The following is a 57,671-nucleotide window of genomic DNA, read 5'->3' as shown; positions in this document are numbered from 1 at the left end:
TGGCCCAACTGACGCCGTACTTTACTCAGATCAAGCCAAGCTGGACCGCCAAGGCCACCCTGCCGGGTGGCGAAAACATGACTACCCCGCAAGCCCTGAGCGCTGCCCTGACCAGCAAATACAACTGGCTGGATACTGCCATTGCCAAGCGCTGGGCAATCACCTATGGCAGCCGCTCATGGAACCTGCTGGACGGTGCGCAAGGGCTGGACGATATGGGTGAGCATATCGGTAGCGGTCTCTACAGTCGTGAAGTCGACTACCTGTGCACACAGGAATGGGCACTGGATGCACAGGACATCCTGTGGCGCCGGACCAAGCTCGGCTTGTTCACCACGGCCCAAGAGCAGGAACACCTGGCGCAATACATGGCCACACTGGACTTGAAGCATCGCAAGGTAGCAGCCGCTTGATGGCATGACGCGCGGCATGAACGAGCCTGCTCGCGAAGGTACCCTCCCCGGTTTTCTGACAACCGGATTGCCTTCATCGCGAACAGGCTCGCTGCTGTAGCCCGGTTTCATTCGGTTTTCCGAACAGCAAGCCCCACATTGATTCGGCTTTCCGGGCATTCCCTATCGACAGCCATTCTTGAAATATTAAAAAACCTTTATAAATCATATAGATGAGCATTATTCACGCGTTTGGCACGACTCATGCTCTACACTCTGAGCCGAATGCTTAAACAGTGCTCAAGCCTGTTGGGCTATTCCTAGTACAAAAAGGGTCCGCAAACGGGCTCAATAAAAAAAACAATGTCGAGGAAACATCGATGCGCATCGTTCCGCAACTTTTGAGCGCAGCTATTGCTGCAGCTCTGATTAGCACTCCAGTTTTTGCAGCCGAATTGACCGGCACACTGAAGAAAATCAAAGAATCCGGCACCATCACCCTCGGGCATCGTGACTCCTCCATCCCGTTCTCTTACATCGCTGATGGCTCCGGCAAGCCGGTTGGCTACTCCCACGATGTGCAACTGGCAATCGTCGAAGGGCTGAAAAAGCAACTCGACATGCCCGACCTCAAGGTCAAGTACAACCTGGTCACTTCCCAGACCCGCATCCCGCTGGTGCAGAACGGCACCGTTGACGTTGAGTGTGGTTCCACCACCAACAACGCGGAACGCGCCCAGCAAGTAGACTTTTCGGTCGGCATCTTCGAAATCGGTACTCGTCTGCTGTCCAAAAAGGACTCGCCTTACAAGGACTTCGCTGACCTGAAAGGCAAAAACGTGGTCACCACCGCGGGCACGACTTCGGAGCGCATCCTCAAGGCGATGAACGCCGACAAGCAGATGGGCATGAACGTGATCTCGGCAAAAGACCACGGCGAAGCCTTCAACATGCTTGAGTCGGGCCGCGCTGTAGCCTTCATGATGGATGACGCACTGCTGGCCGGTGAAATGGCCAAGGCCAAGAAGCCAACAGACTGGGCCGTGACCGGCACGCCACAGTCGTACGAAATTTATGGCTGCATGCTGCGTAAAGGTGATCCTGACTTCAAGAAAGCCGTGGATGACGCCATCATCACTTACTACAAGTCTGGCGACGTCAATAAATCCTACGCCAAATGGTTCCAGTCCCCTATCCCGCCAAAAGGTCTGAACCTCGACTTCCCGATGAGCAAAGAGCTCAAAGAGCTGATCGCCAACCCGAACGACAAGCCGGCACCTGAAGAAAAACCAGCGGCCTGATCCCTGGCTGAGGCGACTTGTGAGCGCGATTGAACGCGCTCACAAGTCTTGTTCACCGGCTGTACTGCTTCTTACTGCATTAGAGAACACTCGAACCCCTGATGATCGAGCGGGCTCGGTGTGCCTGACGGACCCTGTCGGGTGAGAACGGATTCCCTGAAGCAAGTGCTTTTTTATAGACCCATCTGAGGGGAGACCCTGTATGAATTACAACTGGGACTGGAGCGTGTTCTTCAAGTCCACCGGCATAGGCAGCGAGACATATCTCGACTGGTTTATCTCCGGTCTGGGCTGGACCATTGCGATCGCTGTTGTCGCCTGGATTGTTGCACTGATACTGGGCTCGATGCTGGGCGTCATGCGCACCATGCCAAACCGCCTGGTAGCCGGCATCGCCGGGGTGTACGTGGAAATCTTCCGCAACGTACCACTGCTGGTTCAGCTGTTTATCTGGTACTTCCTGGTACCCGACCTGCTGCCGCAGAACCTGCAGGACTGGTACAAGCAAGACCTCAACCCGACCACCTCGGCCTACCTGAGCGTTGTCGTGTGTCTGGGTCTGTTCACCGCCGCCCGTGTCTGCGAACAGGTACGTACCGGTATTCAGGCCCTGCCCCACGGGCAAGAAGCCGCCGCGCGCGCCATGGGCTTCAGCCTGTCGCAGATCTACTGGAACGTGCTGCTGCCACAAGCCTACCGAATCATCATTCCACCGCTCACCTCCGAATTCCTGAACGTGTTCAAGAACTCGTCTGTGGCATCGCTGATCGGTTTGATGGAGTTGCTGGCACAAACCAAACAGACGGCAGAGTTTTCCGCCAACCTGTTTGAAGCCTTCACCCTGGCCACGCTGATTTACTTCACCCTGAACATGAGCCTGATGTTGCTGATGCGCCTGATCGAGAAGAAAGTCGCGGTGCCCGGCCTGATGTCATTGGGGGGCAAATAATGGACTTCTTCGATTTCAGCGGGATTGTTCCTGCCCTGCCGGGCCTGTGGAACGGCATGCTCATGACCTTGAAACTCATGGTCCTGGGCGTTATCGGCGGTATTGCCCTGGGCACCGTGCTGGCGTTGATGCGTTTGTCGTCCAGCAAGTGGCTGGCCAACCTGGCCGGCGCTTACGTGAACTACTTCCGCTCCATCCCGCTACTGCTGGTCATTACCTGGTTCTACCTGGCGGTCCCGTTCGTACTGCGCTGGATCACCGGCAAAGACACCCCGATCGGTGCATTCGAATCATGCATGGTGGCATTCGTCATGTTCGAAGCCGCCTACTTCTGCGAAATCGTGCGGGCCGGCGTACAGGCCATTCCCAAAGGCCAGATGGGCGCAGCCAAAGCGCTGGGCATGAGTTACGGCCAGGCCATGCGCCTGATCATCCTGCCCCAGGCCTTTCGCAAAATGACCCCGCTGCTGTTGCAACAGAGCATCATTTTGTTCCAGGACACCTCGCTGGTTTACACGGTTGGCCTTGTGGACTTCCTCAATGCCTCGCGCTCCAGTGGCGACATCATCGGCCGCTCCAATGAGTTCCTGATCTTCGCCGGTCTGGTGTATTTCATCATCAGCTTTTCCGCCTCGCTGCTGGTCAAGCGTCTGCAAAAAAGGTTTGCCGTATGATCTCGATCAAGAACATCAACAAGTGGTACGGGGACTTCCAGGTACTGACCGACTGCAGTACTGAAGTCAAAAAAGGCGAAGTGGTTGTAGTCTGCGGCCCGTCCGGCTCCGGTAAATCGACCCTGATCAAGTGCGTCAACGCCCTGGAACCGTTCCAGAAAGGCGACATCGTGGTCGATGGCACTTCGATTGCCGACCCGAAAACCGATCTGCCAAAACTGCGCTCGCGGGTGGGCATGGTGTTCCAGCATTTCGAACTGTTCCCGCACATGACCATCACCGAAAACCTGACGATCGCGCAGATCAAGGTATTGGGGCGCAGCAAGGAAGAAGCCACCAAAAAGGGCCTCGAACTGCTGGAACGCGTTGGCCTCTCGGCACATGCCCACAAGCACCCGGGACAACTCTCCGGCGGCCAGCAACAGCGCGTAGCCATTGCCCGCGCACTGGCCATGGACCCGATCGTCATGCTGTTTGACGAACCGACCTCGGCCCTCGACCCGGAAATGGTTAACGAAGTACTGGACGTGATGGTGCAACTGGCCCACGAAGGCATGACCATGATGTGCGTCACCCATGAAATGGGCTTTGCACGCAAGGTCGCCAACCGGGTGATCTTCATGGACCAGGGCAAAATCGTCGAAGACTGTGAGAAAGAAGAGTTCTTCGGTGATGTAACGGCCCGTTCCGAGCGTGCGCAACACTTCCTCGCCAAAATCCTGCAGCACTAAGCAGCACCATTCCTTGCAGGAGCGGGCTGGTCTCGCGATCTTCCAAAAGATCGCGAGGCAAGCTCGCTGCTACAGGAGATTTCTGTTAATCGGCTGCTCTTGCGCAGTGGTTGACCCAAGGCATCTGTGATGAAATGCGACCCCACTATTTATCGCGGTGCCCCGCCCTCACTTGCCGTGAAACCTCGTCTGCTCCGCCATTTGCTGTTACCCCCGCTCATCCTGCTGCTAACCATCGGGCTGGGCTACGCGGGCTATCGCGTCAGCGAACACTTTGGCATCCGCAGCCTCAGCGAGAACGGTGAGCGTCAACTTGAACTCCATGCACGCACTGTCGAGAGTGAGCTCGGCAAATACACCTACCTGCCCAGCCTGCTGGAGCTGGAGTCCAGTGTTTCGCATTTGCTGGCAGATCCGACCGCGCAGAACCGGGTTACCGTCAATCAATACCTCGAAGGTCTGAACCGCCGCAGCCGCAGCCGTGCCATTTATGTGCTGGACACCACGGGCCGGGTAATGGCCACCAGTAACTGGCGCGACGCCGACAGCTACCTGGGCGAAGACCTGTCCTTCCGGGCCTACTTTCAAGACGCAGTGCGCGGTCAGCCGGGACGTTTTTACGGCATTGGCAGCACCTCCGGCGAGCCGGGCTACTACCTGGCCCACGGTCTGGAAGAACAAGGCAAAATCATTGGCGTTGCGGTGATCAAAGTCCGCCTCGAAGCCCTTGAGGAGCGCTGGCAACGCGCCCGGCTCGAAGCCTATGTGAGCGATGAAAACGGCATCATCATTCTGTCGAGTGATCCGACCCGCCGCCTGAAATCGGTCCGCCCCCTGACCGCCGACACCAAAGAGCAGCTGGCGCGCAGCCTGCAGTATTACTGGTGGCCGCTTAATGAGCTGCAACCTGTGGAACGTGAGCATCTGGCCGAAGGCGTAGAAACCGTCACCTTTGCCGCCAGTAGCGGACTGGCCAAGGATGAAAAGGAAGTCAGCTATCTGGCCCAGACCCGCAAGCTCAACGACACGCCCTGGGAAATAACCCTGCTCACCCCATTACAAGACTTGCGCCGCGAAGCTGCCAATCAGGGCATGCTGGTGGCCGTGGCCTTTGCCCTGCTGGCCTTCTTGCTGATTGCCTGGAATGAGCGGCGCAAAGTGATAGCAACCAGGCTTGCGGCCCGCGAAGCCCTGCAAGAAGCCAATAACCAGCTCGAACGCAAAATTACGGAACGCACCGCCCACCTGCGTGCCAGCAACGAACGGCTCAAGGGCCAGATTCGCGAGCGCCGTCAGGCCGAAGACACCCTGCGCCGGGCCCAGGACGAACTGGTCCAGGCCGGCAAACTGGCCGCCATCGGTCAAATGTCCACCAGCATTGCCCATGAACTGAATCAGCCATTGGCCGCCTTGCGCACACTGTCTGGCAACACCATAAGGTTTCTCCAGCGCGGCGACCTGAAGGTAGCGGCGGACAATCTCAACACCATCAACAATCTGGTGGACCGCATGGGCCGCATCACTGCCAACCTGCGCTCCTTTGCCCGACGCGGCGATGACCAGGGCCAGGCCAGCCTGGGCAAGGCAGTGGAGGCGACCCTGCAACTGCTCGCGCTTCGCCTGGAAGCAGCCGGAGTTGAACTGCAGCGCGATTTCAGCGATGTCCAGCTCAAGATCGACCAGACCCGGCTGGAACAGATCCTCGTCAACCTGATTGGCAACGCTCTGGACGCCATGCAGGACCAGGCAGCCCCCAAAAAGCTGTGGCTGGAAGGCGAACCCGGCGACGGCAAGTACCGCCTGCGAGTACGTGACAACGGTCCCGGCATCGACCCTGAAAGCCGAAAACACCTGTTTGAACCCTTCTTCACCACCAAACCCGGCGAGCAGGGTCTGGGCCTGGGCCTGACCCTGTCGGCCAGCCTGGCCGCCGCTGCCGGCGGCAGCCTCAGCGTCGAGTTCCCAGCCACTGGTGGTGCTGCGTTTGTCCTCTTATTACCGCTGTTGCAACCCGCTAAGGCCGAGCCGATATGAATAACGAGCTGACCGTCCTGATTGTCGAAGACGACCCCCATGTCCTGCTCGGATGCCAGCAGGCGCTCGCGCTCGAAGATATTCGCAGCGAAGGCGTGAGCAGTGCTGAACAAGCCTTGGCAATGGTCGGGGACAACTTCCCCGGCATTGTCATCAGTGACATCCGCCTGCCCGGGATCGATGGTCTGGAGCTGCTGAAACGGCTCAAGGCCCGTGATCGCAGCCTGCCGGTGGTACTGATTACCGGGCATGGCGATATTTCCATGGCCGTGGGCGCCATGCGCGATGGCGCCTATGACTTCATGGAGAAACCTTTTTCTCCTGAACGCCTGGTCGACATCGCACGCCGGGCTCTTGAGCAACGCGGCCTGGCCCGGGAAGTGTGGTCACTGCGCCGGCAGCTGGCCGAGCGTGATTCCCTTGAGGGCCGGATCATCGGCCGCTCGCCCGCCATGCAGCAATTACGCGAATTGATCGCCAACGTCGCCGATACCTCGGCCAACGTGCTGATTGAGGGCGAAACCGGTACCGGCAAGGAACTGGTCGCCCGCTGCCTGCACGACTTCAGCCGTCGCCAGCCCCGGCAATTCGTCGCGCTCAACTGCGGCGGGCTGCCGGAAAACCTGTTCGAAAGCGAGATATTCGGTCACGAAGCCAATGCCTTTACCGGTGCCGGCAAGCGTCGGATCGGCAAGATCGAACATGCCGACGGCGGCACCCTGTTTCTCGACGAAGTAGAAAGCATGCCGCTCAACCTGCAGATCAAACTGCTGCGGGTGCTGCAGGAGCGCTCACTGGAGCGCCTGGGCTCCAACCAGAGCATCGATGTCGATTGCCGGGTGATTGCCGCCACCAAGTCCGACCTCGATCAGCTGAGCAAAGTCAGCCAGTTTCGCAGCGACCTCTATTACCGGTTGAATGTGGTGACACTCGAGCTGCCGCCTCTGCGCGAGCGCCGCGAAGACATCCTGCAACTGTTCGAGTACTTCCTGCAGCAATCGTCTCTGCGTTTCGACCGCACGGCGCCTGAACTGGATAACCAGACCCTGTCCAACCTGATGAGCCATGACTGGCCGGGCAACGTGCGAGAGCTGCGCAACGTGGCCGAGCGTTTTGCTTTGGGCCTGCCGGCCTTCAAGAAATCGGGCAGCAACGTCGCCCAGGGCCTGGGCTTTTCGGAAGCGGTGGAGGCGTTCGAGCGCAATCTGCTCAGCGATGCACTACAACGCAGTGGCGGCAACCTGACCCAGGCCAGCCAGGAGTTGGGCATGGCCAAAACCACACTCTTCGACAAGGTCAAAAAATACGGGCTGGCTCACTGATGGATTTAATTCTGAAAGCTGCACTGGGCGCCGCCGTGGTAATCATCCTGGCGATGCTGGCAAAAACCAAAAACTATTACATCGCAGGTCTGGTCCCGCTGTTCCCGACTTTTGCCCTGATTGCCCACTACATCGTCGGCAAAGGGCGCTCACTGGACGACCTGAAAACCACCATCGTCTTCGGCATGTGGTCGATCATTCCCTACTTCGTCTACCTCGCAGCACTCTACGTACTGGTGGATCGCATGCGTCTTGAAGCCTCTTTGGCACTGGCCGCCGTGGCCTGGCTGATCGCCGCAACCGTACTGGTCAGTGTCTGGGTGCGCTTGCACTGATCGCCAGGAGCGAGCTTGCTGGCGGTAGCAACGTCGCGCTGCACTTGAAATACCCGGGGGCCTGGATCGCAAGCTGTCTCGTTCCAGCAGAGATCCACACCCGCCGAAATTCTGGCCCGCCCCTTGCATTTACCCCCTGACGCCCGCCTGGTCTGACCCGGCGGTGAATAAACGGGGGTACATAGCACATGAACATTCTCGATCTGGATCACAGCCTGACCCACCAGGCGCCCATTGCGCTGCGGCTGGCCGATGGTCGCGCGATCCGTATGGATTTACTGGCCCTGGGACCGAAATTGCGCCTGTGGTCCACCGAACGCAATTACCAGCGCTTCGCCAAATTACTGCAGGAACGTCCCAGGCGGGCGGCCCACAGGCCTGAAATATTCTTCGTCGGCTCCGGTGATTATCATCACCTGACCCCGGCCCTGCTGGCAGACCTGCGCGAGCCTGTCACCCTGATCCATTTCGACAACCACCCCGACTGGGTGCGCTTTGCTCCCCGCCGGCATTGCGGTTCATGGATCAACCGGGCACTCAGACTGCACAATATCAAGCGTATCGTCACCCTTGGCCCCTGCAGCGATGACCTGAAAAGCCCGCAGTTCAAAGGCGCCAACCTGGGGGCCTTGCGTAGCGGGGCTCTACAACTCTTTCCATGGCGCCATGCGCCCACCAAAGTCTGGGGCCGCATCGGCGATGGCGCAGGCCATGAGCAACACGAAAATCTCCTGTACTGGCGCAACCTGGCCGATCAGGACTGGCCCACCTTTATCGACAAACTAATCAAGAACCTGCCCACCACAGGGGTGTGGATCAGCATCGACAAAGACGTGCTGGCCAGCGAAGACGCCGCCACCAACTGGGATCAGGGCGGCATGCGTCTTACCCACCTGCTCCACGCCATACGCGCGCTGGCCACCAGCAAGCGCGTACTGGGGATCGACGTCTGCGGCGACTTCGCCAGGGCGCCACACAGCAACCTGCTCAAACGCTGGGAGGCCAAGTCCGATCAGCCGCCACCAGAACGCTGGAGCGAAAGCGATTTGTTACGCAACTCAACCACCAACAAAGCCCTGATTTCGTTGTTTGAGGAGCTGTTTCCGTGACTTTGACTGTTATTGCGCTAGTGGCGTTTTCCATCGTTCTCGATGTGATCGGCCAACTGTGTTTCAAAATCGGCCTCGACCGGTTACCCGAACTCGAAGGCGGCTTTCGCCTCAATGCGTTCTGGGGCCAGGTGTTCCAGGCTCCCATGCTGTGGGCGGGTATCGCTGCCTACGTGATCGAATTTTTCATCTGGCTTGAAGCCTTGTCCCGGGCGCCGCTGAGTTTGTTGTTTCCGGCCGCAGCGCTGGCCTATTGCGGCGTGGTCTTCGCCGGCAAGGTGTTTCTTGGTGAACACGTCAGCCGTCGCCGCTGGATGGGCACTCTGGTGATTACCCTCGGCGTGTTGCTGGTCAGCATCGCCGGAGCTTAGGAGATTAATCATGCAAAACTCTGAACCGATGAATCTGCCACAAAGTGGATGGCTGCATGGGCGGCTGGGTACGGTTGTACTGTGGGCATTGCTGATCATCCTGGAAAGCGCAGGGCAAATAGCGACCAAAGTCGGCGGCGACCAGTTGGGCAATACGGATTTCACCCTGCAATGGCTGCACGACATGCTGCTCAACCCCGGGGTATGGGCAGCCATTGCCTGCTATATCGGCGCATTTTTCGTGTGGATGCTGATATTGCGCCGCAGCAGTCTGTCGTTGGCGTTTCCGCTAAGTTCGCTGGTATTCGTGGGGGTGCTGCTGGGGTCGTGGCTGGGCCTGGGTGAGCACATCAGCGCGCTGCACTGGGCGGGCGTGGCGGTGATCATTGGCGGGATTGCCTTGCTGGCTGACGGCGAGCCGGAGCACTGACAGATCGACTGATGAGCAACTGCGGGAGCCGGCTATCCAGCTCCCGCAGAGTCAGCCCGCACTCTAGAATTTATAGCTGATCGCGGTCTGCACTGTGCCCTGATTCACGTCGCCCACATCCTTGACGATGCTGCTGTCTGCCGCTGTACCCACCAGACGAACCCAGCTGGCACTGGCCACCAGTGACCAATGTTGTGTCAGCGCAAACTCGAAGTTCTGGGTCAATGTCACGTTCTGGAAACCACCGCCGGCCTTGTACGCAGAAAAACCCGAAGCCCGGGCTTCACTGGCGCTGACACCAAAGAAAGTCGACATTTGCCGGGCATCGGCAAAGTTCACCGCCAACTGGCTGCTGCCGATAATTCCCAGGCCCAGCGGATAACCCAGCTCACCGCCCACTTGCCCCAATAACCCTCCCTGCCCGCCGGCACCGCCCACCGCCTGGCCCAGTTGCGCATACACGCGCCAGAACTCGGCCGGACTGTATTGCACGAAGCCGCCCAGCTGCGCCATGTCCGAAACATCCCGCAGCCCGCGCAGCGAACCGTTGGCGTTACGCCCCGACAAGTAATTGATAAATGGCCCGGCGCTCCAGCCATCAGCTTTGAAGCTGCTCCAGGTCAGGCCATTGTCGGTATCCAGACTGACATCGCCCCAGTCCACATCGAAATACGGCAGCGGTACTGTCTGATAGCGGCTGCCACTGGGGTCGTAAGGCTGATAGCCAATCCCGACCCCCACTTCGCCACTGGGGCCGTCGGCAGCACGCGCCACGACCCCGACACCCAACAATGAGAGCAGCAAAAAAACAGGAGCGCAGGTTTTCATGACAGAGGTTCCATATGAATTCATGCGCGCATAAGTCGCTTTTTTGAGAATTCGACGCAAGCACTGATGTTGTTTGTAGCAAGCTACAAAAATTGTAGCCTGCTCGGGGATTCTCACCGCGGGCAACGGCCAAAGCCCCGGCCCACGGGGCTTTGGCAACTTGGCACAGTCCGTGCTCTGTCCTGTACATGCGCAAAGTGCGCGTCTCCACAACAGGACAATGCAGATGATGCAATGGCATATCGTGTGTGATTTCGACGGAACCATCACCCGCACCGACGTCATCGACAACATTCTTCAACGTTTCGCCGACCCCAGCTGGGAAGCGATCGAAGAACAATGGGTGCAAGGTGAGATTGGTTCGCGTGAATGCCTCAGCCGCCAGCTGTCGCTGGTTAAAGCCTCCCCAGCCGAACTGCTGGCCTATTTCGATACCGTTGAGATTGACCCGGACTTTCCGGATTTCGTTGATCACGTCATCGGCCTCGGTGCTTCTATCGAAGTGGTCAGTGACGGCATCGAACAGGGCATCGCGCGCATCCTGGCCCGCAACTATGTGAGCCTGTTGCCGATCCTCGCCAACCGCCTGCGCCAGGTCGACCACAACAGTTGGCGCATCGACTTCCCCCATGCCAGCGACGCCTGCCATGCGGCTTCAGGCAACTGCAAATGCAAATCCACGCCTGGCGGCAAACGCGTGCTGGTGATTGGCGACGGGCGCTCCGACATGTGTGTGGCCGCAAGCGCCGACTTCGTATTCGCCAAAGACAGTCTGGCTGAACACTGCGAGCGCAACGGCATCCCCTACGCACGCTTCGACACATTCGCTGAACTTGCGGCCCTGCTGGCCAAATTGCCAAGCAACGCCGCCAACGCCCCCCACTATTCTCGTGAACAACAGGAGCTTTTCAATCATGTCTGATATCCGGATCGCCTCACCTGAAGACCAGATTCTTCTGGAAAAAGAAGCCAAGTACTGCTCGTACGGCGACACTGTCCACTACATCGAACCACCGCGCATTTTCAGCCGCTGCGAAGGCTCTTATGTATGGGACACCAGTGACCAGGCTTATCTCGATCTGCAAATGTGGTACTCGGCGGTTAACTTCGGTTACTCCAATCCGCGCTTGAACAACGCCCTGAAACAACAGATCGATACCCTGCCGCAGATTGCCAGCCAATACCTGCACAAAGGCAAGATCGAGTTGTCGGAGCGCATCGCGGTCGACGCCAAAAACAAGTTCGGTCTTGACGGACGCGTACACTTCAACGTTGGCGGTTCACAGTCCATCGAAGACTCGTTGAAAGTGGTCCGTAACGCCACCAACGGCAAAAGCCTGATGTTTGCCTTCGAAGGCGGCTACCACGGTCGTACGCTAGGTGCTTCGTCGATCACCTCCAGCTACCGCTACCGCCGTCGCTATGGCCACTTCGGTGAGCGCGCCAATTTCATCCCGTTTCCGTATCACTTCCGCGGCCCAAAAGGCATGACCAAAGAAGAATATGGCAGCCACTGCGTACAGCAATTCGCCCGTTTGTTTGAAACTGAATACAACGGTGTATGGGACCCTAAAGTCGGCCAGAGCGAATATGCCGCGTTTTACGTCGAGCCGATCCAGGGCACCGGCGGCTATGTGATTCCCCCCATGAACTTCTACAGCGAACTCAAGCAGGTTCTGGATCAACACGGCATTTTGATGGTGGTTGATGAAATCCAGATGGGCTTCTGGCGCACCGGCAAGCTATGGTCGATCGAGCACTTCGACGTCAAACCCGACGTGATCGTGTTCGGCAAGGCGCTGACCAACGGCCTCAACCCGCTGGGCGGCATCTGGGCCCGTGAAGAGCTGATCAACCCGAAAATCTTCCCGCCAGGCTCGACCCACTCCACCTTCGCCTCCAACCCGCTAGGCACTGCGGTGGGTCTGGAAATGTTCAAAATGACCAGCGAAATCGACTACGGCGCGAAGGTCATGGAGAAAGGCAAATACTTTCTGGCAGGCCTGCAGGACCTGCAAAAACGCTACCCGATCATCGGCGATGTCGACGGCCTGGGCCTGGCCCTGCGCTGCGAAATCTGCGGTCCGGACGGCTTTACCCCGGACAAGGCAACCCTGGACTACATGGTTGAAGAAGGCATGAAGGGCGATATCGAAATCGACGGCAAGCGTCTGGGTCTGATTCTGGACGTCGGCGGCTACTACAAAAACGTCATCACCCTGGCTCCATCGCTGGAAATCAGCTACGCCGAAATCGACCTTGGCATCGCCCTGCTCGATCGCCTGTTGCATCGGGCCATGAAGCGGTGAAGCGGTCAGAGATCGACCTGGGCGAAGGCGACGCCGGTTTCGTTCTCGGCACGGGTGAGGTCGGGATCCTGTTGATCCACGGCCTCACCGGCACCCCGACGGAGTTGCGGCGGGTGGCCCAGGGGCTGGCCAAGGACGGTACATGCACAGTGTACGTACCCACCCTGGCCGGCCACTGCGGTGACAACAGCGACCTGCAGGCCACCGGCTGGCAAGACTGGTACGAAGGGGTGCGTAAAACCTTCGTCGATGTCCGCCAGCGCCATGCCCGGGTTTTCGTCGGCGGTCTGTCGATGGGTGCAGTGATGTCGATGTACCTGGCCTCCGAACACCCGGGGCAAGTGGCGGGCCTGTTGATGTACTCCACCACCTTGCGCTACGACGGCTGGAGCATTCATAAACTGGCGTTCCTGACACCCTTGCTGATGGCCATTCCGTTCGGCGTGCACCTGTGCAGTTTCGAGGAGAAACCGCCCTACGGGATCAAGAACGAGCGCCTGCGAGCGATCGTTGAACGACAGATGAAAGCCGGTGAAAGCAGCAATGCCGGGTTACTGACAATGGAAGGCATCACCGTGCGCGAGCTGCACCGGATGAACGCCGTGGTGAAAAAGCGCATGCCGTCGATCACCACCCCGGCACTGGTACTGCACTCCATCGAAGACGACATCACCAGCCGCTGGAACGCCGATTACGTAGAGCGCCATCTGGGCGGCCCGGTGACCAAAGTGCTGCTCGATAACTGTTACCACATGATCACCGTCGACCTGCAATACCGCCGCGTGATTGAACTGAGTGACGCTTTCATCAAGCACCACAGCACCGTTGCCCAGGGCACTGTCGAGTACCTGCAGCAAGCCTGACCAAGGAAGATCCATGATTACAGCCCAAGCCTTTTCATCAATCCAGGCCATCGAACGCGAGGCCTGGAATGACTGCTTCCCAGATTCTCTGGAGGATTGGGACTACATCGTGGCAGTGGAAAACGCCGGCATTGAGGGCTTCGAGTGGCGTTACCTGACGCTGTACAGAGGCTCGACCCTGATTGCCGCCGCCACCGCATTCACCACCTCTTATCGCCTCGACACCACGGTTCAGGGGATCGGTAAACGATTTACCGAAAAGCTGAACCATATTTTGCCGGGGCTGGTGCAGTTACCTCTATACGCCATCGGCTCCCCGGTAACCGAACAATGCAACGCGGGCACCGCCAGCCATATTCCGCCTGACCAGCGCCCGGCCCTGCTGGCACGCCTGCTGCTTCTGGCGCAGCACGACGCCCGCCAGCTGGATATCGGCCTGATAGCGGTCAAGGACGTCCCCAGCCATGACGATGACTGGTCCCATAGCTGCAAGGCGGCGGGCTATCAGTCCATGCCCAGCCTGCCCAGGGCCGTGCTGCCCGTACCTTTTGGCTCGGTTGACTGCTACCTCGGCTCCCTGGGTAAATCCACCCGCAAAGACATGCGCCGCAAATTGCGCTCACCCGGACCCAGGGTGGAATGGCGCAGCAGCATTGACGATGTCCTGCCCGACATCATGCGTTTGTACGAAGCCAGCCTGGCCCGCAGCGACCTGCAATTCGAACGCTTACCGCCCGCTTATTTCACGGGTATCCTCCAGCAACTGGGAGACCGGGCGCTCTGCGTGCTGTATTGGCTCGATGACCAACTGGTAGCGTTCAATCTGCTACTGATCGACGAACATCGGCTGGTGGACAAATTTTTCGGTCACGACCTTGAACTGACACGGGAGTACAGCTTGTATTTCAGAAGCTGGATGGAGAACGTCGACTACTGCATCCGTAACAGAATTGCGCTATACGAATGTGGCCAGGCCGGATACGCCAGCAAAGTTCGCCTGGGCTGCACCTTCCAGAGCAATACGCTGTTCTTCCGCCATCGCAACGGGTTGGTCAATAACATGCTCAAGTTAGTCAAACTATTCGTCCGCCCAGACCGTCATGACCCCGCCCTTGCGGCAGCGATAAGCGAGCATTAATGCCAATCACCTCTGAATCAAAGCGCAATGCTCCAGCGTTCAAGGTCTCGCGCTGGACGGTTCAGCGCAAACTGGTACTGGCCTTCTGGCTGGTCAGCGTCATCCCCACCATGATCGCCGCCGAACTGGCCGCCACCACGCTGTCGCATATTTTCGACAACAACGTGCGCGTCTGGCTGCAGGAATCGACCGAAATCGTCAAAGACGAAATCGGCGAAATCGTTCAAGACAATGCCCGCGCGGCGCAATTGTTCCTGCGCTATACCCACCCGCCTACCTCCCATACAGCCCTGCGCCACGACAAGTTGACCGCCGACATTGCCAGTGCAATGGACATTAACGTGGTGGCGCTGATTCGCAGCAGTGACCACAAAGTGGTATTCAGCACGGCCAGTGAAGCCATCGTTGACCAGATCAGCATGGCGCCCAATGCCGTGCTGCAAACCATCGACGTGGGCGGCGTGCCCACCGGCACAGTGGTTTCGACCTTTCCTACCACCCAGGATGGCGAGGCGTATCAATTACTGGTTGCCACTTACATGGACAACAGCTTTTTGACCAGCGTCGCTGACGTCCACTCCCTGGACCTGCGCCTGTACCTGGCCAGTGGTAATGGCTATTCCGAAATTTTCTCCAGTCAGCACTTTGATGACCGTGAGCTTCAGGTGCCGACTGCCATCGAGCAAATACTGCGCGAGACCAAACAGCCCAGCGAGCAATTCACCACTCGCTACAGCGGACTGTACTGGCCAATCCTCAACGGTACCGGTGAACTGCAAGGCGTGATTTACAGTGGTTTGCTACGCCATACCAGCCTTGTCGGCCTGGTCAATCAGAGCAACCTGTTTGCACTGATTTTCCTGGTCGGCTCGATACTTTCGCTAAGCGTTGGCTGGCTGGTTTCCGAGCGCCTGACCCGGCCACTGCGCGGTCTGTCTGAAGGTGTACGGGCAGTGATTGCCGGGGATTACACGCAACTGGTCGCGGTGTCTGGCCGGGACGAACTGGCTGAGTTGAGCAGCACCTTCAACCACATGACCGTACGCCTGGCCCAGTTGCATCATCTAGAGGCCCAGTTGCGCCGGCGTGATCGCCTGCATGCCCTGGGCGAGGTCGCCATGGGCCTGGCCCACGAAATCCGCAATCCGCTGGGCATTATCAAAACCGCCACCCAACTGCTGCACCGGCGGGCCAATCTGGACGAAACCGACAAGCGCCATCTGGAGTACGTGGTCAGCGAGGTATCTCGAATCAACGAGCTCATTACCGACTTTCTGGACTTTGCCAAACCCAGTGCACCGGTGCGTTCAGTCCAGCCGGCACGACTTCTGGTCGAAGATATTCTGGGCTTCTGCAAGCCCGAGCTGGACAGCCACAACATCAGAACCGAAATAGACGACAAAGCCCCCGGGGCAACCATTTATGCAGACACCCGGCAACTGAAACAGGCTTGCCTGAACCTGATCATCAATGCCATAGACGCAATGCCTGACGGAGGGCACCTGACATTGCGCATTGCCCGTGACACCAACAATGACACCGTGATCAGCATTATTGATAACGGCCAAGGTATTGAACCTGACATGATCGAGCGAATTTTCACGCCTTTTGTAACCACCAAGGCATCGGGTACGGGCCTGGGTCTGCCCAAAGTGTTCTCCATTATGGAAAACCACGACGGCCGGATTGAATGCATCAGCGAGAAAAACGCCGGAACCACCTTCAACCTGTATATTCCGGCCCACGGAGGGGATGAGTCATGAGTCACAACATCCTGGTGGTCGACGACGAGCCGAAACTTTGCGACCTGCTCAGTTCCGCGCTGAGCCAGAACGAGGTGCAGGTATTTACCGCAGGCAACGGCCTGCACGCACTGGCCATTCTGGAACAGGAAGACATCGACCTGATCATCAGCGACTGGCGCATGCCCGGCATGGACGGCTCGCAGTTACTGGCCGAGGTCAAGGTGCGTTATCCGCATCTGCCAGTCATTGTGATGACGGCCTACAGCACGGTGAAAAACGCCGTACAGTCGATGCGCGATGGCGCCTACGACTACATTGCCAAACCCTTCGATATCGACGAACTGGACATCACCGTCAGCAAAGCCCTGCAGTTTCGCGACATCCTGCGCGATAACGCACGCATGCGCGCCGAACTCGACGAGCACTGGCATATCGAGAGCCTGATAGGTGACAGCCCGAGTTTTCGCCGGGTGTTGCAGGCCATCGACTCGGTGCGTGACAGCAACGCCACCATCCTGCTGACCGGTGAAAGCGGTACCGGCAAAGAGATGGTCGCCCGTGCCATCCACAACCACGGTAGCCGGGCCGACAAACCCTTTGTCGCGGTCAACTGTGCGGCGATTCCTGAAGGGCTGCTGGAAAGCGAGATGTTCGGTCATCGCAAAGGCGCCTTTACCGGTGCCGTCGCTGATCGTGTCGGGCGCTTCATGCAAGCGGACAAAGGCACTTTGTTTCTCGATGAAGTGGGCGATATGCCCCTGGCTCTGCAGGCCAAGATTTTGCGCGCGCTGCAAGAGCGGGTCATTGAGCCCGTTGGAGATCCCCGCGAGCGCAAGGTCGATGTCCGGGTCATTGCAGCCACCAATAAAAACCTGCTGGAAGCCGTGGCCAACAAAGAGTTTCGCGAGGATCTGTACTACCGCCTGAATGTATTCCCGATTCCCCTGCCTGCCTTGCGCGAGCGGGTTGAAGACATCGCTGCGCTGGCGCGGCACTTCGCCCACAATCTGGGGGCTACTGCTGGCAAACGGATCAGCGGTTTCAGCCCCAGTGCCTTGCGGGCAATGGCCGAATACAGCTGGCCCGGCAACATTCGCGAACTGCAGAACTGCGTCGAGCGCGCCACCATTGTGGCCACCAGCAGCACGATCCAGGACAGTGACCTGCCGCCGTACCTGTTCAGTGCCCAGCCGAGCCAGACCAGCGCCCTGCCGAGCCCGGGCCCGAGCGTACCGCCCGATCTGGAAGCGGCGCTGGCTGAAGTGGAAAAAGCCTACATCCTGGCGGCGCTGCAACAAGCCCACGGAGTCCAGGCTGCTGCAGCGCAGTTGATTGGCATATCAGAACGCAGCTTCTGGTACCGCCTGAAAAAGCTCGATATACACGTCGACAAAATCATCAGATAAAGCCAACCCCCAGTTTCAACATCAAATGCTCGCGAGCTTTCAAGCTCCAATGCTCGCGAGCAAGCTCGCTCCTACAGGTGCTGCGCCGGGTTCAGGCAACCTGCGCCCGCAACTGCCGCGCCGCCGCCACCATGTTGATCAGTGCCGCTTCGGTCTCGGCCCAGGCGCGGGTTTTGAGGCCGCAGTCGGGGTTTACCCACAACCGCTCAGCCGGAATACGTTGGGCCGCCTTGCTCAGCAACTTGACCATCTCGGCCGTGTCCGGAACCCGTGGCGAGTGGATGTCATACACCCCCGGGCCAATGTCGTTCGGGTAATCGAATGCTTCAAACGCATCCAGCAGTTCCATATCCGAACGCGAGGTTTCGATGGTGATGACGTCAGCGTCCATCTCGGCAATCGACTTGATCACATCGTTGAACTCGCTGTAGCACATGTGGGTATGAATCTGTGTTTCGTCCCCGACTCCCGAAGCACACAGGCGAAAAGCCTCCACTGCCCAGTCCAGGTATTCCTGCCACTGCGCCCGACGCAACGGCAGGCCTTCGCGCAAAGCCGCTTCGTCAATCTGCACAATCTTGATCCCGGCTTTTTCCAGATCGATCACCTCGTCACGAATCGCCAGCGCCAGTTGTTGCGCCTGCACTTTGCGCGAAACATCTTCGCGGGGGAATGACCACATCAGCATGGTCACCGGGCCGGTCAACATGCCCTTCATTACCTTGTCGGTCAGGCCCTGAGCGTATTTGATCCAGTCCACGGTCATGGCTTGAAGACGGCTCAGGTCGCCGAAAATGATCGCCGGCTTCACACAGCGCGAACCGTAGCTCTGCACCCAGCCATATTGCGTAAACACGTAGCCATCCAGCTGTTCGGCAAAGTACTCGACCATATCGTTACGTTCGGCTTCGCCGTGGACCAGCACGTCCAGCCCCAAACGCTCCTGGGTTTGTACGGCGTTGCGAATTTCGCTGTGCATGGCGTCGGTGTACTCACTGACCGACAATTTGCCCTGTTTGTAAGACTGCCGCGCCAGCCGAATCGATGCTGTCTGCGGAAACGATCCAATAGTGGTCGTAGGAAATGCTGGCAGATTCAGGCGCGCGCGCTGCAACTGGATACGGGTGGCAAACGGCGACTGACGCTGGCTGTCCGCAGCGGTAATCGCTGCGGTACGTGCTTGCACCGCAGGCTTGTGAATCCGTGGCGAGTTGGCGCGGCTGGCCTGCACCGCACGGCTTTGGGCCAGCGCCTGCTGCACTTTGGCATCCTGGGGGATATTCAGCGCATCGCGCAGTACGGCAATTTCGTCGCACTTTTGCCGGGCAAAGGCCAGCCAGCTTTTAAGCTCGGCATCCAGCCGGGTTTCGCGGTCCAGATCAACCGGGCTATGCAACAGCGAGCAAGAGCCGGCAACCCACAGATTGTCACCAAAGCGTTCTTCGGCTTCCTGCAATTGGGCCAGGGCGTTTTCCAGATCACAGCGCCAGACGTTGCGACCGTTCACCAGACCCAGCGACAACACTTTATAGGTCGGCAGGCGATCCAGAATGGCATGCAACTGGTCAGGGGCACGCACCAGGTCAACGTGCAAACCTTCCACCGGCAGGCTGACAGCCAGCCCCAGATTGTCTTCCAGACCGCTGAAGTAAGTGGCTACCAGCTTCTTCAGAGGTGAGTACTGAAGGATGTGGTAAGCACGCTCAAAGGCGTTTTTCCACTCCTGGGGCAGGTCAAGCGACAGAATCGGTTCGTCAATCTGCACCCATTCCACACCTTGTTCAGCCAGACGGGAAAGAATAGCGGCGTATACCGGCAACAGGTTTTCCAGCAGATCGAGTTTGTTGAACTCATTGCCCTTGGTCTTGCCCAGCCACAGGAAAGTCAGCGGTCCTATGATCACCGGCTTGACCTTGTGGCCCAGGGCCAGGGCCTCGGCAGTTTCTTCAAACAGCTGATTCCAGCTCAGTTCAAAACGCTGATCCTGACTGAACTCCGGCACCAGGTAGTGATAGTTGGTATCAAACCATTTGGTCAGTTCTTGAGCGTACTGGCCGTTGCCGTGTTCGCCGCAGCAACTCTGGCTCGCACCACGGGCCATGCCGAACAGGGTATTCAGGGTTGGACGGCCCTGGGCGTCCAGGGTACTGGCGAACCGCTCGGGAATGGCACCGAAGGTCAGCGAGTGGCTCAGCACCTGGTCGTACCAGGCAAAGTCACCCACCGGCAGTAAGTCGATCCCGGCGTCTTTTTGCAGTTGCCAGTGGCTGGCGCGCAGTTCACGCCCCACAGCTTGCAGGGCAGCCTGGTCAATATCGCCCTTCCAGTACGCTTCGAGTGCTTTTTTCAGTTCACGATCCGCACCGATACGCGGGAAACCAAGATTGTGTGCCAGGGCCATAACGACATTCCTTCGTGTAAGTAATGGCACAATTATCGACACGCACTGCAACATGAGACAAACTCAACGTTTTCGTGTTGATCATCAAATTTACTCATGGAGTCACCGTGCTGGAAATTCGTCACCTCAAAACCCTGCACGCATTACGCGAGTCCGACAGCCTGGTCGAAGCGGCTGAACGGCTGCACCTGACACAATCTGCTTTATCCCACCAGTTCAAAGAGCTGGAAGAACGCATGGGCATGCCGCTGTTTGTGCGCAAAACCAAACCGGTCCGTTTCACCAGCGGCGGGTTGCGCCTGCTGCAACTGGCCGATGCCATGCTCCCGCTGCTGCGCGGCGCCGAGCGCGATATCGCCCGTTTGGTCGGCGGTACGGCCGGACGTTTGCACATGGCGATTGAGTGCCACAGTTGCTTCCAGTGGCTGATGCCCACCATCGATCAGTTCCGCGACGCCTGGCCCGAGGTCGAACTGGACCTGGCTTCGGGCTTTGCCTTCGCCCCCTTGCCTGCACTGGCCCGGGGCGATCTGGATCTGGTGGTTACTTCTGACCCGCAAGAGATTGCAGGGCTGACGTATGTGCCGCTGTTTACCTACGAAGCCATGTTGGCCGTTGCCAATCAGCATGCTCTGGCCAGCAAGCCGTTTATCGTGCCGGAAGATTTGAGCACCGAGACTCTGATTACCTACCCGGTGGAGCGCGACCGGCTCGATATTTTCACCCGCTTTTTAGAGCCGGCAGACGTTGAACCGGCACAAGTGCGCACCTCCGAGCTGACCGTCATGATGATGCAGCTCGTAGCCAGTGGCCGTGGTGTATGCGGGATGCCGCACTGGGCCTTGCATGAATACAGCTCGCGCGGCTACGTGAAAGCCAAGCGCCTCGGTGAGAAAGGGTTGTTTGCCACGCTCTACGCGGCGGTACGTGCCGATATGCTCGACGCCCCTTATATGCGCGACTTTTTGCTGACGGCCAAAGACACATCCTTCTCGACCCTGGACGGGGTGAGTGCCGTTCGCTGAACCTGTACAACCTGCGGGAGCAAGCTCGCTCCTGCAGGGGCGGGTCGCTTATACCAGCCGGCGCATATGCACCCGGTCGTAATACTCCTCCCCCACCCGGATCGCGCAATCTTCAAGCCCCGACTGTTCAAACCCGCAGCGGCGATACAAGGCCAGCGCCGCTGGACTGTTGGCGCTCACGCTCAGTTGCAGCACTTTTATTTCGGGCTCCTGCTCTGCCATGGACAACACTGCCTGCACCAGGTGCTCGCCCAGCCCCTGCCCGCGAAAGCCCCCGGATACGTACAAGCCAAACAGCGTGGCCTGATGCCGGGCGTCTTCCCACGGCTCGAAAGCCAGACCCACTACCCCCACCAGCCGGTCATCGACAAAGGCGCCGAACAGCGCGCTCAATTCATCATCCAGCTGTGCTTGCCACCAACTCAGTGGCAACTTTTCACGGTTTGACAGGCTGGAAACAAAAGCCTCGGGGTGCAGCGCGTAGGCCTCCAGCAGTAACTGGCGATACGCACTGGCGTGTGAGGGATCAAGCAGTTCTATAGCCATATCGGGTCCCAATCATAGGGTTTTACGTTGTTCCAGCATCAATTTTACCGCCAGACCGGCCAGTACAAAGCCCATGACATAACGCTGGACAGCCAGCCACAGCGGATTACGCACAAACCAGAAGGCAATGCCTGAAGCAAACAGCGCAATCAACAGGTTCACGGTGAAACTGACGCTGATCTGGGTCAGGCCCAACAGCAGGCTCTGGGTAAACATCGAACCATGCTCGGGGCTGATGAATTGCGGGAACACCGACAGGTAAAACACCGCGACCTTGGGGTTCAGGACACTGGTCATAAACCCCATCAGCACCAGTTTTGGCGATGAGTCCGGCGCCAGCTCCTGCGCTTCAAAAGGCGAGCGGGCACCCGGCTTGAGCGCCTGCCACGCCATCCACAGCAGATACAGGGCCCCCGCCCACTTCAATACCTCATAAGCCATTGGTACTGCTAAAAATACCGCTGTCAGCCCGGCTGCGGCGGCAAACATGTGCACCAAAAAACCTGCGACCACACCGACCAATGACGTCACCCCCGCTTTTCGCCCCTGACAGATCGAGCGCGAAATCAGGTAAATCATGTTTGGCCCCGGCGTCAAAACCATCAGCAAACACGCCGCAGCGAATATCAGCAGGTCTTGAGCAGGAATCATGGTCAGTCCTTGTCAGAAAAGGAATCAGGCTGAGGTCAGCATGGTGTCGCGATAAAACGGCAGGATCAGGTCTCGGGTCAAGGGAGCCAATATCAGCCCGCCATCACCCTGCGGATCGATCCACTGCACTTCTTCAATCTCGGCGGCGGGCGCCACTGACTGCTGGATATGCAGCAGAAACAGCTCGGCCTGCACTTCAAATCCCGGCTCATTGACCGCCGGTGCCGAAAAGTGGCCCAGGTAGGTGGCATTGGCCGGATCAATCTTTAATGCCAGCTCTTCTTCCAGTTCACGGGCCAGGGCAGTGATCGGCTGCTCGTGGGGTTCGATCTTGCCACCCGGCTGCATAAACGCCAGGGTGCCGCGCTTGCGCACCAGCAGGGTTCGGCCATCGGGACCGATCAGCAGAGCAGCAGCAATACGGATGATGTCAGGGGTTGCGGTGCAGCGTTCAGAAGACGTCACAAGAATCGGCCAGCAGCGTAGAAAGAGCGCGAAGGATCACATGGCTTGGCGCCCATGCAAAGACACAGATGCCGCGCATAACCGAACCCTCTGTATGGACATTTGCCGTCTTTAAGACACTAAGCCCTGTTCAATGGGTAAGATGCCTTGTCAGCAAACCTCCAGTCCAGAGAGGGAGCCGACTGCTACAGCTATATCGCCGGGGGTTTACCGCCCCGTTTTTTCTGTTCGACGCCCGCCTGAACAGACAAGCCTGAAACAGGAAACCCTATGAGCCTGTCACTGCTAAGCCGCTATGCGTTTTTTGCCTTCTGCGTGATTTTCACTCTCGCCAGCCTGCCATTTATGCACTACGAGTGGTTATGGCCATTCACCACCGTGACCCTTATCTTGAGCGTGCTGGGGATTTTCGACCTGCTGCAAAGCCCCCACGCGGTGCGCCGTAACTATCCGATCCTGGGCAATATCCGCTATCTGGTGGAGGCTATCCGCCCGGAGATCCGCCAGTACCTGCTGGAGTCCGACAGCGACGCACTGCCCTTCTCGCGGGCGCAACGCTCCCTGGTCTATTCCCGCGCCAAGAACGAAAGCGCCGACAAACCTTTTGGCACCCTGGTTGACGTGTACCAGCCCGGCTTCGAATTTATCGGCCACTCCATGCGCCCGGCACCGCTCACCGACCCCGCCAGCTTCCGCATCATCATCGGTGGCCCGCAATGCACCCAGCCGTACTCGGCCTCCATCTTCAATATTTCGGCGATGAGTTTTGGCTCGCTGAGTGCCAATGCCATTCGCGCGCTGAACCAGGGCGCCAAGCTCGGTAACTTTGCCCACGATACCGGCGAAGGCAGCATCAGTTCCTACCACCGTGAAAATGGCGGTGACCTGACCTGGGAACTGGGCAGCGGCTACTTCGGCTGCCGTACCTCTGACGGTCGATTCGATCCCGAGCGCTTTGCCGAACAGGCCCGCACCCCGCAAGTACGGATGATCGAAATCAAAATGAGCCAGGGTGCCAAACCGGGCCATGGCGGTATTCTGCCCAAGCACAAGGTCACCCCGGAAATTGCCGAAACCCGCGGCGTACCCATGGGCGAAGATTGCATCTCGCCTTCGCGCCACAGTGCATTTTCAACACCACTGGAACTGATGCAATTCATCGCCCAGTTACGTGAGCTATCCGGCGGCAAGCCTGTTGGCTTCAAGTTCTGCCTGGGCCATCCGTGGGAGTTCATGGGGATTGCCAAGGCCATGCTTGAAACCGGCATCCTCCCCGACTTTATCGTCATCGATGGCAAGGAAGGCGGTACCGGCGCCGCCCCGGTGGAGTTCACCGACCACATCGGCGCGCCGATGCGCGAAGGCTTGCTGTTCGTCCACAACACCTTGGTGGGCTTGAACCTGCGGGACAAAATCAAGCTGGGAGCCAGCGGCAAGATTGTCAGCGCCTTCGACATTGCCAGCGTGCTGGCCATTGGCGCCGACTGGGCCAACTCGGCCCGGGGCTTCATGTTTGCCGTCGGCTGCATTCAGTCGCAATCGTGCCACACCAACAAATGCCCGACCGGCGTCGCCACTCAAGACCCTCTGCGCCAGCGTGCGCTGGTGGTACCGGACAAGGCGCAGCGGGTGTTGCAGTTCCACACCAACACCCTCAAGGCACTGGCCGAAATGCTCGCGGCAGCAGGCCTGGAACACCCGGCACAACTCTCGGCCAAACACCTGGTGCGCCGTGTCTCGGCCACCGAAATCAAACTGTTCTCGCAACTGCACGTGTTCCTCAAACCCGGCGAGTTGCTGACCGGCGAGATCAATGGCGAGTTCTATTCGCGCATGTGGCAAATGGCCCGGGCCGACAGCTTTGAACCCAATGAAATTGCCGCAGCCTGACCAGGACTGATCAACATGTTGAAAGTGATTGCCGAAGACTTCATCAAGCACGAACACCTTGAAACTGTGCGCCCGTGGTACGCCGAGCTGGTGGAAAAAACCCGCCTGGAGCCTGACTGCATCGCTTACGACTTGTATGTGGATCACCAGGATCCGGGGCATTTTATTTTTGTCGAGCAATGGCCCGATCAGGCCGCTCTGGATGCTCACTGCCAAAGTGAGCATTTCAGGCGGTTGGTGCCGCAGATCAATGCATGCCAGTCGCAGGAATGCAGGTTTATGTTCATGAATGCCTTTTGACGACACCAACCTGTGGCCCTTGAGATATTCTGCAATATCCAACCTTTGCAATTAGCTACCAATACCCGCACCCTGCGCGCCGCCGATGTACGGCGCGCATCATCTGTTACGCGCGCCGGTCTTAATTCAACCTTTCGTTTGAGTACTCACCGTGACGATTAACGGACGCGACCACCGCATCGATTTCTTTCGCGGGCTGGCGCTGATCTTTATCTTCTGGGATCACATCCCGCACAACCCGTTGGCCGAACTGACCGTGCGTAATTTCGGCCTCAGTGATGCTGCAGAAATCTTTGTCTTCCTGGCCGGTTATGCCGCGGTACTGGCCTACGGAAAAATCGCACAGCGTGACGGCCTGCTGATCGCCGGAGTAAAAATCCTGCGCCGCGCCTGGGTGCTGTATGTGGTGCATATTTTCTTGCTCGCGGTGCTGATGGGCATCGTGTTCTTTGCCAACAGCCATGTAGAGACCCGGGATCTGGTGCAAGAGATGGGCTTGCAGTACTTCCTGAGCAACCCGCAACAGGCACTGACCGACGAGCTGCTCCTGCGTTTCAAACCCAACCTGATGGACCCGCTGCCGCTGTATATCGTGCTGTTGCTGGGCTTGCCGCTGGTGCTGCCGATGTTGCTGCGCAAAGCCCGATACGTGTTGGCCGTGTCGTTCGCGCTGTACTTGCTGGCACCGGTGTGGAACTTCGCGGCCCAGGAAGGCGGCGTGTGGTTCTTTAACCCGATGGCCTGGCAATTCCTGTTCATTCTGGGGGGCGCGGCTGCGCTTCACGGGCAACAAGGCAAGGCGCCTGAAACTCGAGCGTTGTCGCATCAACCCCTGTTTATGACGGCCGTGGTGTACCTGTTGCTCACAGGTCTGCTGGCGTTGTCATGGAAGTGGCCTCAGTTGCACGACGCGGTCATGCCGCCATGGCTGGGGGAATACCTGTACCCGATCAGCAAGACCAATCTCTCGCCGGTTCGCTTGCTGCACTTTCTGGCGCTGGCTTACGTGGTTGCCAGGTTGGTGCCCCACAGTGGCTGGCTGAACAACTGGTTCGCCCGGCAAACCTGCCGCATGGGTCGCTACTCTCTGGAAGTGTTTTGTCTGGGGGTGATTCTGGCGCCGCTGGCCGACATGCTGAATGCACTGGGGGGGGACGTCATGGTGATGCAGATTTTCAGCGCCCTGATGGGCGTGGGGATCATGGCCGTGCTGGCCGCATGGCTGGACTGGAACAAGCGCCTGGCCCGACCTGCCAAGTAAGCAGCACTGTAGGAGCTGGCTTGCCAGGTAAACAGCACTGTGGGAGCTGGCTTGCCAGGTAAGCAGCACTGTGAGAGCTGGCTTGCCAGGTAAGCAGCACTGTAGGAGCTGGCTTGGCAGATAAGCAGCACTGTAGGAGCTGGCTTGGCAGATAAGCAGCACTGTGGGAGCTGGCTTGGCAGATAAGCAGCACTGTGGGAGCTGGCTTGGCAGATAAGCAGCACTGTGGGAGCTGGCTTGGCAGATAAGCAGCACTGTGGGAGCTGGCTTGCCAGGTAAGCAGCACTGTGGGAGCTGGCTTGCCAGCGATGCAATCACTTCGGTTTAACGGATTGACCGAGGTGATTGCAGCGCGAGCAAGCTCGCTACTGCAGAATGAGCGGTGCAGGGGGAGTTAACTACGGACCGCTGGCGATGTTGTCTGGGTCGGCTGCAGCTTGAACACGTAGAACAGCACCGTCAGCAGAATCAGGAACGCCGGGCCCACGAACAGGGCGATCCGGGTTTCCTCGAAGTAGGCCATCAGCCCTACAACCATCAGCAAGAATCCCAAAGCGGCGTATGAACTGTAAGGGTACAGCCACATGCGGTACTTCAGGCCGGCGGCTTCTTCAGGGCTCAGACTTTTACGGAAGCGCAGTTGAGCCAGCAGGATCATCAGCCAGGTCCAGATCGCACCAAAGGTCGCAATCGCAGTCACCCACACGAACACTTGTCCGGGCGCCAGGTAGTTAAGCAATACGCCCATCAGCAACACCGCAATCGACAACAGCAATGCCTGACGCGGCACACCATTTTTCGAGGTGGTGCCGAAGTTGGCCGGGGCCTGACCGTTTTGCGCGAGGCTGTAGAGCATGCGGCCCGTGCTGAAAATACCGCCGTTGCACGATGACAGTGCTGCCGTAATCACCACGAAGTTGATGATGCCTGCCGCTGTCTTGATACCCAGACGCTCGAAGGTCATCACAAACGGGCTGCCCGAGGTGCCGATTTCGTTCCACGGGTAGATCGACAGAATCACAAACAGCGCGCCGACGTAGAACAGCAAAATGCGCCAGAACACCGAACCGATCGCGCTCGGGATAGTCTTTTGCGGGTTCTTGGCTTCACCGGCAGTCAGGCCGATCATTTCCACACCAAGGTAGGCGAACATCACCATTTGCAGGGACATCAGCACGCCCTGGATGCCATTGGGCAAGAAGCCGCCATGGGTCCAGAGATTGGAAATACCCAACGCTACGCCATTGTTGCCAAAGCCGAACGCGATAATGCCGATGCCGCCGATCACCATCGCAATGATGGTGACGATCTTGATCAGAGCAAACCAGAATTCAAACTCGCCGAAGGCTTTGACTGCAATCAGGTTGATCGAGCCCATGCTGATCAGCGCAGCCAGCGCCCAGATCCAGCGCGGGACATCGGGAAACCAGACACCCATGTACACCGCCACCGCGGTGATTTCGGCAACGCAGGTCACCAGCCACAGGAACCAGTAGTTCCAGCCGGTCAGAAATCCGGCCAATGGCCCCAGGTAATCCTGGGCGTAGCGACTGAACGAGCCGGCTACCGGGTTGTGCACGGCCATTTCGCCGAGTGCGCGCATGATCACCAGAATGGCCAGGCCACCGATGATGTAAGACAGCATGATGGCCGGGCCGGCCATTTCAATTGCTTTGGCCGAGCCCAGAAACAGGCCGACACCGATGCAGGCGCCAAGGGCCATCAGGCGAATGTGGCGTTCGCCCAGCTCGCGCTTGAGCGGACCGCCTTGTGCGGTTTCACCGTGGGGCTGGTGGTTGCCGACTGGCATAAAAGTACAACCTCGTATTGTTTTTGGATGTGCATCAACTGAGCGCTCGACCAAACCGGGTGAGTGACCTGGCTTGCCTCTTGATCGGCCCTGACCTTGTAGGTCGATGGACCAAAAGGGAAATGCCCTGTTGAGATCGGCGGCGAGTATTGCATAGGGCTGGTGCACAGTCATGCCCCGTTCCAAGACCTGTTTTGCTGCTTGAAGGCTCTAGTCCTGCACTTTAGGACTAATACCACTTAACACTTGGGTAACGGCCAGGGTCGCAAAATTCTGTTCACTTCCACGGCACAAATCTTTTCGCCTGCTTGCGTCAGCGTCTACGCTTCATTCAAGCGCAGCCAATATGCGCATCTGGATCTGCAAACTATGGGCGTACTGTGGCATTCCAATTCCAATAAAACCGCAGAGCCATCAACGACAATGGCGGAACCTGTGCCCCAACCAGAAAAGGGCAAATCGGGGCGCTATGGCTGGGGTTTATTCTGGCTCCTGGTGTTAATCACACTGATCGTCTGCGGGTTTGCCATTGCCAACGAAGTGCGCACTTCAAAACTCCAGGCCCGGGAGTTCAGCCGTTTTGCTGCGTCCCTGAGCTACTCGATGCATGCAGGTCCCACAGACTCGATCCGCTATCCCGGAACAGGCCCTTTCGACCAGCGCCTGGGCTACAGCGCCCTGGGTGATTTCCTGCCGCGTCTGTTAAAGCGTGACTACATAATCGCTGAGCAAACCCGCTTCTCCCCTGAGCTCCTCAGCTACAGCGAGAAAGGATTTTTCGTGCCCTACTCCGAAAAAATCCAGGCCGGGCTGTCTATCACCGACTGTGCCGGCAGCCCCCTGTACCAGTACGATTACCCGCAGCATCTGTACTCCAGCTTTGCGAGTATTCCGCCACTGATGGTTCACAGCCTGCTGTTTATTGAAAACCGCGACCTGCTGGACCCAAAACTGCCAATGGCCAACCCTGCGGTCGACTGGCCGCGTTTCGCCATGGCGGCATACTCTCAAGTGGCCAAACTGTTGCACTTGCCCGGCCAGTCGGCAGGGGGCAGCACCCTGGCCACACAACTCGAAAAATACCGACACTCTCCGGATGGTTTGACGTTGTCCGGTGGCGAAAAGCTGCGGCAAATGATTTCAGCCAGCGTGCGGGCTTACCAGGGTGGTCCGCAAACACTGGAAGCACGGCAGAAAGTGGTACGCGACTACCTCAACAGCGTGCCGCTTTCCGCGGTACCCGGCCACGGCGAAGTGCATGGCATGGCTGAGGGTCTGCGCGTGTGGTACGGCGCCGACTTCAATCAGGTCAATCAACAGTTGAGCAGCCCCGCTACTGACCCAAAAAGCCTGGCAGATAAAGGCCTGGCGCTGCGCGAGGTGCTGTCGCTGATGATTGCCCAGCGTCGCCCGTCACATTATTTGACCAAGGGCCGCGATGAACTGGCGCAACTGACCGACAGCCACATACGATTGCTTGCGCAGAGCAATGTGATCGATCCCGCACTGACAACCGCCGCCCTGGCCAGCCGCGTGACCTACCGCGACTGGCAACAGGCGCCGACGATTCAACCCGTCGAAACCAACAAGGGCATCAGCCTCGCCCGCAGTCGGCTATCGGTCCTGCTCAAGCGCCCGCTCTATGATCTCGATCGCCTTGACCTGTCAGCCACCAGCACCTTGCAGGGTGATTTGCAGCAGCAGGCCAGTGACTACCTGCGCAAACTGGCTGACCCCGTGTTTGCCGGCAAGCTGGGGCTGTTGGGCCCGAGCTTGCTGACGCCAACCAGTACCGCGCAAGTGCGTTACAGCTTCACTCTGTTTGAACTCACCCCCGATGGCGCGCGCGCGCGGGTGCAGACCGACAGCACCGACCAACCCTTTGATATCAATGAAGGCAGCAAGCTGGAGCTGGGTTCTACCGCCAAACTGCGGGTCATGACCACCTACCTGCAAATCATTTCCGAGCTGCATGAGCGTTATGCCAGCCAGTCGAGCGCCGACCTGAAAAAAATCCAGATTACCGATCAAGACCCTCTGACTCGCTGGGCCCTGGCATACATGATCCAGAACCCCGGCGCCAGCCTCGCCAAAATGCTCGATGCGGCTCTGGATCGGCAGTATTCAGCCAACCCCGGGGAAGGTTTCTTTACCGGGGGCGGCATGCATCACTTCCACAACTTCCGCAATCAGGACAACAACCGCAGCCCCTCCCTGCGGGACGCGATACGGGAATCGATCAACCTGCCGTTCGTGCGCCTTATGCGCGATGTGGTGCGCTACACCTCTTACCAGGCACCCAGCAACAATGCCGAATTGCTTCGCGATGACCAGAACCCGCGCCGGCAGGAATACCTGAGCCGCTTCGCCGACCGCGAAGGTACGACCTACATGCTCAAGTTCTGGAAAAAATACAAAGGCAAGGATTCCAAGGCGCGCCTGGAGACCTTTCTCGACAGCATGCACCCCACCGCCATTCGCATGTCCGCGGTGCACCGCTATCTGTTCCCCCATGCTGAGCAGGCCACGTTCAACAGGTTCGTACGTTCGCACCTCAGCAGCGACAAGATCACCGACGAACGTCTGGCCAGGCTTTACCAAAGCTATGGCCCCGGCACCTACGACCTGCCGGACCAGGGCTACATTGCCAAAGTCCATCCACTGGATCTGTGGCTGCTGGGCTATCTGCTGAACAATCCCCAGGCCACCTTCCAGCAAGCAATAGCCGCCAGTGAATTCGAGCGTCAGGAAGTCTACAGCTGGCTGTTTAAAAGCAAGCACAGAAGCGCCCGGGACAGCCGGATTCGCACCATGCTGGAAATCGAAGCCTTCCTTGATATTCACCAGCGCTGGCAACAGGTGGGCTACCCGTTCGACCATCTGGTACCGTCCCTCGCCACAGCGCTGGGCAGTTCCGGTGACCGTCCGGCAGCGCTCTCGGAGCTGATGGGGATCATCCTTAACGATGGCGTCCGTTTGCCGGTGTTGCGCATTGATACCCTGCATTTCGCCGCAGATACGCCGTACGAAACCCGCCTGGTAAACGATCCCGACAAAGGGGTCCGGGTGATGCCCAGCGAAGTTGCCAGCGCACTGCGCGATGCCCTGTCCCAAGTGGTGGATGCAGGTACGGCGCGACGCGTATCGGGCAGTTTCAAACTGGACAATGGCACCCCGCTGGCCATGGGCGGCAAAACCGGTACCGGTGACAACCGGATCGAAAGCATGGGGGCTGGCGGACGAATCCTCAGTTCCAAATCAATCAACCGCACCGCCACTTTCGTGTTTTACATCGGCGATCATCATTTCGGCACCTTGACCGCCTTCGTACCCGGGCGCTCGGCCGAAGCCTTCAAGTTCACCTCGGCATTGCCGGTGCAAGTGCTCAAGGGCATGGCGCCCATTCTCACGCCTTACCTGCAACCCGGCACCCACACCCTGTGCCAGATCCCGAAACCCGCACAAACCCTCTGACCCCCTCTTCTCCTGTAGGAGCGAGCTTGCTCGCGAGCTCTTCTGCAAGATCGCGCAAGGCTCGCGAGCAAGCTCGCTCCTGCAGTTCATCATCAATTCGTAGCCGGCTCGCCACCGGGACGCGAGTGTTGAGAATCATTACCGTTCGTCTACTGCACTTGCGCTCTTCTTAAGATATATCTTAAGTTGTATCTAACTTGCAGAGAGGACTAAGAAAAATGAGAGAACATCATCCCCATCACCGCGACCATGGCGCGGGCCCGGACAGTTTCGAGAAACGCTCAGGCCGCGAACGCGGTGGCCGCGGCCCACGGGTATTTGCACCTGGCGATTTGAAATTGCTGCTGCTGGCCCTGATTGCTGAACAGCCTTGCCACGGCTACGACCTGATCCGCCAGATCGAAACCATGTTCGACGGCGCCTATAGCCCCAGCCCCGGTGTGATCTACCCGACCCTGACCTTCCTTGAAGAAAGCGAAATGATCCAGGGCGATGCTGAGGGCGGGAAAAAACGCTATTGCGTGACCGACCTGGGTCGCCAGTCCCTGACGGATCAGGCCATTGCCCTGGATGGCGTGCGTATGCGCATCGAGGTCAGCAAGCGCTCACTGCGCGGCCATGATCGTCCGGCAGAAATCCACGAAGCGGTGCACAACCTGCGCCACGCCCTGCAAATGCATCACGGTCGCTGGAGCCCGGCAGAAATTGTGCGGGTCCGCGATTTGCTCAACAACACTGCCAAAGCCATAGTCGACGGCCCTGTTACTGCACAGGAGGATGCTCAATGAATACCGCTGATACCCAGACCATTCACCGGGTCACCCACGAAATCAAACGTCGTAAACTTGAAGTGCTGCGGGTGGTCGACCTGACCCCGCGCATGCGCCGCATCACCCTGGGCGGCCCTGAGCTCACAGGCTTTATCAGCCTGGGCAGCGACGACCACGTCAAACTGTTTTTCCCGCAGACCGCCGAGGAACTGGCGACCCTGGAAAATCTGGAATTGAGTGCAGGCATGAAGAGCAAGACCATGCCACCGATGCGCGACTACACCCCGCGTCGCTATGACCTGGACACACTTGAGCTGGACATCGATTTTGTTTTGCACGGTGACGGCCCGGCAGCCACCTGGGCGGCTCAGGCCAGCCCGGGGCAATCGTTGTATATCGGTGGTCCGCGGGGCTCGATGGTAGTACCGGACATGTTCGACAGCTACTTGCTGATCGGCGACGAAACCGCGTTGCCAGCAATTGCCAGGCGCCTGGAAGAACTGCCCGCCAATCGTCGCGCCCTGGTGGTGGTCGAGGTGGAGAACGCCGCTGAAGAGCAGACTTTGAACAGCGCAGCCTCAGTGGAAGTGATCTGGGTTCACCGCGACGGCTCAAACAACTTGCTGGAGATCGTCGAAGGACTGAGCGTTCCACAAGGCAAGCTCTATGCCTGGGTCGCTACCGAAACGGCGTTGTCGCGCAAAGTGCGCAGAGTGTTGCTGGATAGCCACGGGCTGGATGAAGAATTCGTCAAGGCTGCAGGTTACTGGCGGCTGGACAGCAGTTCAGAAGAATAGCCCTGCCTGACCTGCAGGAGCGAGCGCTTCCAGGCACAATCAGCTCGCTCCTACAACAACAGGGTTGTTCGGCCGCGCCAGCGATCCAGCCCCACGACAACCAGCGCCACCAGCACAAACCCCGCCAGAATCCCGCAGGCATTTACGAACACCTGTGCATAACCAAGGGTTTCAACGTCAACAAACGGATACGGGTACGTACCCAGCAAGTCGCCGCGCAACAGGATGTAGGCGAAATACAGCGCAGGGTACAAAACCCATAGCCCGATATGGCTCAGGCGCAGCGACCCTTTGGGTACGCAGAACCACCAGTACACCGTGAACAGCACCGGCATTATGTCGTGCAGCACTTCATTGGCCAGCCATTGCAGGCCCTGCGGTTGCCAGAGCTGGCGCAGCAGCAGGCTATACGCCACACCCACCACGATAATGCTCACGGCAATGCCGCTGCTGACCCAGGGCTGCAGGAAAAACCCCTTGCCTGTGGCATTTCGCGTGCCAGCGGCAAAGGTCAACACTGTCGCGGCCAGGGTGTTGCTGAGGATGGTGAAAAAACTGAAGTAGGCCACCAGCCCCCCCACCAGACTCGCTCCCGATGTCCAGCGCGCAAACAGCACCAGATCAAGCTGAATGGCCAGCCCGGTCCATCCCAGTATCGCCACCAGTCTGCATAGCATGCGCTGCCGGGCTTCGCTCAATCCCATCGCGGTTGCGTTCATGGGTCTGTCAAAGTTCGCGTTTGGTACGGGCGTATTTCACATACAGCTTTTCGACCTTTTCCCGCGCCCAGGGCGTTTTACGCAAGAAGGTCAGACTCGACTTGATGCTCGGGTCGCTCTTGAAGCAGCGAATATCAATGCGCTCGGCCAGCCCTTCCCACTCGTAATGCGCCACCAGCGCAGTGAGGATCTGTTCCAGCGTCACGCCGTGCAATGGGTTGTTGTTGGGTTCAGTCATGCCGAGCCTTTTAAGCAATAGAGGAAAGTCGCGCACCTTAGCCGAGCACCTGCTCAGGGGGAAGAGCATTCGCTATGCAGCCAGTCTAGCGGTGACCTGACGGCCAAATGAAAGTTCCGCTTGTCGACCATTAAAGCAATGTTATATTGTAACTATAGCTTGCCACTCAAAGAGCGCTCAGCGCCCCCTGTCCTCCCCTGCCCCTTGCCAAGGAACCTGCAATGTCCGCCCCTGCTTTCCCACGTAACCTGCGACGCCTGCGCCTGCGCCTGACGCCGCTGGCCACCGCACTGCTCATCGCCTCCCCGGCCTATGCCCTCGAACTGCAACCCCAAGTGATTACCGGCAATCCTCTGGGCAGCAGCCAGCTGGCCTCGCCGACCACGGTGCTGGAGGGCGACGACCTGACCCTGCAACAGCAAGGCAGCCTGGGGGAAACCCTGAACAAACAGCCCGGCGTGTCTTCGTCCTACTTCGGCCCGGGCGCCAGCCGACCAATCATTCGCGGACTGGATGGCGACCGGATCCGCATCCTGCGCAATGGTGTCGGCGCGCTGGATGCCTCGTCGCTGTCATACGACCACGCGGTGCCACTGGACCCGGTCAATGTTGAGCGGATCGAAATCGTCCGTGGCCCGGCGGCTCTGCTCTATGGCGGCAATGCCATCGGCGGCGTGGTCAACACCTTCGACAACCGCATCCCGACTGAAGCCATCGACGGAATTCATGGCGCCGGTGAACTGCGTTATGGCGGCGCCGCAACCACCCGCAGCAGTGCAGGCAAACTGGAAGCTGGCGATGGCACTTTCGCCTTGCACCTGGATGCCAACGCCCGCGAGTTCAATGACCTGAAAATCCCGGGCGAGGCCCGCAGCCGGCACGCCCCGCAAAGTGACGACGACGATAGTAAAAGGGGCCGCCTGGGTAACAGTAACGGCCGTCAGGATGGCGGTGCCTTGGGCGGTTCCTACACCTGGGATGACGGTTACGCCGGGTTGTCCTACAGCACTTACGACGCCAATTACGGCTCGCCTGCAGAGCAGGACGTACGCATCCGCATGAAGCAGGACCATTACGCTTTCGCCTCGGAAATACGCAACCTGCAAGGGCCGTTCAGCGCCCTGAAACTGAATGCCGGGTACACCGATTACGAGCATCGCGAAATCGAAGGGGGGGAAGTGGGTACCACCTTCAAGAACAAGGGCTACGAAGCCCGGGTCGAAGCCCGTCACCTGCCGCTCGGGCCGTTGAACGGGGTGATCGGCGCGCAGGTCAATCGCAACGAATTCTCGGCGCTGGGCGAGGAAGCTTTCGTGCCGCAGACCGACACCAACAGCGGCGCGCTGTTTATTCTCGAAGAACTGCAGGCCACTGACAGGCTGAAACTCAGCCTCGGCGGGCGCCTGGAACATACCGTGGTGGACCCGGACGCCAAGGGTAACGAGCGTTTTTCTGCCGCTGACAGTTCCAAAAGCTTCACCGCCGCCAGCCTGTCGTCAGGCGCCGTGTTTACCCTCACCCCCATCTGGTCGCTGGCCGCCACCCTCGGCTACACCGAACGCGCACCGACCTTCTACGAGCTTTACGCCAACGGTGCCCACGTTGCCACCGGCACCTATGAGGTGGGCAACGCCAGTCTGTCCAAAGAAAAAGCCGTGTCCAGCGACCTGGCCCTGCGCTTTGACAACGGCACCCACAAAGGCAGCTTCGGCGTGTTTTACAGCCACTTCTCCAATTACATCGGCCTGCTGGGTACAGGTCGCACCCTGAACGACGAAGGTCAGCCCGATGCGGACGGCATACCGGAGTACACCTACTCCGGAGTACGGGCTCGTTTCACAGGTTTCGAAGCCAAGGATCATTGGACGCTTGGGGAAAGTGCCTACGGCAAGTTCGCACTTGAACTGTCGGGTGACTACACCCGCGCCACCAACCTCGACACCGGTGAAGCCTTGCCACGAATCGCCCCGCTGCGCCTGAGCAGTGGCCTGCTGTGGGAGCTGGATCGCTGGCAGGCACGGATCGATGTCGAACATGCCAGCAATCAGGGGCGAGTTCCGGCCAATGAGTCCGGTACCGACGGCTACACCACCCTGGGCGCCAGTGCCGGCTATCACTTTGATGTGGGCAGCAGCCAATGGTTGGCGTTCGTCAAAGGCGACAACCTGACCAACCAGACAGTGCGTTATGCCAGCTCGATTTTGCGTGATATTGCCCCTGCTCCGGGGCGAGGGATAGAGGTCGGCCTGCGTACCACCTTCTAGCGCTCTCGCCTCTGTACCCAATCTTGTGGGAGCCGGCTTGCCGGCGATGGCTGTACTAGGGTCGCCTGCATCGCTGGCAAGCCAGCTCCCACCATTCAAACATGAGGCAAAAAGCCCCAGGGCCGAGCGGGCGCAGCGCACTGATACCGAAAATGATCCATGCCACTTAATGCCCAATCTCCTGTGGGAGCCGGCTTGCCGGCGATGGCTGTACTAGGGTCACCTGCATCGCTGGCAAGCCAGCTCCCACCATTCAAACATGAGGCAAAAAGCCCCTGGGCCGAACGGGCGCAGCGTACTGATACCGAAAATGATCCATGCCACTTAATGCCCAATCTCCTGTGGGAGCCGGCTTGCCGGCGATGGCTCTACTGCGCTTGTGCAGTGAAACAGGGTCACCTGCATCGCTGGCAAGCCAGCTCCCACCACTCAAACATGAGGCAAAAAGCCCCTGGGCCGAGCGGGCGCAGCGCACTGATACCGAAAATGATCCATGCCACATAGTGCCCAATCTCCTGTGGGAGCCGGCTTGCCGCCGATGACTGTACTGCGCTTGCGCAGGAAAACAGCGTCGCCTGCATCGCTGGCAAGCCAGCTCCCACCATTCAAACATGAGGCAAAAAGCCCCTGGGCCGAGCGGGCGCAGCGCACTGTTACCGAAAATGACCCATGCCACTTAATGCCCAATCCTGTGGGAGCCGGCTTGCCGGCGATGGCTGCACCGCGCTTGTGCAGGAAAACAGCGTCGCCTGCATCGCTGGCAAGCCAGCTCCCACCATTCAAACATGAGGCAAAAAGCCCTCGGACCGAGCGGGCGCAGCGCACTGATACCGAAAATGATCCATGCCACTCAATGCCCAATATCCTGTGGGAGCCGGCTTGCCGGCGATGGCTGCACCGCGCTTGCGCAGGGAAACAGCGTCGCTTGCATCGCTGGCAAACCAGCTCCCACATTCAAACATGAGGCAAAAAGCCCCTGGGCCGAACGGGCGCAGCGCACTGATACCGAAAATGATCCATGCCACTCAATGCCCAATCTCCTGTGGGAGCCGGCTTGCCGGCGATGGCTGCACTGCGCTTGCGCAGGGAAACAGCGTCGCCTGCATCGCTGGCAAGCCAGCTCCCACCATTCAAACATGAGGCAAAAAGCCCCTGGGCCGAGCGGGCGCAGCGCACTGATACCGAAAATGATCCATGCCAGTTAATGCCCAATCTCCTGTGGGAGCCGGCTTGCCGGCGATGGCTCTACAGCGCTTGCGCAGGAAAACAGCGTCGCCTGCATCGCTGCCAAGCCAGCTCCCACCATTCAAACATGAGGCAAAAAGCCTCTGGCGCGAAAGGGAGAAGCGCACTGATAGCGAAAATGATCCATGCCACTTAGTGCCCAATCTCCTGTGGGAGCCGGCTTGCCGGCGATGGCTGCACTGCGCTTGTGCAGGGAAACAGCGTCGCCTGCATCGCTGGCAAGCCAGCTCCCACATTCAAACATGAAGCAAAAAGCCTCTGGGCCGAACGATTGCAGCGCACTGTTACTGAATCAGAAATGATCCATGTCACCAGTGCCCAAGCCAGCTCCCACCCTTAAATATCCATTTGCGCCCCGCCCGGGGCCTTATTATTTCGACGCTTCTCAATAAAAATCTGGTCCGCATATACCGCTATCCGCCTCAAACATGAGGCAAAAAGCCTCTGGGACGAACGGTCGCAGCACACTGTTACCGAATCAGAAATGATCCATGTCACTTAAAGTGCTGTTTCTAAACGTTTCGGGGCTTTATCATTTCCCCATCGAAGGCTGAATCGATTCACTCTGCCTTCAAATCTCCAAGTGCTAATCCTGCCTCCAAAGACAGCGCTACCCACTGCCATAGCCGTATTTATAAAGACCTACATCTCGACCATGTCTACATTTCAGATTTTGCGCAAACCCGGCGCACGACGCCCTATTGCCGGGCAAAAGGCCCTGAGCCTGCTCGGTTCCCTGGCTGTTTTGGGCCTTGCCTCCAGCGTGCAGGCGGCCCCGGCTTTCGACAGCGACTCCAAATGGATGCTCGGCGACTGGGGCGGCACGCGAAGCGAGCTTGAAAAACAGGGCTATGCGTTCTCCCTGGACTATGTCGGCGAAGTGGGTTCGAACCTGCATGGCGGCTATGACCATGACCGCACTGCGCGCTACAGCGATCAGTTCGGCCTGGGCACGCATCTGGACTTGCAGAAGATTCTGGGCTGGAACGACGCTGAATTTCAGCTGACCATTACCCAGCGCAGCGGTAACAACATCAGTAATGACCGGATCAACGATCCGCGTGTGGGCGGCTTCACTTCGGCCCAGGAAGTCTGGGGCCGTGGCCAGACCACCCGCCTGACGCAGATGTGGTACCAGCAGAAATTTTTCGATCAGAAACTCGACATCAAGGTCGGTCGTTTCGGTCAAGGCGAAGACTTCAACACCTTCCCCTGCGACTTCCAGAACCTGGCTTTCTGCGGCTCCCAGGTCGGCAACTGGGCCGGCAGCATCTGGTACAACTGGCCGGTCAGCCAGTGGGCGCTGCGGGTCAAATACCACCTGACGCCCGAGTTGTATGCACAGGTCGGCGCCTATGAGCAGAACCCTTCGAACCTGGATCGCGGCAATGGCTTCAAGCTCAGCGGCAGCGGTACACAAGGCGCGGTGCTGCCGATCGAACTGGTGTGGACGCCAAAAATTAATGGCCTGCCAGGGGAATATCGGGCGGGTTACTACTACAGTAATGCCAAGGCAACAAATGTTTACAAAGATGTAAATGGCCAACCGGCCGCGTTAACCGGCGAAGCATATCGCAGCAGTTCAAGCAAAAACGGGATGTGGCTGGGCGTGCAACAACAGCTCACTTCCCGCGCCAGCGACCAGTCAAGGGGGTTGAGTGTTTTTGCCAATGCCACCGCTCACGACAAGAAAACCAACGCCGTGGACAACTATGTTCAGGCAGGTCTCATCTACAAAGGCGTGTTCGATGCACGCCCCAAAGACGACATCGGTTTCGCCATGGCCAGGGTGCATGTCAACCCGGCCTACCGCAAAAATGCCCAGGCCACCAATCAGGCCCGCGCCCTCTACGATTTCGATAACCCGGCCTACCTGCCGCCCCAGGATACCGAGTACAGCGCCGAGCTTTATTACGGCGTGCATGTCACCAATTGGCTGACCGTTCGACCGAACCTGCAGTACATCCGCCACCCCGGCGGCGTCAGCAAGGTAGATGACGCCCTGATCGGCGGTTTGAAAATTCAAAGCTCGTTCTGAGGAACGAGCTGCAAGTCCCGTGTTTGAAACGAGCAACAAAGAACCTATTTCGATGAATCATCCCCGCCTCGAATCGTCCTTCAAAGGCAGCCTGCGCGGGAACACCTCTAACGTAACGGAGAACCACACTATGAGCACTGATGGTGCTTTCAGTCGAGGCCGCTTGCTACCAAGCCTACTCGGTATCTTGCTGCTGCTAATGGGCCTGGCCATGTTGGTCGGGGGTATCAAGCTGTTGACGCTCGGCGGGTCGAGTTATTACCTGCTGGCCGGTATCGGCTTTGGCTTGTCCGGCGCGCTGCTGATTGCCGGGCGCCGCGCGGCGCTGGGTCTGTACGCGCTGGTGCTGTTTGCAAGCACCGTCTGGGCGCTGATGGAAGTCGGTCTGGACTGGTGGCAGTTAGTGCCGCGTCTGGCGCTGTGGTTTGCCATCGGCATCGTGTTGCTGCTGCCATGGTTTCGTCGTCCACTGCTGCGCGGTCAGCCAGCTCCGGTTGCTACCGGCGCGCTGGGCGTTGCCGTAGTGCTTGCCGGTGCCGCTGCACTGGCCAGCCAGTTCACCAGCCCGGGGGAAATCAAAGGCCAGCTGGACCGAGATGCCGTACCTGGCATGACCAACACCGCTCCGGCCATGCCCGATGGTGACTGGCAGTCCTACGGGCGTACTGCCCATGGTGACCGCTACTCGCCGCTGAAAGAAATCACCCCGCAGAATGCCCACAAGCTGGTTCCAGCCTGGACATACCGCACCGGTGACATTCCTGGCGCTGGCGATCCCGGCGAAACCACTGCCGAAAACACTCCGCTGAAAGTCAACGGCATGCTGTATGTGTGTACCCCACACAGCCAGGTGATTGCCCTTGACCCGGATACCGGCAAGGAAATCTGGCGCTTCGATCCGAAGATCAGCACCATGAACGAGGCCAACTTCAAAGGTTGGGCGCACATGACTTGCCGTGGCGTGAGCTATCACGACGAAGCGGCCTACGCCAAAGCCGGCACTGAACAAAGCCCTGCCGAGCCTGCGGCCGCTACTGCGAGCAACTCGTGCCCGCGTCGTCTGTTCGTGCCGACTGCCGACACCCGTCTGATCGCCATCAATGCCGACACCGGTAAAATGTGTGAAGACTTCGGTGACCATGGCCAGGTTGACCTGCGCCACAACATCGGTGACTTCACTCCGGGTGGCTACTACTCCACCTCGCCACCTGCCGTGACCAAAGACCTGGTTGTGATTGGTGGTCACGTAACCGATAACCTTTCCACCAACGAGCCATCCGGCGTGATCCGCGCGTACGACGTACGTACCGGCAAACTGGTATGGAACTGGGACAGCGGCAACCCGGACGACACCACGCCGATTGCCGAAGGCAAAACCTACACTCGCAACTCGCCCAACATGTGGTCGATGTTCGCAGTGGACGAAAACCTCGGCATGCTTTACCTGCCGATGGGCAACCAGATGCCTGACCAATATGGCGGCGACCGTACCGAGGACTCCGAGAAGTACAGCGCAGGCGTAACTGCTCTGGACATCAATACCGGTAAAGTTCGCTGGACCCGTCAGTTCACTCACCATGACCTGTGGGACATGGACGTTGGTGGTCAACCGACCCTGATGGACATGAAAACAGCCGATGGCGTGAAACCGGCACTGCTGGCTTCGACCAAGCAAGGCAGCATCTACGTGCTGGACCGCCGCACTGGCGAAGACATCGTACCGATCCACGAAGTGCCGGCACCTGGCGATGCGGTCAAGGGTGACCACACCTCGCCAACCCAGCCTCGCTCGGACCTGAACCTGAGCCCGCCGGATCTGACCGAGCGCGACATGTGGGGCGTTACCCCGTTCGACCAGATGCTGTGCCGGATCAACTTCAAATCCCTGCGTTATGACGGCATGTACACCCCGCCATCGCTGCAAGGTTCCATCGTGTATCCAGGCAACTTCGGCGTGTTTGACTGGGGCGGCATCTCGGTCGATCCGGTTCGCCAGATCGCCTTCCTGAACCCGAGCTACATGGCGTTCACTTCCAAGCTGATCCCCCGTGAAGAAATTGCTGCACTGGGTCCGCGTGTCAGTGAAACCGAAGGCGTGCAACCTAACGAGGGCGCTCCGTACGGGGTCATCCTCGAGCCGCTGCTGTCGCCACTGGGCTTGCCTTGCCAGGCTCCGTCCTGGGGTTATGTGGCTGCAGTCGACCTGACCAACAACCAGCTGATCTGGAAACACAAAAACGGCACCGTGCGTGACAGCTCGCCGGTTCCACTGCCACTGCCAATGGGTGTTCCAAGCCTGGGCGGGACCTTCACCACTGCCGGTGGTGTAGCCTTCCTCAGCGGTACCCTTGACCAGTACTTGCGCGCTTACGATGTAAGCAACGGCAAGCTGCTGTGGGAAGGTCGCCTGCCTGCTGGCGGTCAAGCCACACCGATGACCTACACCGGCAAGGACGGCACCCAGTATGTGCTCGTTGTCGCTGGCGGCCACGGCTCGCTGGGCACCAAGCAAGGTGACTACGTGGTAGCGTTTAAACTGGCTGAGTAAGCTTACAGCCGGTTCCGGGAAAGGCGGCCATCGCGAGATGGCCGCCTTTTTTTGTGCCTGCGAATCCGCCTGGAACCATGACAATCCCGGGGCCCGGGGCTGCCACCGGCCCATGCCCCTGATGATGAAAAACCCTTCACCTTGAAACCACTGGCAATACGCCCCATCTAAGACACATACCCAATTGCGCAGGTGCCCCATGAGCGACCAGCAAGAATTCCCGGACAATACAACTGAGTACACCGATGTAGAGCACACCGAGACCGAATCAACCGAACACGCTGCAGGTACTGAGCTGGCCTTGCCGGGGCAGAATCTGCCGGACAAGGTTTACATCATCCCGATTCACAATCGGCCGTTCTTCCCGGCGCAAGTGTTGCCGGTCATCGTCAATGAAGAGCCCTGGGCCGAAACCCTGGAGCTGGTCAGCAAGTCGCCGCATCATTCGCTGGCGCTGTTTTTTGTCGACACCCCTCCCGATGATCCCCGCCACTTCGACACCTCCAGCCTCCCGGAATACGGCACGCTGGTGAAGGTGCATCACGCCAGCCGCGAAAACGGCAAACTGCAATTCGTGGCCCAGGGCCTGACCCGCGTACGCATCAGCATGTGGCTCAAGCACCACCGTCCACCGTATCTGGTGGAGGTTGAATACCCGAAAGAAAATACCGCCCCCACCGACGAGGTGAAGGCGTACGGCATGGCGCTGATCAACGCGATCAAGGAGTTGCTACCGCTCAACCCGCTGTACAGCGAAGAGCTGAAAAACTATCTCAATCGCTTCAGTCCGAATGACCCGTCGCCGCTTACCGACTTTGCCGCAGCATTGACCTCGGCCACCGGCAACGAGCTGCAAGAAGTGCTCGATTGCGTACCGATACTCAAGCGCATGGAAAAAGTCCTGCCGATGCTGCGCAAGGAAGTCGAAGTCGCGCGGCTGCAAAAAGAAATTTCGGCCGAGGTCAATCTCAAGATCGGCGAGCATCAACGCGAGTTCTTCCTCAAGGAACAGCTCAAGGTGATCCAGCAGGAACTGGGACTGACCAAGGATGATCGCAGCGCCGATATCGAGCAGTTCAAGCAACGTCTTGAGGGCAAGACCCTGCCCCCCCAGGCACAAAAACGCATCGACGAAGAAATGAACAAGCTGTCGATTCTGGAAACCGGATCGCCCGAATACGCGGTGACCCGCAATTATCTGGACTGGGCGACAGCGGTGCCGTGGGGCGTGTTCGGTCAGGACAAGCTCGACCTCAAGCACGCGCGAAAAGTGCTCGATGCCCACCATGCCGGGCTCGATGATATTAAAAACCGTATCCTCGAGTTTCTGGCCGTAGGTGCCTACAAAGGCTCGGTCAGCGGCTCGATCGTGCTGTTGGTCGGCCCTCCCGGGGTGGGTAAAACCAGCGTCGGCAAATCCATTGCCGAATCCCTGGGGCGCCCGTTCTATCGCTTCAGCGTTGGCGGCATGCGCGATGAAGCCGAGATCAAGGGCCACCGGCGCACCTATATCGGCGCCCAGCCGGGCAAGCTGGTACAGGCACTGAAAGACGTTGAAGTGATGAACCCGGTGATCATGCTCGACGAGATCGACAAGATGGGCCAGAGCTTCCAGGGCGATCCGGCCTCGGCGTTGCTCGAAACCCTTGATCCGGAGCAAAACGTCGATTTCCTCGACCACTATCTGGACCTGCGCCTGGACCTGTCCAAAGTGCTGTTCGTGTGTACCGCCAACACCCTGGACTCGATCCCCGGGCCATTGCTCGACCGTATGGAAGTGATTCGCCTCTCCGGTTACATCACCGAAGAAAAGATCGCCATTGCCAAGCGCCACCTGTGGCCCAAGCAACTGGAGAAAGCCGGGGTATCAAAAAACAGCCTGAGCATCAGCGACAGCGCCCTGCGTGCCGTGATCGACGGCTACGCCCGTGAAGCCGGGGTGCGCCAGCTGGAAAAACAGCTGGGCAAGCTGGTACGCAAAGCGGTGGTCAAGTTGCTGGATGATCCCGCGGCGGTGATCAAGATCGGGCCCAGGGATCTCGAAGCTTCGCTGGGTATGCCGCCGTTTCGTAACGAGCAGGTCATCAGCGGCACCGGAGTCATTACCGGTCTGGCCTGGACCAGCATGGGCGGCGCCACCCTGCCGATCGAGGCAACCCGCATCCACACCCTCAATCGCGGCTTCAAGCTGACCGGACAGCTGGGGGATGTGATGAAAGAGTCGGCCGAAATTGCCTACAGCTACATCAGCGCCAATCTGCAGAAATTTGGCGGCGACCCGCGCTTCTTCGATGAAGCCTTTGTGCACTTGCACGTGCCGGAAGGTGCGACGCCCAAGGACGGTCCGAGTGCCGGTGTGACCATGGCCAGTGCCCTGTTATCGCTGGCCCGCAATCAGGCACCGAAAAAAGGCATCGCCATGACCGGCGAGCTGACGCTGACCGGGTACGTGTTACCGATTGGCGGCGTGCGTGAAAAAGTGATTGCGGCACGCAGGCAGAAAATTCACGAGTTGATTCTGCCCGAACCTAACCGGGGCAACTTTGAGGAGCTGCCGGACTACCTGAAAGAGGGCATCACCGTGCATTTCGCCAAGCGCTTTGCCGATGTGGCCAAAGTACTGTTCTGAAACAAGGGAGAATTTTCCGGCCCTTGCTGCAGGCTCGTTTCACTCGCCAGCGGCTACGGCAATCGGGTCGTTACAACACCCGAACGCCGTGGCGTCGCTGACGAGGTACGGGGCTGCGATAGACGGCGCAGCAAGCCCCCCCTGACTGAAGCCCCGTGCCTCGTCAGCGACTACAGGAAGCTACGGGAATCATGGGTTATGCTGCGCCCTTGTATTCGTCTGACCGGAGCCATCAATGCCCCATGCACGTATCCTCTCACTGCTCAGCCTCAGCCTGCTGACAGCCTGTGCGCACCCGCCTGCGAACAACCTCACCGTTGAAGATCAAAGCGACTGTCCGATACAACTGCACAACGGGCAAAATTTGACCCTGTCGCTGCCAAGCAATCCCACCACGGGTTACCGCTGGGCGATTCAGGACTCTGCCGGGGGCATTCTGCGCAGCCTGAGCCCTGAGGTTTACAGCAGCACCGACAACGGCCAGTTACTGGGAAGCGGCGGGCAATCGACCTGGCGCTTTCAGGCATTTGCCACCGGCAACGGGCGCCTGCGCCTGACCTCTCAGCAGCCCTGGGAGCCAGAAGCCGAACCCGCGCAAACATTCGATTGCCAGATCACGGTGAACTGACATGCCATGGCTGATTCTCGCGGTCATGGGTGCCGGCGCGTACCTGTACGGCCTGAGCATGCACGCCACGCTCCTGTGTCTGATCAGCAAAGCCGTCCCGGTGCTGGCCCTGCTCGGCTGGCTGCAGGATGCACCGCCCAGTGCCTATCGGCGCTGGATCAGCATCGGCCTGATGTTTTCCCTGCTCGGCGACATACTGCTGGCCTGGCCGGTGGACCTGTTTGTATATGGCCTGGGCGCGTTTTTGTTTGCCCACCTGGCTTACCTCAAGGCCTACCTGGTGGACTGCCGCCGCCCGGCGCTGCCGGCACTGGCATTGGCGTTACTGGCAGGCATCAGTCTGCTGAGCGTGATGGCAGCCAAGGGATTGGGGGACTTGTTGATCCCGGTCTGCATTTACGCCCTGACCATCAGCGCCATGCTCTGGCGCGCGCTGGCCCGGCTGGGCAGTGGCGTACCCGGGCGCTCGGCGTGGCTGGCAGCGGCCGGGGCGCTGGCATTCGTCGCCTCCGACAGCATGATCGGAATCAACCGTTTTGTGCTGTCGTTCGATGCTGCGCCCTACCTGATCATTCTCACTTACTGGCTCGGGCAATGGGGTATTGCCGCCTCGGCGTTTAGCCAGAGCAAACGCGATCACTGACAGGCTGGCGCCCCGGCGCGTTGAAGATGCGCGGTTTATCAGACAGACCGCGCATCCCGGCGCCAACTTGGCTAAAATGCGCGCCCTTCAAATATTCCAGCGCCGGAACCGTCGTGAGCAAAGAACCTGACCGTATTTTCGCCCAGCCCCTGGCCCAGGTGCCGGACTTCGCCTTTAACGAGGACGTGGTGCGGGTGTTCCCGGACATGATCAAGCGCTCGGTGCCGGGCTACCCGACCATTGTCGAAAACCTTGGTGTGCTTGCTGCCCAGTTCGCTCAGCCCGACAGTGTCCTGTACGACCTGGGCTGCTCGTTGGGTGCCGTCACCCAGGCCCTGCGCCGACATGTACGCAGTGAAGGTTGCCAGGTGATTGCGGTGGATAACTCGTCAGCCATGGTCGAGCGCTGCCGCGAATACCTCAACGCCCAGAACTCGATGTTCCAGGAGTTGCTGCCGGTTGATGTGATTGAAGGCGACATCCTGGCCCTGGAGTTCAAGCCCGCCTCGGTGGTGGCATTGAACTTCACCCTGCAATTTATCGCCCCCGAACAGCGCCTGGCCCTGCTCGCACGGATTCGCCAGTCATTGCTGCCCGGCGGCGCACTGATCCTCTCGGAGAAGCTGCGCTTCAATGATCCCGAGGAACACGCCCTGCTCACCGATTTGCACGTTGCCTTCAAGCGTGCCAATGGCTACAGCGATCTGGAAATCGCGCAAAAGCGCAGCGCCATCGAAAACGTCATGAAGCCCGACAGCCTCGAAGAACACCGCGAGCGCCTGCTGGCGGCCGGGTTCTCGAAAGTCGTGCCGTGGTTCCAGTGTCTTAACTTTGCCTCGTTGATTGCCTTGCCATGATTGATCTTTCCCCCCTCGCCCGGCGTCTGGCCGGCACTCCACTGGCTGCATGGGCCAACACTCTGCAAGCGCAGCTCGATGTCAAAATGGAGAAAGGCCACGGCGACCTGGAGCGCTGGCAAAGCGCGCTGGATGCCTTGCCCGACGTGAAGCCGACCGAGATCGACCTGCTCAACGGCCTGACCCTGGACACCGACTGCGACGATGCAACCCGCACGCAAATGCGTCAGGCACTGATGGGCCTGTCGCCGTGGCGCAAAGGACCGTTCGACCTGTTCGGCGTACACGTCGACACCGAATGGCACTCGGACTGGAAGTGGTCACGGGTCGCACCGCATATCAACCTCAAGCACAAGCGCATCCTCGATGTCGGTTGCGGCAACGGTTACTACATGTGGCGCATGCTCGGCGCCGGCGCCCATAGCGTGATCGGGGTTGATCCGAACTGGTTGTTCTTCTGCCAGTTCCAGGCCGTGCAGCGCTTCCTGCAACAAGAAGCTGCCTGGCACCTGCCCTTCCCGTTTGAAGACCTGCCGCCGAACCTGGAAGGTTTCGACACCGTGTTTTCCATGGGCGTGTTTTACCACCGCCGCTCGCCGATCGAACACTTGCTGGCCCTCAAGGATTGCCTGGTCAAGGGCGGCGAGCTGGTGCTGGAAACCCTGGTCATTGAAGGCGACGTCAATCAGGTGCTGGTGCCTGAAGACCGCTATGCGCAAATGCGCAACGTGTGGTTCCTGCCGTCGATCCCGGCGCTGGAGCGCTGGCTGCGCCGTGCCGGTTTCAGCGACGTACGCTGCGTGGACGTAAGCACCACCACCGTAGAAGAACAACGGGCGACTGAGTGGATGAAGTTCCAGTCCCTGAGCGACTACCTGGACCCGAACGACCCCGGCAAAACCGTCGAAGGCCTGCCGGCGCCGATGCGCGCAGTGATCATCGCCAGGAAATAAGAAACCCGAAACGCTGTAGGAGCGAGCTTGCTCGCGAGCTTTTCCGATGCACCACGAACAGCTCGCGAGCAAGCTCGCTCCTACAGCGATGCAGGCTACGCGGTCCCTCCATGAATCTGCGTTGAGCCTGTCGCGAGGCAAGCTCGCTCCTACAAAGGCAGAGGGGCGTTATTTGGCCCGACGGGCCTTGAAGAATTCGCTGAGGATAGCTCCGCACTCTTCGGCCAAGACCCCGCCTTCGAACAGCACCCGGTGATTCAGAAAGCCCTGGCTGAAGAACTGCCCCTGACTTTGCACAATTCCCGCCTTGGGCTCCAGCGCGCCGTACACCACCCGAGCCACCCGGGAGTGGACGATCAGGCCCGCGCACATGCTGCACGGCTCCAGGGTCACGTACAGGGTGCTGCCGGGCAGCCGGTAGTTGCTGGCCGCCGCTGCGGCTGCACGGATGGCAACCATCTCAGCATGGGCGCTGGGGTCGCTGCCGCTGATCGGGCAGTTAAACCCGCGGCCGATAATTTCACCGTTTTGCACCAGCACCGCGCCCACCGGCACTTCGCCCAGGGCCGCGCCCTGAGCCGCCAGCGCCAGCGCTTCACGCATGTAGTCCTGATCGCGGCTGCGATCGATGATTTGCGGTTGACGCCCTTGTCGCATCAGGAAACCTCAATTGCGGCCATAAGGCCGGTTTCCATGTGGTCAATCACATGGCAGTGGAACATCCACACGCCGGGATTATCCGCCACCAGGGCCACGCGGGCACGTTCGTTTTTACCCAGCAGGTAGGTATCGGTGAAGTAGGGAATGATTTTTTTGCGATTGGACGCCAGCACCTTGAAGCTCATGCCGTGCAGATGGATCGGGTGCTGGTACTGGGTCATGTTCTTCAATTCGAAGATATAGCTCTGACCCAGCTTGAGTTTGGCTATCGGCCGATCGGCGCAGGTCTTGTCCTTGATGTCCCAGGCCACGCCGTTGATCTGCCACAGGCTGGGCGGCTGGTCAGGGCCCAGGTTCTCGGAAACCGAGCCGACCCATTCAAAGTTGAAGTTGATCTTTTCAGCGTTCGCCACATCGGGCTCGGCAATCGGGTTGGCGGGCAACGCCGGTGGCCACTCCACCGCCGCAGCGTTGCTGGCAACCGAGCGCAGCGTGCCCAAACGTACGGGACCGTCTCGCAGTGACAACTCTTGCCCTGCCGCCGGAGCCTTGATCGCCAGGCAAATACGCATGCCGGGGCCCAGCCAGTATTCCTTGCCCAAAGGTCGTGGCTCGACAGGGTTGCCATCCAGGGCATAAATTCTGGCTTCGATGCCCGGGATGTTCAGACGATAGGTCAGGGTATTGTCGAGGTTGAGGATGCGCACCCGGGTGATCTGTCCGGCTGGCAAATCAATGGTCGGCACGTGGCTGCCATTAATCGTCGACAGGCGTCCCGGGGTGCCGCCACGGGCGGCTTCACGGGTAATGCTGAACGGCAGAAAACCGCCCTCTTCATCCACGTGCCAGTTCTTAATGCTCAGGGTACGCTCGTGCTGGAAACCGGTGGGCTCGCGCTCCTCGACAATCAGCGGCCCGACCAGACCACGGCCCAGTTCTTCGCTGCTGTTGACGTGGGGGTGGTACCAGAAACTGCCGGCATCCGGCACACGGAACTTGTAGTCGAAGTATTCACCGGGCAATACCGGCAATTGCGAAACATAAGGCACACCGTCCATTTCCAGCGGCAGTCGGATACCGTGCCAGTGAATGGTAGTGGCTACCGGAAGGTGGTTGATAAAGCGCACCCGCAGCCACTCCCCCTGTCGCACCCGCAGCTCGGTGCCGGGCGCCGACGGACCGAAGGCCCAGGCTTCGGTTTGATGACCGGGCACCAGTTCCACATCCAGCGGCGCGGCAATCAGCTCATAGTCGTGGCCAGCCTCGGCATCGGCCATCTTGCCCAGCCAGTAACGCGAAGCGCCTCCTGCGCCAACACCCACCACTACCAGGCCGGCCAGACCACCGAGTATTTGTCGACGGGTAAAGGACATTGATTCAACTACCTCTCGTATCCGGCGCGGGCGTGCAGCCCGCAAAAGGCGAATACGATACACCTGCAATTGCGAAACAGTAAGGGCTGCATCCTGCTTCTGTCGGAGCGAGCTGTTGAAAAGCTCGCGCCTACAGGTTGGGGGTACAGAAATAAAAAAAGGGCGGTCAACACCCAGTGTTGACCGCCCTTTTCAAATCAGACCGGTTACCCGGCCGGACTTATTCCCACTCTATTATCAACAAGCGCAATAAAACCTTTAAAAGCAGATAACTATCAAACAAAACAAAAGGCATACCATGAAAAGAACCATTCCCGAACGACGCTCTAGATGCTCAGCCCTCCCGCCTCTCATCGCATGACAAGCACCTGTAGAGGGGGTATAGCGCTCTTTGATAGGGCGCACGTGACTACGGCACGATCAGGGCCTACAAACATCCGAGTCAAACCATGAGGAAGAACGCCATGTTCACGCGGAGCCTATTACTGAGTTTTTGCGCGGTGTTACTGGTTGGCTGCACGGGAAGGGGCTTTCAAACCGGCGGTCTAGGAAACACTCCCCTAGTCCTCTACGGCTCAGCCGTTTGCCAGCGAGGAAAAATCACAAGCGAAGCGATGATCGCTAAAAGTGCACCACCGGTGCTGTAGAGCATTCGTAGAAATACCAAATCCAGCTCCGATCCTCCTGACTGGCCAACCTGCGCGACCAGTATGAAATGTGGAGTGAGGAACATCAAATAGCTGATGTGGCTCACAGAGCGCCCTGCCAGGGTGCCAATAGAAACAGGCAGTATCAGTGCAGCCAACAAAAACGGATCATGGATTGCGTAACCAAGAACGGCAGCAATGGCTCCCCCTAAGAAGGTGCCGCCGACTCGCTCCAGAGACATCCTCAACGTTGAATGCATGTAGGGCTGCATGATCAGAAACACCGTAAGGGTCATCCAGTATCCGTAATGCAACGACCACAATTGAACCAACCAAACTGACAGTGCTCCCGACAGCGCAACGCGAAGCCCATGCAGAAAGAAGTTAGATTTCGGTGTGAAATTTGTTCTGAGTGCCGACCATAAAACTGGCCGCTTTGCAGCATCAGGCTGGTCGTACTGACACCATTGGAACAGCAATGCGGAGCCTGTAGCCCATAGGCTGCCATATAGAAAGTAACGTGCATAAGCAAATCCCTGGGCAAAGTCCTTTGCCGGGAATGCAGTGGATACCGCAAATGCCGTCGCTGTCAGCAAAGCGGGAATGCTAATGCGCGCGCCGCAAACCTGGGCGTAAGCGCCAGCAAACGCAAAGAGGGCCGACAGTGCTATAGCCAGTTGCGGCCATACCATCGTCCAAGCACCTAGCCCTGACGCCACGGCGCCGGTGATGCCGAAAACCAGGCCGAAGATACAACCCTTTGGGGACTTATCGCTCGGAATCGACAGATAGCTCCAGAATGCGGCAATCGCTGACCAACAGAACAAGGGGTTGTGTAAGCGAGCCGCGAGGAGCGCCGGCACAGTACAGACAACACCACCACACACTACGTAGCCAATCGGTACATTGCGTACCGCTTCCAACATCTTAACGGTCAGTGATTGCGACATGATCGAACCTTCATTACTCAACTGGAACCAATGCGGTTCGATCGATCTTGTCAATCGAGGTAACACCAGTGAGCGTCATTGCCACGCGCATTTCTTGCGAGAAGATATCCAGCATATTCTCTACCCCGTGCTGTCCGTCGGCGGCCAGAGCGTAAACCGTCGAGCGCCCCAGCAGGCATGCCTTGGCGCCTAAGGCGAGCATGCGCACAACATCCAGCCCGGAACGAATGCCAGAGTCCACCAGCACCGTCAGGTCATCACCCACTACTTCGGCGATGGGAGGCAAAGCCCTAGCGGTGGACAGCACACCGTCCAATTGGCGACCGCCGTGGTTGGAGACCACGATGCCATCAGCGCCGAAACTTACTGCGTCCTTGGCGTCCTGTGGATCAAGGATGCCCTTGATAATCATCGGGCCCTTCCAAAACTCGCGGATCCATTCCAGGTCCTTCCAGCTGATAGAGGGGTCGAAGTTATTGCCTAACCAGCCAACATAATCTTCCAGGGTGGTGGCTTTGCCCAGGTACTTGGAGATGTTGCCCAAATCATGCGGACGACCGAGGATACCGACATTAAACGCCCAATCCGGCCTAGTGGTGGCTTGCAGGATGCGCCGTGAAGCTGCGAGTGGCCCAGACATGCCCGAGTGGGCATCACGGTAACGAGCGCCTGGCGTCGGCATGTCTACGGTGAACACCAGCGTGGTAACGCCGGCTGCTTGAGCACGCTCTAGGGCATTACGCATAAATCCGCGATCCTTGAGCACATAGAGTTGAAACCAGATCGATTGCGAACTCTGGGAACTAACCTCTTCAATCGAGCAGACCGATACTGTGGACAGGCAAAAGGGAATGCCTTTCGTGGCCGCAGCCTTGGCCGCTTGTACTTCACCACGACGGGCATACATACCGGTCAGTCCGACGGGGCTGAGGATGATCGGCAGACTCTGTTCCTTTCCAAAGAGCGTCGTCTTGAGACTCAAACTGTCAACATTTCTCAAGATGCGTTGACGCAAGCTGATGCTGGCGAGGTCAGCGCTATTGGCACGCATTGTGTGTTCGGCATAGGCGCCGCCGTCGATGTAGTCGAACAGAAATCGCGGCAATTTGCGTCTCGCGGCTTCGCGATAGTCGGATGCCGATGAAATAATCATTATCTACAACTCCTAGGTCTCTAGAAAATTTCAGCGACGTAGGACGTTGCTGAGTGAATTTCACGATAAGGGAGTGTTGAGTATGATAAAAACAACTTTTTCTACTCGAATTGAGTCGCTATTGGAATACACATGAATCTCAGAACGCTGCGGGTGTTTGTAGAAGTGGTGCGCCAGGGAGGTTTCTCCCAAGCTGCGGAGGTTGTGTCTTTGACTCAGTCCTCAGTCAGCAAGGCAGTCAGGACGCTCGAGGATGAGCTAGGTACGCCACTGCTGAACCGTATCGGCCATAAAAGCGAGTTGACGGCCGCAGGTGAGATTGCCTATCGGCGCGCACTGGTATTACTCGCAGAGCGGAACGATCTGATCGCAGAGATCAATGAACTGCGCGACCTGAAGGGCGGTACGCTGCGGATCGGCTTGCCGCCTGTAGGCTCCGGGGTATTGTTCGCTGAGATGTTTGCTACTTATCGCAGCCGCTATCCGATGGTGAATATAGAACTGATAGAGCACGGTAGTAAGAAACTGTGTGAGTGCCTGGAGGCCGGAGAGGTGGACTTGGCAGCACTACTGATTCCGATCGATGAAACTTTCGCTTATCAGGAAGTGCGCAACGAGCCTTTAGTGGTTGTGCTGCCTAGCGCCCATTCGCTTTCGCGACGCAAGCGAATGAACTTCAGTGATCTGGCGGATTCGCCATTCATCCTCTTTGATGAGGGGTTTGCGCTTAACGCATTAATTATGGCCGCTTGTGATCGAAGAGGGATTGTGCCCCGGGTGACGGCCCGCAGCGGGCAGATTGATTTCATCGCCGACCTGGTAGCTGCAGGTTTAGGGGTGGCATTTTTACCGCGAATGCTTGCGCAAAAACATAAACATGCGGGCATCGCTCTAGTACCTCTTGAAGAGCCACACACGGATTGGAATATTGCACTCGCTTGGCGTGCCGGTGCGCATTTGCCTCCGGCTGCAATGGCTTGGTTAGATCTGGCCAAAGAGCTGAGATAGTGCAATGGCTTTTGCTCGGATATCCAAGCGCTGGTAGTCAATAAAAACACCGGCCTACCTGGTGAAGGGGTCGGGTGGTTTTTAGTTAAGGAAGAAGAGTTCGCTACTCTGCCCCGCCATCAGAAGCAGGTAATTGTCAAAGCCGAACTCAATCACGTTTTTACGTTTCCACAATGGGACAAGGTCCTAAAAACTTTAGACCTTGAACTGACCGAAACCGATTTCTCGCACGCTCTTGAGTTGGCTTGTCAAATCGCCGGAGGAGGTGAAAGCGAGCACCATAAGAAATTAAAGGATTTCGTAGCACACAACCCCCTCTCAATCTCTTCGGTCCCCGATATCACTAGAGGCCTGTTCCAGTGCGTAAAATACCGGACTGTGATGGAGGCAGTACTACTTGCGCATTCGCAGATAAAGGATGTCCGCGCACTACTAGTATTGGAGTCTAAATTTCCTGCTTCCCGACTGCCATTAAAAACCTTCTTGGTGTTGAAGTCATTGACCTTGTCACCCGCGAATAACCCGCGATAAACCATGACATCTTATCGCATGACGAGTGCCTTTAAGATGGAGTTAGAAAACAGCGCCAACTTACGAGGCATATATGACTACACTGCGATCAAACTCCGCAGATAAGCGCTCATGAATTTAGCAACCAGGTACTCACACCGGTTTAGGCTAACCAAAATCAAGCCAACGCTGGGCACAGCTCACAACAATGGGAATACTCGCCTCACTACAGACTTGCAAAAATAAGGCCCGCAATTCGCGGGCCCTATATACATCAGAAAACGACTAAGTTCGCATATACCAACTTCAGGCTAACTCCCACTCTATTATCAGCAATAAATAAATATCCTTATAAATCAGTCGTTAACTACCATGCTTCTGATCCATGCCACGAGTAATACCATGTTAAGAAAACCTGATTTCATAGATCTGTCTTGAGCACGTAACTCAGCCAAACGCCTGCACAGCATCAAGCGAGGCGCTTGGCACTCGAATTGGAACATAATGAGAGTTTTTGAGCCCAGGCAGATACCCTCATGGACCGATACGAGCCACCCGAGCCTCGCTCTCCGTTGCCGGAGCTCACCCAGCTTCTCACGCCCGGCACGCTCGGGTTTTATACCCATGTCGAATGTACAGAGCTGTACGCCAGTCGACCCGATCATGACGGTATTATCAATATCTTCACGCTATTGATTGCCGAGGAACAATCTGATCTCGAGCCAGCGGCTGCCTGCTTCTTGACGCCGAAACCTATTCGAATCAAATCGCTCAATGGCTGGAGCTTTGGCCTCCGCCGTTACACGGTGGCGATCGGCACGCTCATCCCGGCTCTCACGGCTTTGGAGGCCGGGGAAGGATGGAAACTTTCAGGCGATGAACTCGAAATCGGCGAGCTTTTACCGATGCCCGCACAGTTTGTGCCGCCGGACAATGGCGCGCCGGTTCCATGGAACAAACTCCTCAAAAACAACTTCTGGACCGGCTCGCACCTATTTGAATGGACCGATCATAAGAAAGAACCCCTGACGCCGCTCTTCGCAGATCCTCGCCGGTTGCAAGAGCTATCGGCAGAGATCGAGAAGTATATCCCGCTCCAATTGGCCACAATGTCAGACCGGCTCGGCAACTTGGCGGTCCAGCTTCCGATCACTGTGCTGATGGCGAAATTCGAAAAGCTTCAAGATGGCGATTTTCAAGTCGAACATGCCTGGCATCCTAAGGCCTCCCCGCGTCCCTTGATGGCAGTCTGCGAATTGGAACACGACGACATCATCACTGGCTTTGCTTCAGCAAGACTAAAAGAAAGGATCACCCCTCTCCCGATGCGTGCTGGCCGTGGGCTGCATCGGGGCTTCATCTGGGACGAACAGAGCAGCACGCTCCTCGTCGCCTCCGGCGCAGGCTCTTTTATCTCTACCATTTCATTCAACATGCGTTCACCCGATCCGGAGCCGCGCACCTTTTCGGTCAAAAAACCGGATGGCAGTTGGGACTCTCGACGCGTCGGTATGACTGCCTTTTCAAATCACAGTATCGTCGGCGACCCGCAGCCGGACGACAACGGGGGATGGACAGCGAAGCGGATGTACGCAGAGCAAGCCAATCGGCTCGCCGCCGAGCGCCGCTTTGTTCAATACCGTCCGACACGTGGTGATAAAAACGCAGGCCGCCGAAAGGCATTGGATGACCTTCGCGCGCTAATCATTGCCTACGGCGAAAAAGGCGCGTGGCTGTGGGACCCATATCTTTCAGCCAACGAGATACTTGAAACGCTGTTTTACTGCCCCTATCAAGGCGTGGACCTTCGCGGTCTGACGACGTCCAAAGCCGGCCCTAGCGACAAAATCCGCCAAACACTTGATGAATGTCAAAGCAACTGGCGGGGCCTGAAACTCGAACTTCGAGTACAGAAGGGCGCGGCGGGCTGGGACTTCCACGATAGGTTCCTGATCTTTCCATCCGGCCCAGATGGGGCAATGGCTTGGTCGCTCGGCACCTCGGTAAACTCCGTGGGCACGGCGCATCACATCCTGCAGAAGGTCGACAATGCTCAGCTTGTGGTGGATGCCTTCACCGACCTTTGGGAGCTACTCGGCGGACAGGATCATCTAATTTGGAGGAGGCCGTCATGAACGCTGCGGATGTTCTTCTCTCGGCTATGGCGGAAGCTACGCGACCTGGGGCGGTCGAAGTCCCCAACTCTCTTCTTGCGGCAATCGAAGCGCAATCCGATCCGTTTCATGCAATTTCTGATTGGGATGCCTGCAACGAGTTATTTGACGCGATCCGATCTCAATTTTCCTTCGTCGAGTTGGTCCGACGCGGCAAGCCTCCGAGCGGTGAGGACTTCGACAAACTCACCGGCCTGCTTCGGTGGATCATCCAAGAAGGCGCCGATTGGAACGTAAGCGCTGATCCGAGCCGTACCCGGCTGGTCGCCCTCTTCGTCGTCGGACAGTTCACAACGATGGAGGCGAATTTCTGGAGCACCGTGCCAGATGACTTCAGGCCCAACGATGGACTACTCGCTTCGCTCGAGAGAGTCATTGAGGGCCTGACGATGAGCTTCACAACTAAGGGCTTAGCGCCTCCAATCTGGGAGTTGGAAGCGGTCGAAAAGTTTGAAAAAGCTGATGCCAAAAGCGATTGGATCGGAATCGCACAAGGCTGGCGACTGATCGAGGATGGATTTTTTCCGAGCATTGCCATTGCGCAGACTGCCCAATGTCTCGACAGATTTGCACCAGAACGCTTGGTGCAGGCCATCTCGGGTCTGCGGCAGACCGCACCGGTCATGAGCGTCGTGCTATCGCTCCCCCCCAATGCAGCACTACGCCTCGGCTCTAGATCGACCAACCCTCATGTCCAGTTCGCAACGACTTACATATCTGTGTCGCTTAGGTCTAACCGCGAGCCGCTCAGTGAAGATTCCAAGAAGTCTCTGGTCCAAATCTTGGAAAATGTCTCGAAAGATAAGCCGCGCTGGGCTGCCTGGATGCACGTGTTCAACTTATTTCCTTCGCGATTTCCAGAATTACAGACGCCTCTCGGTTGCGCTCTTGCTGATGCGAACGATACTGCCCTTCAAGCCTACGTTGATGCGATTAGCCTGCACTGGTCTGGTCAACAGACCCGATTTTCAGTCGCAGAATGAATCGCCCCGGGTTTCCTAGACACTCTCCAGGCTCGCTGCGTAACGCTTTTCAAACTCTACCGGTGACAGCTGATTGTTGAAACTGTGGCGTCGTTTTGGGTTGTAAAACATCTCGATGTAATCG

48 protein-coding genes (1 of these 48 running past the window's edge) are annotated in these 57,671 nt (G+C 58.3%); 35 read left to right on the top strand and 13 right to left on the bottom strand.

Annotated features, from left to right (window positions below; genetic code table 11):
- The 11 genes from glpD to EQV90_RS13410 form a co-directional block, all read left to right on the top strand.
- Positions 1-413 carry the final stretch of a glycerol-3-phosphate dehydrogenase gene (gene glpD, locus EQV90_RS13460; protein WP_240878216.1) on the top strand. It extends 1,126 nt beyond the left edge of the window, so 413 of the gene's 1,539 nt are visible here — the last part of the coding sequence; its start codon lies beyond the left edge, outside the window; the stop codon is at positions 411-413.
- Positions 414-772: 359 nt separating this feature from the next.
- Complete coding sequence (locus EQV90_RS13455; RefSeq protein WP_003443212.1) at positions 773-1,693, top strand: glutamate/aspartate ABC transporter substrate-binding protein; 921 nt, start codon at positions 773-775, stop codon at positions 1,691-1,693.
- A gap of 202 nt (positions 1,694-1,895) precedes the next feature.
- Positions 1,896-2,642, top strand: a complete 747-nt coding sequence (locus EQV90_RS13450; protein WP_003443214.1) for an amino acid ABC transporter permease — start codon at positions 1,896-1,898, stop codon at positions 2,640-2,642.
- Positions 2,642-3,316 carry an ABC transporter permease subunit gene (locus tag EQV90_RS13445; protein WP_003443216.1) on the top strand — a complete coding sequence of 225 codons (675 nt, stop codon included), beginning with the start codon at positions 2,642-2,644 and terminating at the stop codon, positions 3,314-3,316. Before EQV90_RS13450 ends, EQV90_RS13445 begins: the two co-directional genes overlap by 1 nt.
- Complete coding sequence (locus EQV90_RS13440; RefSeq protein WP_003443218.1) at positions 3,313-4,047, top strand: amino acid ABC transporter ATP-binding protein; 735 nt, start codon at positions 3,313-3,315, stop codon at positions 4,045-4,047. Before EQV90_RS13445 ends, EQV90_RS13440 begins: the two co-directional genes overlap by 4 nt.
- Before the next feature lie 129 nt (positions 4,048-4,176).
- A complete protein-coding gene (locus EQV90_RS13435) occupies positions 4,177-6,081 on the top strand; it encodes an ATP-binding protein (protein WP_003443220.1) in 1,905 nt (634 codons plus the stop codon).
- The gene (locus tag EQV90_RS13430) at positions 6,078-7,403 is read left to right on the top strand and encodes a sigma-54 dependent transcriptional regulator (RefSeq protein WP_003443222.1); all 1,326 of its coding nucleotides are present in this window, start codon (positions 6,078-6,080) and stop codon (positions 7,401-7,403) included. Before EQV90_RS13435 ends, EQV90_RS13430 begins: the two co-directional genes overlap by 4 nt.
- Before the next feature lie 8 nt (positions 7,404-7,411).
- The gene (locus tag EQV90_RS13425) at positions 7,412-7,738 is read left to right on the top strand and encodes a GlpM family protein (protein ID WP_177412970.1); all 327 of its coding nucleotides are present in this window, start codon (positions 7,412-7,414) and stop codon (positions 7,736-7,738) included.
- 188 nt (positions 7,739-7,926) lie between these two features.
- On the top strand, positions 7,927-8,847 hold the full coding sequence (locus tag EQV90_RS13420; protein WP_161718239.1) for an arginase: 921 nt from the start codon (positions 7,927-7,929) through the stop codon (positions 8,845-8,847).
- Positions 8,844-9,218 (top strand): hypothetical protein, encoded by a 375-nt coding sequence (locus EQV90_RS13415; RefSeq protein WP_003443228.1) that lies wholly within the window; start codon positions 8,844-8,846, stop codon positions 9,216-9,218. The genes EQV90_RS13420 and EQV90_RS13415 overlap by 4 nt, the downstream gene beginning before the upstream one ends.
- A gap of 10 nt (positions 9,219-9,228) precedes the next feature.
- Positions 9,229-9,648 (top strand): EamA family transporter, encoded by a 420-nt coding sequence (locus EQV90_RS13410; protein ID WP_010655655.1) that lies wholly within the window; start codon positions 9,229-9,231, stop codon positions 9,646-9,648.
- 63 nt (positions 9,649-9,711) lie between these two features.
- On the opposite strand, the gene EQV90_RS13405 is transcribed toward EQV90_RS13410, so the two are convergent.
- Positions 9,712-10,476, bottom strand: a complete 765-nt coding sequence (locus EQV90_RS13405; protein ID WP_161718241.1) for a MipA/OmpV family protein — start codon at positions 10,474-10,476, stop codon at positions 9,712-9,714.
- A 226-nt stretch (positions 10,477-10,702) separates the two neighbouring features.
- Between EQV90_RS13405 and EQV90_RS13400 the strand changes: the two genes are divergently transcribed.
- The 6 genes from EQV90_RS13400 to EQV90_RS13375 are packed head-to-tail and all read left to right on the top strand — an operon-like array spanning position 10,703 to position 17,937.
- The gene (locus tag EQV90_RS13400) at positions 10,703-11,398 is read left to right on the top strand and encodes an MtnX-like HAD-IB family phosphatase (protein ID WP_240878215.1); all 696 of its coding nucleotides are present in this window, start codon (positions 10,703-10,705) and stop codon (positions 11,396-11,398) included.
- Positions 11,391-12,785 carry an aminotransferase class III-fold pyridoxal phosphate-dependent enzyme gene (locus tag EQV90_RS13395; protein ID WP_240878214.1) on the top strand — a complete coding sequence of 465 codons (1,395 nt, stop codon included), beginning with the start codon at positions 11,391-11,393 and terminating at the stop codon, positions 12,783-12,785. Before EQV90_RS13400 ends, EQV90_RS13395 begins: the two co-directional genes overlap by 8 nt.
- Positions 12,782-13,648, top strand: coding sequence for an alpha/beta fold hydrolase (locus EQV90_RS13390; RefSeq protein WP_010655653.1), 867 nt, complete (start codon positions 12,782-12,784; stop codon positions 13,646-13,648). The genes EQV90_RS13395 and EQV90_RS13390 overlap by 4 nt, the downstream gene beginning before the upstream one ends.
- A 13-nt stretch (positions 13,649-13,661) precedes the next feature.
- Positions 13,662-14,786, top strand: a complete 1,125-nt coding sequence (locus EQV90_RS13385) for a GNAT family N-acetyltransferase (RefSeq protein WP_240878213.1) — start codon at positions 13,662-13,664, stop codon at positions 14,784-14,786.
- Positions 14,786-16,549, top strand: a complete 1,764-nt coding sequence (locus EQV90_RS13380; protein ID WP_003443243.1) for a HAMP domain-containing sensor histidine kinase — start codon at positions 14,786-14,788, stop codon at positions 16,547-16,549. The genes EQV90_RS13385 and EQV90_RS13380 overlap by 1 nt, the downstream gene beginning before the upstream one ends.
- A complete protein-coding gene (locus EQV90_RS13375) occupies positions 16,546-17,937 on the top strand; it encodes a sigma-54 dependent transcriptional regulator (RefSeq protein ID WP_003443244.1) in 1,392 nt (463 codons plus the stop codon). Before EQV90_RS13380 ends, EQV90_RS13375 begins: the two co-directional genes overlap by 4 nt.
- A gap of 91 nt (positions 17,938-18,028) precedes the next feature.
- On the opposite strand, the gene metE is transcribed toward EQV90_RS13375, so the two are convergent.
- Positions 18,029-20,338, bottom strand: a complete 2,310-nt coding sequence (gene metE / locus EQV90_RS13370) for a 5-methyltetrahydropteroyltriglutamate--homocysteine S-methyltransferase (protein WP_127196117.1) — start codon at positions 20,336-20,338, stop codon at positions 18,029-18,031.
- 107 nt (positions 20,339-20,445) lie between these two features.
- Here metE and metR point away from each other — a divergent pair, with 107 nt between their 5' ends.
- Positions 20,446-21,363: a transcriptional regulator MetR gene (metR, locus tag EQV90_RS13365; RefSeq protein ID WP_003443249.1), complete on the top strand. Its 918-nt coding sequence runs from the start codon at positions 20,446-20,448 to the stop codon at positions 21,361-21,363.
- A 48-nt stretch (positions 21,364-21,411) separates the two neighbouring features.
- On the opposite strand, the gene EQV90_RS13360 is transcribed toward metR, so the two are convergent.
- From EQV90_RS13360 to EQV90_RS13350, 3 genes are read right to left on the bottom strand one after another with little or no spacing between them, the layout of a single operon-like run.
- Complete coding sequence (locus tag EQV90_RS13360; RefSeq protein WP_010655651.1) at positions 21,412-21,909, bottom strand: GNAT family N-acetyltransferase; 498 nt, start codon at positions 21,907-21,909, stop codon at positions 21,412-21,414.
- 12 nt (positions 21,910-21,921) lie between these two features.
- Positions 21,922-22,560 carry a LysE family translocator gene (locus tag EQV90_RS13355; RefSeq protein WP_003443253.1) on the bottom strand — a complete coding sequence of 213 codons (639 nt, stop codon included), beginning with the start codon at positions 22,558-22,560 and terminating at the stop codon, positions 21,922-21,924.
- A 24-nt stretch (positions 22,561-22,584) separates the two neighbouring features.
- Positions 22,585-23,025, bottom strand: coding sequence for an NUDIX domain-containing protein (locus tag EQV90_RS13350; RefSeq protein WP_010655650.1), 441 nt, complete (start codon positions 23,023-23,025; stop codon positions 22,585-22,587).
- Between the two features lie 270 nt (positions 23,026-23,295).
- On the opposite strand from EQV90_RS13350, the gene EQV90_RS13345 reads away from it, so the two are divergent.
- From EQV90_RS13345 to EQV90_RS13335, 3 genes are all read left to right on the top strand, one after another.
- Entirely contained in the window at positions 23,296-24,915 is a 1,620-nt protein-coding gene (locus EQV90_RS13345) for an FMN-binding glutamate synthase family protein (RefSeq protein WP_003443257.1), read from the top strand.
- A 15-nt stretch (positions 24,916-24,930) separates the two neighbouring features.
- Positions 24,931-25,215, top strand: a complete 285-nt coding sequence (locus EQV90_RS13340; protein ID WP_010655648.1) for a putative quinol monooxygenase — start codon at positions 24,931-24,933, stop codon at positions 25,213-25,215.
- Positions 25,216-25,366: 151 nt separating this feature from the next.
- Complete coding sequence (locus EQV90_RS13335; protein ID WP_003443261.1) at positions 25,367-26,476, top strand: OpgC domain-containing protein; 1,110 nt, start codon at positions 25,367-25,369, stop codon at positions 26,474-26,476.
- Between the two features lie 394 nt (positions 26,477-26,870).
- Here the strand turns inward: EQV90_RS13335 and EQV90_RS13330 are convergent, their stop codons facing one another.
- A complete protein-coding gene (locus EQV90_RS13330) occupies positions 26,871-28,286 on the bottom strand; it encodes an amino acid permease (protein WP_003443263.1) in 1,416 nt (471 codons plus the stop codon).
- Positions 28,287-28,655: 369 nt separating this feature from the next.
- Between EQV90_RS13330 and EQV90_RS13325 the strand changes: the two genes are divergently transcribed.
- The 3 genes from EQV90_RS13325 to EQV90_RS13315 all read left to right on the top strand — a co-directional run bounded on the left by EQV90_RS13325 (position 28,656) and on the right by EQV90_RS13315 (position 33,327).
- Positions 28,656-31,760: a transglycosylase domain-containing protein gene (locus EQV90_RS13325; RefSeq protein WP_240878212.1), complete on the top strand. Its 3,105-nt coding sequence runs from the start codon at positions 28,656-28,658 to the stop codon at positions 31,758-31,760.
- 218 nt (positions 31,761-31,978) lie between these two features.
- Positions 31,979-32,548 (top strand): PadR family transcriptional regulator, encoded by a 570-nt coding sequence (locus EQV90_RS13320; protein ID WP_003443267.1) that lies wholly within the window; start codon positions 31,979-31,981, stop codon positions 32,546-32,548.
- Positions 32,545-33,327, top strand: coding sequence for a siderophore-interacting protein (locus tag EQV90_RS13315; RefSeq protein ID WP_240878210.1), 783 nt, complete (start codon positions 32,545-32,547; stop codon positions 33,325-33,327). Before EQV90_RS13320 ends, EQV90_RS13315 begins: the two co-directional genes overlap by 4 nt.
- A gap of 50 nt (positions 33,328-33,377) precedes the next feature.
- Here the strand turns inward: EQV90_RS13315 and EQV90_RS13310 are convergent, their stop codons facing one another.
- Positions 33,378-34,031: a Pr6Pr family membrane protein gene (locus tag EQV90_RS13310; protein WP_240878235.1), complete on the bottom strand. Its 654-nt coding sequence runs from the start codon at positions 34,029-34,031 to the stop codon at positions 33,378-33,380.
- Positions 34,032-34,053: 22 nt separating this feature from the next.
- Positions 34,054-34,284: a VF530 family protein gene (locus EQV90_RS13305; protein WP_003443274.1), complete on the bottom strand. Its 231-nt coding sequence runs from the start codon at positions 34,282-34,284 to the stop codon at positions 34,054-34,056.
- A gap of 221 nt (positions 34,285-34,505) precedes the next feature.
- Here EQV90_RS13305 and EQV90_RS13300 point away from each other — a divergent pair, with 221 nt between their 5' ends.
- The 8 genes from EQV90_RS13300 (at position 34,506) to cmoB (ending at position 48,089) form a co-directional block, all read left to right on the top strand.
- Positions 34,506-36,548: a TonB-dependent receptor gene (locus tag EQV90_RS13300; protein WP_240878208.1), complete on the top strand. Its 2,043-nt coding sequence runs from the start codon at positions 34,506-34,508 to the stop codon at positions 36,546-36,548.
- Between the two features lie 1,900 nt (positions 36,549-38,448).
- Entirely contained in the window at positions 38,449-39,831 is a 1,383-nt protein-coding gene (locus EQV90_RS13295; protein WP_240878207.1) for a carbohydrate porin, read from the top strand.
- A gap of 130 nt (positions 39,832-39,961) precedes the next feature.
- Positions 39,962-42,379, top strand: coding sequence for a glucose/quinate/shikimate family membrane-bound PQQ-dependent dehydrogenase (locus tag EQV90_RS13290; RefSeq protein WP_010655644.1), 2,418 nt, complete (start codon positions 39,962-39,964; stop codon positions 42,377-42,379).
- A gap of 199 nt (positions 42,380-42,578) precedes the next feature.
- Positions 42,579-45,008 (top strand): endopeptidase La, encoded by a 2,430-nt coding sequence (gene lon, locus EQV90_RS13285; protein WP_127196111.1) that lies wholly within the window; start codon positions 42,579-42,581, stop codon positions 45,006-45,008.
- A 235-nt stretch (positions 45,009-45,243) separates the two neighbouring features.
- A complete protein-coding gene (locus tag EQV90_RS13280; protein WP_003443281.1) occupies positions 45,244-45,636 on the top strand; it encodes a protease inhibitor I42 family protein in 393 nt (130 codons plus the stop codon).
- A gap of 1 nt (position 45,637) precedes the next feature.
- Positions 45,638-46,279, top strand: coding sequence for a lysoplasmalogenase (locus tag EQV90_RS13275; RefSeq protein WP_003443283.1), 642 nt, complete (start codon positions 45,638-45,640; stop codon positions 46,277-46,279).
- Positions 46,280-46,392: 113 nt separating this feature from the next.
- Positions 46,393-47,136: a carboxy-S-adenosyl-L-methionine synthase CmoA gene (cmoA, locus tag EQV90_RS13270; RefSeq protein WP_127196110.1), complete on the top strand. Its 744-nt coding sequence runs from the start codon at positions 46,393-46,395 to the stop codon at positions 47,134-47,136.
- Entirely contained in the window at positions 47,133-48,089 is a 957-nt protein-coding gene (gene cmoB, locus EQV90_RS13265; protein WP_003443286.1) for a tRNA 5-methoxyuridine(34)/uridine 5-oxyacetic acid(34) synthase CmoB, read from the top strand. The genes cmoA and cmoB overlap by 4 nt, the downstream gene beginning before the upstream one ends.
- Positions 48,090-48,257: 168 nt before the next feature.
- Here the strand turns inward: cmoB and tadA are convergent, their stop codons facing one another.
- The 4 genes from tadA to lldD all read right to left on the bottom strand — a co-directional run bounded on the left by tadA (position 48,258) and on the right by lldD (position 52,872).
- Positions 48,258-48,746, bottom strand: coding sequence for a tRNA adenosine(34) deaminase TadA (gene tadA, locus EQV90_RS13260; protein WP_003443288.1), 489 nt, complete (start codon positions 48,744-48,746; stop codon positions 48,258-48,260).
- Positions 48,746-50,122, bottom strand: a complete 1,377-nt coding sequence (locus tag EQV90_RS13255) for a multicopper oxidase family protein (protein WP_003443290.1) — start codon at positions 50,120-50,122, stop codon at positions 48,746-48,748. Before EQV90_RS13255 ends, tadA begins: the two co-directional genes overlap by 1 nt.
- A gap of 568 nt (positions 50,123-50,690) precedes the next feature.
- Complete coding sequence (locus EQV90_RS13250) at positions 50,691-51,719, bottom strand: FUSC family protein (protein WP_003443292.1); 1,029 nt, start codon at positions 51,717-51,719, stop codon at positions 50,691-50,693.
- A gap of 13 nt (positions 51,720-51,732) precedes the next feature.
- Positions 51,733-52,872, bottom strand: coding sequence for an FMN-dependent L-lactate dehydrogenase LldD (gene lldD / locus EQV90_RS13245; protein WP_003443295.1), 1,140 nt, complete (start codon positions 52,870-52,872; stop codon positions 51,733-51,735).
- Between the two features lie 132 nt (positions 52,873-53,004).
- Between lldD and EQV90_RS13240 the strand changes: the two genes are divergently transcribed.
- From EQV90_RS13240 to EQV90_RS13230, 3 genes are all read left to right on the top strand, one after another.
- Positions 53,005-53,880 carry a LysR family transcriptional regulator gene (locus tag EQV90_RS13240; protein ID WP_010655639.1) on the top strand — a complete coding sequence of 292 codons (876 nt, stop codon included), beginning with the start codon at positions 53,005-53,007 and terminating at the stop codon, positions 53,878-53,880.
- Positions 53,881-54,926: 1,046 nt separating this feature from the next.
- Positions 54,927-56,525, top strand: a complete 1,599-nt coding sequence (locus EQV90_RS13235) for a VPA1262 family N-terminal domain-containing protein (RefSeq protein WP_010655638.1) — start codon at positions 54,927-54,929, stop codon at positions 56,523-56,525.
- Positions 56,522-57,547 (top strand): hypothetical protein, encoded by a 1,026-nt coding sequence (locus EQV90_RS13230; protein ID WP_240878206.1) that lies wholly within the window; start codon positions 56,522-56,524, stop codon positions 57,545-57,547. The genes EQV90_RS13235 and EQV90_RS13230 overlap by 4 nt, the downstream gene beginning before the upstream one ends.
- 15 nt (positions 57,548-57,562) lie before the next feature.
- On the opposite strand, the gene EQV90_RS13225 is transcribed toward EQV90_RS13230, so the two are convergent.
- On the bottom strand, positions 57,563-57,671 hold a 109-nt coding region (locus tag EQV90_RS13225), incomplete at its 5' end, for an IS3 family transposase (RefSeq protein WP_138762977.1).

The sequence above is a fragment of the Pseudomonas sp. TMW22089 genome, assembly GCF_022496645.1.
Classification (GTDB): domain Bacteria; phylum Pseudomonadota; class Gammaproteobacteria; order Pseudomonadales; family Pseudomonadaceae; genus Aquipseudomonas; species Aquipseudomonas paraversuta.
Note: the sequence above shows the minus strand (reverse complement) of the source record. Positions and strands in the feature narration are given on the sequence as shown.

Coding starts and splice junctions, on each gene's coding strand:
- EQV90_RS13455 (WP_003443212.1), top strand. CDS start 773: ATGCGCATCGTTCCGCAACTTTTGAGCGCAGCTATTGCTGCAGCTCTG.
- EQV90_RS13450 (WP_003443214.1), top strand. CDS start 1,896: ATGAATTACAACTGGGACTGGAGCGTGTTCTTCAAGTCCACCGGCATA.
- EQV90_RS13445 (WP_003443216.1), top strand. CDS start 2,642: ATGGACTTCTTCGATTTCAGCGGGATTGTTCCTGCCCTGCCGGGCCTG.
- EQV90_RS13440 (WP_003443218.1), top strand. CDS start 3,313: ATGATCTCGATCAAGAACATCAACAAGTGGTACGGGGACTTCCAGGTA.
- EQV90_RS13435 (WP_003443220.1), top strand. CDS start 4,177: ATGAAATGCGACCCCACTATTTATCGCGGTGCCCCGCCCTCACTTGCC.
- EQV90_RS13430 (WP_003443222.1), top strand. CDS start 6,078: ATGAATAACGAGCTGACCGTCCTGATTGTCGAAGACGACCCCCATGTC.
- EQV90_RS13420 (WP_161718239.1), top strand. CDS start 7,927: ATGAACATTCTCGATCTGGATCACAGCCTGACCCACCAGGCGCCCATT.
- EQV90_RS13410 (WP_010655655.1), top strand. CDS start 9,229: ATGCAAAACTCTGAACCGATGAATCTGCCACAAAGTGGATGGCTGCAT.
- EQV90_RS13405 (WP_161718241.1), bottom strand. CDS start 10,476: ATGAAAACCTGCGCTCCTGTTTTTTTGCTGCTCTCATTGTTGGGTGTC.
- EQV90_RS13400 (WP_240878215.1), top strand. CDS start 10,703: ATGATGCAATGGCATATCGTGTGTGATTTCGACGGAACCATCACCCGC.
- EQV90_RS13395 (WP_240878214.1), top strand. CDS start 11,391: ATGTCTGATATCCGGATCGCCTCACCTGAAGACCAGATTCTTCTGGAA.
- EQV90_RS13385 (WP_240878213.1), top strand. CDS start 13,662: ATGATTACAGCCCAAGCCTTTTCATCAATCCAGGCCATCGAACGCGAG.
- EQV90_RS13380 (WP_003443243.1), top strand. CDS start 14,786: ATGCCAATCACCTCTGAATCAAAGCGCAATGCTCCAGCGTTCAAGGTC.
- EQV90_RS13375 (WP_003443244.1), top strand. CDS start 16,546: ATGAGTCACAACATCCTGGTGGTCGACGACGAGCCGAAACTTTGCGAC.
- metE (WP_127196117.1), bottom strand. CDS start 20,338: ATGGCCCTGGCACACAATCTTGGTTTCCCGCGTATCGGTGCGGATCGT.
- EQV90_RS13360 (WP_010655651.1), bottom strand. CDS start 21,909: ATGGCTATAGAACTGCTTGATCCCTCACACGCCAGTGCGTATCGCCAG.
- EQV90_RS13355 (WP_003443253.1), bottom strand. CDS start 22,560: ATGATTCCTGCTCAAGACCTGCTGATATTCGCTGCGGCGTGTTTGCTG.
- EQV90_RS13345 (WP_003443257.1), top strand. CDS start 23,296: ATGAGCCTGTCACTGCTAAGCCGCTATGCGTTTTTTGCCTTCTGCGTG.
- EQV90_RS13340 (WP_010655648.1), top strand. CDS start 24,931: ATGTTGAAAGTGATTGCCGAAGACTTCATCAAGCACGAACACCTTGAA.
- EQV90_RS13330 (WP_003443263.1), bottom strand. CDS start 28,286: ATGCCAGTCGGCAACCACCAGCCCCACGGTGAAACCGCACAAGGCGGT.
- EQV90_RS13325 (WP_240878212.1), top strand. CDS start 28,656: ATGGGCGTACTGTGGCATTCCAATTCCAATAAAACCGCAGAGCCATCA.
- EQV90_RS13320 (WP_003443267.1), top strand. CDS start 31,979: ATGAGAGAACATCATCCCCATCACCGCGACCATGGCGCGGGCCCGGAC.
- EQV90_RS13315 (WP_240878210.1), top strand. CDS start 32,545: ATGAATACCGCTGATACCCAGACCATTCACCGGGTCACCCACGAAATC.
- EQV90_RS13310 (WP_240878235.1), bottom strand. CDS start 34,031: ATGGGATTGAGCGAAGCCCGGCAGCGCATGCTATGCAGACTGGTGGCG.
- EQV90_RS13305 (WP_003443274.1), bottom strand. CDS start 34,284: ATGACTGAACCCAACAACAACCCATTGCACGGCGTGACGCTGGAACAG.
- EQV90_RS13300 (WP_240878208.1), top strand. CDS start 34,506: ATGTCCGCCCCTGCTTTCCCACGTAACCTGCGACGCCTGCGCCTGCGC.
- EQV90_RS13295 (WP_240878207.1), top strand. CDS start 38,449: ATGTCTACATTTCAGATTTTGCGCAAACCCGGCGCACGACGCCCTATT.
- EQV90_RS13290 (WP_010655644.1), top strand. CDS start 39,962: ATGAGCACTGATGGTGCTTTCAGTCGAGGCCGCTTGCTACCAAGCCTA.
- lon (WP_127196111.1), top strand. CDS start 42,579: ATGAGCGACCAGCAAGAATTCCCGGACAATACAACTGAGTACACCGAT.
- EQV90_RS13280 (WP_003443281.1), top strand. CDS start 45,244: ATGCCCCATGCACGTATCCTCTCACTGCTCAGCCTCAGCCTGCTGACA.
- EQV90_RS13275 (WP_003443283.1), top strand. CDS start 45,638: ATGCCATGGCTGATTCTCGCGGTCATGGGTGCCGGCGCGTACCTGTAC.
- cmoB (WP_003443286.1), top strand. CDS start 47,133: ATGATTGATCTTTCCCCCCTCGCCCGGCGTCTGGCCGGCACTCCACTG.
- tadA (WP_003443288.1), bottom strand. CDS start 48,746: ATGCGACAAGGGCGTCAACCGCAAATCATCGATCGCAGCCGCGATCAG.
- EQV90_RS13255 (WP_003443290.1), bottom strand. CDS start 50,122: ATGTCCTTTACCCGTCGACAAATACTCGGTGGTCTGGCCGGCCTGGTA.
- EQV90_RS13250 (WP_003443292.1), bottom strand. CDS start 51,719: ATGTCGCAATCACTGACCGTTAAGATGTTGGAAGCGGTACGCAATGTA.
- lldD (WP_003443295.1), bottom strand. CDS start 52,872: ATGATTATTTCATCGGCATCCGACTATCGCGAAGCCGCGAGACGCAAA.
- EQV90_RS13240 (WP_010655639.1), top strand. CDS start 53,005: ATGAATCTCAGAACGCTGCGGGTGTTTGTAGAAGTGGTGCGCCAGGGA.
- EQV90_RS13235 (WP_010655638.1), top strand. CDS start 54,927: ATGGACCGATACGAGCCACCCGAGCCTCGCTCTCCGTTGCCGGAGCTC.
- EQV90_RS13230 (WP_240878206.1), top strand. CDS start 56,522: ATGAACGCTGCGGATGTTCTTCTCTCGGCTATGGCGGAAGCTACGCGA.